The following is a 56048-nucleotide window of genomic DNA, read 5'->3' as shown; positions in this document are numbered from 1 at the left end:
GCCAGGCCGGCGACCTGCTCCGCGACGAGTTCGGCGGCGACGGCACCAGCCCCATCCGCGTGGTGACCACCTCGACCGTCGACGACGAGAGCCTGGCGACGTACGCCGCCGATCTCTCCCGGGTCGATGACGTCGACCGCGTCGACACCCGCGTCGGGACGTACGCCGACGGTGCCCTCGTCTCGGAGACGCCGGCCCTTCCGCCGGGCGACGGCGCGGACGAGCTCGCCGTCGTCAACCAGCTCGACCGCCAGTCCGAGGAGGCGCGCGATCTCGTCCGTGACGTACGCGCTGTCCCGACCCCGGACGGCACCACCGCGCTCGTCGGCGGCGGCGCCGCGGAGCTGCTGGACTCCCTGGACGCGATCGGGGCCAAGCTGCCGTACGCCGTCGGCGGGCTCGCCATCGCGATGGTGGTGATCCTGTTCCTGTTCACCGGCAGCCTCATCCAGCCGCTGCGGGCGCTGGTGCTCAACGTCATCGGCCTGGGAGCGACCGTCGGGACGACCGTGTTGATCTTCCAGGAGGGCCTGGGTGCCGACCTCCTCGGCTTCACCTCTATGCCGCTCAACGTCTCGATGGTCGTGCTGCTGCTGGTCATCGCGTTCGGGCTGTCGATGGACTACGAGGTGTTCGTGCTCGGCCGGATCACCGAGATGCGCCGGCGTGGCCTGGGCAACGTCGACGCCGTCGTGCAGGGCCTGGCCCACACCGGTCGGATCGTCACCACGGCCGCCGCCCTGATCGCGACCAGCTTCTTCGCGTTCATGGTCAGCGAGATCAGCTTCATGAAGTTCTTCGGCCTCGGCGTCGGGCTGGCGATCCTCATCGACGCGGTCCTGATCCGCGGTGTGCTCCTGCCGGCCGCCATGCGGATGCTCGGCGAGGCCGCCTGGTGGGCGCCGCGCCCGCTGCGGCGCCTGCACACGAAGGTCGGGCTGAGCGAGGAGGGGAGCAGGGCGCCCGTATCGGTCCCTGCCTGACCCGAAAAGCAATGCCGAGTCGGCGCGTCAGAACGCGCCGACTCGGCATCGTGGTTGATCCAGGGGATCAGGCGAAGGCGCGCTCGATGAGCTCCTTCTGCTCGACCGTGTGCCGCTTGATCGTGCCGACGGCGGTGGTGGAGGAGGCCGGGCGGGTGACCGGCTCGACCTCGCGACCCAGCTCGGGGACCACGTTGAGGTAGTAGCTCGGCCACGGACCCTGGTTGAAGGGCTCGTCCTGGACCCACTTGACCTTCGCATTGGGGTACTTCGCGAGCTCGGTGGCGAGCTGCTCGGTCGGCCACGGGTAGAGCTGCTCGACGCGGACGATCGCGACGTCCTCGCGGCCCCGCTTCTTGCGCTCGACGGCGAGGTCCCAGGTCAGACGGCCGGAGACCAGCAGAACGCTGGTGACCTTCGAGGCGTCCGCCTCGGAGTCGCCGATGACCGGCTGGAACGAGCCCGAGGTGAAGTCGGCCGGCTGCGAGGCGGCCTCCTTGCGGCGCAGCATCGACTTCGGGGTGAAGACGATCAGCGGACGGTGCTCGGCACCGAGCGTGTGCGTACGCAGCAGGTGGAAGTAGGACGCCGGGGTCGAGGGCTGAGCCACGACCATGGCCTCGTCGGCGCACAGGGTGAGGAACCGCTCGATGCGCGCCGAGGAGTGGTCGGCACCCTGACCCTCGTAGCCGTGCGGCAGCAGCAGCACGACGCCGGAGTCCTGGCCCCACTTGGTCTTGCCGGCCGAGATGTACTCGTCGATCACCGACTGGGCGCCGTTGACGAAGTCACCGAACTGCGCCTCCCACATGACCAGCGCGTCGGGACGCGCGACCGAGTAGCCGTACTCGAAGCCGAGGGCGGCGTACTCGGAGAGGAGCGAGTCGTAGACGTAGAACTTCGCCTGCTCCTCGGTGAGGTTGTTCAGCGGGGTCCACTCGTCGGCGTTCTTGCGGTCGATGATGGTCGCGAAGCGCGAGGCGAAGGTGCCGCGACGCGAGTCCTGACCGGCCAGACGCACCGGGCGGCCGTCGAGCAGGAGCGAGCCGAACGCGAGGATCTCGCCGGTGCCCCAGTCGATGTTGCCCTCGGTGATCGCGGTCGCGCGACGCTGCAGCTGCGGCATCACCTTCGGGTGGACCGTGAAGCCCTCCGGCGGGGTGACGTACGCATCGGCGATCCGCTTCAGCACGTCGGTGGTGATCGCGGTGACGGTCTCGCCGGCAGGCTTCTCCGGGTAGTCCGGGACGGTCTCCCAGGCCTGCGGCATCTTGTCGGCCTCGCGGACCTCGGTGAAGACCTGCTCCAGGCGCGCCTGGTAGGCGGCCAGCACCTGCTCGGCCTCCTCGATCGTGATGTCACCACGACCGATCAGCGACTCGGTGTAGAGCTTGCGGACCGAGCGCTTCTGCTCGATCAGGTCGTACATCATCGGCTGGGTGAACGACGGGTCGTCGCCCTCGTTGTGACCGCGGCGGCGGTAGCAGATGAGGTCGATGACGACGTCCTTGTTGAACGCCTGGCGGTATTCGAAGGCGAGCCGCGCGACGCGTACGCAGGCCTCCGGGTCGTCGCCGTTCACGTGGAAGATCGGCGCCTGGACCATCCGCGCGACGTCGGTCGCGTAGAGCGAGGAGCGCGAGGAGCCCGGCGAGGTGGTGAACCCGACCTGGTTGTTGATGACCAGGTGGACGGTGCCACCGGTGCGGTAGCCACGCAGCTGGGACAGGTTGAGCGTCTCCGCGACCACACCCTGGCCGGCGAAGGCGGCGTCACCGTGGACCAGCAGCGGCAGGACCGGGAAGACGGCGCCCTGGTCGAGCACGTCCTGCTTGGCGCGGGCGATGCCCTCCAGGACCGGGTCGACGGTCTCGAGGTGGGACGGGTTCGCGGCCACGGAGACCTTGATCGTGTCGCCCAGGTCGGAGAGGAACTCGCCCTCGGCACCGAGGTGGTACTTCACGTCGCCGGAGCCCTGGACCGTGCGCGGGTCGATGTTGCCCTCGAACTCGCGGAAGATCTGGTTGTAGGACTTGCCGACGATGTTGGCGAGCACGTTGAGGCGGCCGCGGTGGGCCATACCGATCGTGACCTCGTCCAGACCGGCCTCGGCAGCGGCCTCGCAGACCTCGTCGATGACCGGGATCGCGGTCTCGCCACCCTCGAGGGAGAAGCGCTTCTGACCGACGAACTTCGTCTGCAGGAAGGTCTCGAAGGCCTCGGCCTCGTTGAGCTTCGACAAGATCCGGAGCTGCTCCTGGCGCGGGGTCTTGTCGTAGGGCCGCTCGACGCGGTCCTGGATCCACCGGCGCTGCTCGGGGTCCTGGATGTGCATGTACTCGATGCCGGTCGTGCGGACGTAGGAGTCACGCAGGACACCGAGGATCTCGCGCAGCTTCATGAACGGCTTGCGGCCGCCGGCGAAGGAGCCGACGGGGAACTCGCGGTCGAGGTCCCACAGGGTCAGCCCGTGCGACTCGATCTGCAGGTCGGGGTGCGAACGCTGCTTGTACTCCAGCGGGTCGGTGTCGGCCATCATGTGACCACGCACGCGGTGGGCGTGGATGATCTCGCCGACCTTGACCTGCTTGGAGATCTGGTCGTCGTGGGTGGTGTCGATGTCCTGGTTCCAGCGGATCGGCTCGTAGGGGATCCGCAGGGAGGCGAAGATCTCGTCGTAGAAGTCGTTCTCGCCGAGCAGGAGCTTGTGCACGGTGGCCAGGAACTCACCCGACTGCGCGCCCTGGATGACCCGGTGGTCGTACGTCGAGGTCATCGTCATGATCCGCGAGACCGCGTTCTGGGCGAGCTTCGAGGGGGAGGCGCCCTGGAACTCGGGCGGGTAGTCCATCGAGCCGACGCCGATGATCGCGGCCTGGCCCTGCATCAGCCGCGGCACCGAGTTGTTGGTGCCGATGCCGCCGACGTTGGTCAGGCTGACCGTGGTGCCGGAGTAGTCGGCCATGGACAGCTTGTTGTCCTTGGCCTTGCGGACGATGTCCTCGTAGGCCGTCCAGAAGCCGGCGAAGTCCATCAGCTCGCAGCCCTTGATGGAGGGCGCGACGAGCTGGCGGGTGCCGTCCTTCTTCTGCTGGTCGATGGCCAGGCCGAGGTTGATGTGCGGCGGGGTCACCATGGTCGGCTTGCCGTCGATCTCGGCGTAGGTGTTGTTCATCGCCGGCATCGCCTTGATCGCCTTGATGATGGCGTAGCCGATGAGGTGGGTGAAGGAGACCTTGCCGCCGCGGGCGCGCTTGAGGTGGTTGTTGATGACGGTGCGGTTGTCCCACAGCAGCTTGACCGGCATGTTGCGCACGGAGGTTGCGGTCGGCACCGAGAGCGACACGTCCATGTTCTTGGCGGTGGCCGCGGGGATGCCGCGCAGCGTGGTGTAGGTCGGCTCGTCGGTGACGGCGACGGCGGTCGGCTTCGGGGCGTCCTTGGGGGTGGGCGTCGCGGTGCCCTTGGCCGGCTCGGCGGCCTGGGCGTCGGGGCGCGGCTTGGCCTTCGGGGCCGGGGCCGCCTTGGCGGCCGGAGCCTCGGCCGATGCGGGGGTGGTCGGCGCGGGCGCGTTGGCCGGCGCGGGGGAGACCGGAGCCTTGGCTGCCGGAGCGGCGGGCGTGGCCGGGGCCGCGGCGCCGTTCGGCGACGCGCCAGGCTGTCCGTTGGTCTCGAAGAACTTCACCCACACGGGGTCAACACTGCTGGGGTCCTTCGTGTACTGGTCGTACATCTCCTCGACCAGCCACTCGTTGGCGCCGAATTCCGCGGGGATGTCGGCAGTGTTGGGGGACGGGGTGCCTGAGGACACGGCTTGATTCGCCTCTTCCGAATTTTCGCACTGTAAGAAATGGGTTGCCCACGGGCAAGGCTATCCCCACGAACACGCAAATGCCCGACGCAGGCCCTACCTGTGGACAGGATGTAATCCGTGCCACATCTTGCGTTATCAGCCGGGGGAAGTTGCAACCCGGGTCGTTGTGCGTATGGTGGCCCGGTCCCGGAGCAGGTCGACGAGGTGGATTCCCCACATGACGAGCAGCAGTACGAAGCGCTTTCCGCGCGTCGCAGCGGCCCTCACGGCTGCGGTCCTGAGCGGCACCCTGGCGCTCGCCGGATGCGGTGGTGAGCCCGACAAGCAGGCCGCCTCGCCGTCCCCGTCGCCGGTGCCCGCGCCGAGCGTGAAGTCGGCCGCGAAGCTCGTCCACGTGCAGGGCAAGTTCCCCAGGAGCCGGCACCAGGCGGTCGCCACCAACGTGGCCAAGGTCGTCGACCGCTGGCTGCAGGCTGCGTACGTCGGGGGTGACTATCCGCGGGCGACCTCGACCTTCACCGCGAAGTCCTTCCCTGGCTTCTCCAAAGGCACGATCGCCCAGGCGGGCAAGCAGATGAGCCTGATGAGCAACGCCACGATCGCCCCTGACATCGACGGGGTCGAGGTGGTCTCCAGCGACGTCCACGTCGACCTGCTGGCCAGCAACAACTACCCGGTCGGCGCGGTCGCGCGGGTCCGGCTGGTCTACGACACCACCGGCGACCTGGAGTCGCGCCAGACCGTCCGCGGCAGCCTCGACATGGTGCCGACCGAGACCTCCTGGGCCGTCTTCGGCTTCAACATCACCCGCGAGGAGAAGCCCGCCATGGCGCCCTCCGCCTCGCCGAGCCCGTCGGGAGACAAGTCGTGAGCCACCTGAGGAAGTTCGTACGCCGCCGCCTCCTGACCACGCTCGCGCTCGGTGTGGTGCTCGCGCTGACCGCCGTCCTGGTGCCTGACGCCGAGGTCGCCGAGCCGCGCGCCGAGCTGATCGCGACCAAGTGGGCCAAGGGCCTCGACGTCGCCAAGTTCACCCGCAAGGGCGGCACGATCTGGGTCCTGGCCGTCGGCTCGGACGCGCGCCCCGGCCAGAAGGTCACCCGCACCCGCGGCGACGCGCTGCACCTGATCGGCTTCAACCCGTCCTCGGGCTACGCGACCGACATCAGCATCCCGCGCGACTCCTACGTCAACATCCCCGGCCACGGCCGCGACAAGATCAACTCGGCGCTGCTCTACGGCGGCCCGAAGCTGATGGGCCGTGCGGTCGGCGACCTGGTCGGCGTGCAGCCGCAGTACGTCTTCGTCACCTCCTTCTCTGGCATGAGCGACATGGTGATCGGGATCGGCGGTGTCGACGTCGACAACCCACGTGCCTTCAGCGACCCGTACGTCGCCCCCTACGGCTTCAAGAAGGGCCGGATCCACATCAACGGCCCGCACTCGGTCGACTTCGCCCGGGCCCGCAAGACGCTGCCCGGCGGTGACTTCGACCGCTCGGCCAACCAGTCCCGGGTCATCCGCGGCATTCACCGCAAGATCGTCGCCCGCCAGCACGACGTCGGCTTCATGGCCAAGGGCGTCTCGCTGGTGATGCGGAAGATGCACACGACCGGCCTCTCCGGCCGCGACCTCTACCAGCTCGGCCACGCGGTCGCCGCCGTCAACCCCGGCAAGATCCGCACCTGCGTCGTCCCCGGCGGGATCGGCTACGCCGGTGCCGCGAGCGTCGTCTTCCCCAACGTCGGGGCGGCCCGGGCGATGGGCGACGACGCGCGCCACGACGGCCGGCTCAACCGCGGTTGCCGCGGCTGATCACCCGTGCGCGGCGACGAAGTCGCGCACCAGTGGCGCGACCCGCTCGGGGTGGTCGGCGACCACCCAGTGCGAGCCCTCGACCTCGTGGACCGTCAGGTCCGCGACGTACGGCTCCGGGGCCTCGGCGGCGAGCGCACGGCTGACGTAGGCGTCGCCGATCGGGGCGATGACCTGGACCGGGACGTTGACCGGGCGCGGCTGCGGTCGGCCCATCCGGGCGATCGCGTTGGCGCGGTAGAGCTCGAGGCCGTTGATCCGGTCGGCCCGGGTGCGGTCGACGGCCGAGCCGCCGACGATCCGGTCGAGGACTCCCGAGCGCCAGGCGAGCTCGGGGAGCAGCGGCGCCTGGAAGAAGCCGATGTAGGTCGACTCGACACCTTGCTTGAGGCGCTCGAGGACACCGCGGGCGGTCCTCCCGGGCGTACGCAGCCAGGCTCCCGCCTGGTCCAGGCTCGGCCCCGAGATCGAGGTGAACGACGCGATCCGCTCGGACGGTACGTTGCCGGCGACCGCCTCCCAGGTCTGCGTCGAGCCCCAGTCGTGGGCGAGCAGGTGCACCGGCGCCGACGGGCTGACCGCGTCGATGACGGACTCCAGGTCCGCGTTGAGCTGCTCGATCAGGTAGCCCTCGCGTGTGGCCGGTGCCTGTGAGCTGCCGTGGCCGCGTACGTCGTAGGTCACGATCCGCAGATCGCCGCCCAGGATCCTGACCAGTGGCAGCCACACGCTGGAGTTGTCGGGGTAGCCGTGGACGCAGACGAGCGTCGGGCGGGTGTCACCAGAAGACCCGAAGTCGGTGACGGCCAGCCGGAGCCCGTCGGTGGTCGTCACGTAAAGGCTGCTCATACCGGCGAGGCTAGTCGGGCGGCGTTGACGCCGACGTGACACGATTCGCCCCATGGACATCAGCTATCCGGTCACGATCGCCGCGGCTCGCACCTGGTTCAAGCTCGGCGACATCAAGATCAACATGACCGGCGCGGAGCACATCCCCGAGAAGGGTGGCGCCCTGCTGGCGATCAACCACCTCTCGTTCGTCGACTACATCATGGCCGGTTTCCCCGGAGCCGAGCGCGGTCGGCTGACCCGGTTCATCGCCAAGAAGGAGGTCTTCGACCACCCCGTCGGCGGCCCGGTGATGCGCTCGTTCCACCACATCCCGATCGACCGCAGCTACGGCGCGGCCGGGATGAAGAAGGCCGTCGAATACCTCCAGAACGGTGAGGTCGTCGGGATCTTCCCCGAGGCCACGATCTCGCGCTCGTTCCTGATCAAGGACCTCAAGACCGGCACCGTACGCATCGCCGCCGACGCCGGGGTCCCGCTGATCCCCGTCGTGCTGTGGGGCACCCAGCGGATCATGACCAAGGGTCAGAAGGTCGACCTGTCGCGTCACAAGACGATCGGCATCGAGATCGGCCCGCCGCTGCCGGTGACCGGGGAGGACCCGGCCGCCGAGACCGCTGCGCTCAAGGCGCAGATGGAGGCCATGCTCGACCGGCTGATCAAGGCGCACCCCGCCGAGGAGCAGCCGCCGGGCTCGTGGTGGCTGCCGAAGGCGTACGGCGGCTCGGCCCCCACGCTCGAGGAGGCCGAGGCGATGTACGCCGAGGAGCGCAGGCTCCGCGCCCAGCGGAAGGCCGCGAAGCGGAAGGGCTAGGCGCTAGGTGGTGACGCCGGCGCGCTCGGCGACGGCGCCGACCTTCTCGTGGAAGAGGCCGAGCCTCGCGTCGTTGCCGGTCATGTGCTCGATCGCGGTGATCGCCACATCGAGGAGCTCTTCGACGACGTCGTCGTAGCTGTGGGTGTCGCCCCAGAGAGGGCGCAATCGGGGATTCTGGCCGGTGGCTCCGACGAGTGCGGCGATGGCTTCGCCTGCCTCTTCGCTCACCTTCGCGACTCTCCCCCAGAGAACGGCTTCCGCCTCACGATCGCCCTGGGACTCATCGAGCCACCGGGACAGATACGCGAGCAGAGCCGGCGTAGCGTCGGTCATGCGGTGGGAGTCTAGGGCGGTCCCCGTAATTCGGTCGAGCCTTAGGTTTAGCGGCTACTCCGCGGGTTGGTACACGCCGAGCCGGTTTCCGGACGGATCGGTGAAGATGAACCGGCGTCCGCCGGGGTAGTCGTAGGGCGGCTCCGCGATCGTCCCGCCGGCCTTCTCGACCGCCGCCACCGCGGCCTCCAGATCGGTCGTGCGGATCAGCGGGAGCGGCGCGACCGGGGTCTCGGACGCGTACATCCCGCCGTTCTCGTCCTTGCCGTCGGGGCCGACGATCCCGGCGTACATGCCGCCGTAGTCGTTGAAGGTCCAGCCGAAGGCGGACTCGTAGAAGGTGCGCGAGCCCGGGAGGTCGGTGACCGCGAGCTCGAGGTAGTCGATGTGGAGTGCGTTCATGCCCCTCGACGCTACGTGCAGCCACCGACACTTTGCTCAGCCGAAGTCGACCTCGAAGCCCTTGCCGCGGAAGGAACCGAGCTTGGTGGCGTCGCGGAGGTAGGCGAGGGGGCCGTCGGGGTCGAAGGTCCAGGTGCCCCGGGCGGGCAGGAGCTTGGCGCCGCCCTTCATGGTCAGCCAGGCGGTGTCCGGGTGCTCCTCGATGCCGGGCTGCTCGACGTTGCCCTGCATCGGGATGCGCGGGGCGAGCTGGGTGACGTCGTTGAACCTGGCCGTCGCGATCGGGCCGTCGTCGTTGCTCGCCTCCCAGGTGTGGGACGCCAGCGGCCCCTTCTCGGACGACCCTCCGCTGAACTTGGCCAGGCCCTTCGGGATCGCCCACAACGTACGGCCGCCGGCCACGGAGTCGGGGGAGTCCACCCAGATGTCGACCACGCTCACCGCCTTCTTCCCGTTGGAGGCGGTGATCACCCGGGCGGAGAGGAGTTCGTGGTAGGTCAGCGGGCTCGGCTCGGTGTAGTCGACCAGCGCGACGGCGTAGATGCCCTTCGGGTGCCGCTCGTCGACGTCGTGAGCGAGCCGGTAGACCGAGAGCCACATCGATCCGTGCATGTGCCAAGGGGCTGGGGGATAGCTGGTCACGAGGTCTCCCGAATTTTTTGGTTGGTCCGTGTCGAAGCGGTCGTGCTGGGTTCGACGCGTAGGCGTGTGGCGATCGTCGCCACGGTTTACCAAGGAGACCAGAGATGACCGACCAGGTGAAGGGCCCCGCCTCCTACTTCCCGTCCATCGAGAAGAAGTACGGCCGCCCGATCGCGGAGTGGCAGCAGATCGTCCGCACTTGCGGGATCACCAAGCACATGCAGATCGTGGCCCACCTGAAGACCGAGTACGGCCTCGGGCACGGACACGCCAACGCCCTCGTCGCCCACACCCTTGCCGAGGGTCTCTGAGTCGCAGATGCGTCAGAGGTCCAGTGCGAGATAGCCCGCGGGCACCGCGTCCGTCAGCCAGACGTCGTTGTCGGTGCGCCAGAAGATGAGCCCGTCGGCGCGCATCCTGGCCGCGTCGACCCGGAAGACGACGAAGTCGCCACGTCGGGCGCCGACGCGCTCCGCGGTCTCGCGGTCGGGGGAGAGGTGGACGTGGTGCCGCTGGCGTCGGTCGAGGCCGGAGGCGAGGATCGACTCGACGTTGGTGCGTGGTGTGCCGTGGAAGAGCACTGCCGGCGGTTCGGCAGGGGCGAGACCCAGGTCCACCTCGACGGTGTGGCCCTGTCGTGCCCGGATCCGGTCGAGCACTGCGTCGATCTCGAAGCGTTGCTTGTCGTTGCCGCGTACGACTCGGTCGACGTCATCGCGAGTCATCGGGGAGCCGTGGGCGGCGAGGGCATCGAGAAGGGTGGGCAGATCGACCCAGCCGTGCGGGTCCAGCTCGATGCCCACGGAACCGGGTTGGTGCCTCAGCACCTGTGAGAGCCGCTTGGAGCGGCGTACGTCTGTCTTGTCCATGCTGGCCACAGACTGGCATGCCGACGGCCTCGGTCGCTTCCGGTTATCGGCTGAAATGAAAGAAACCGCTGGTCACCCAGCGGTTCCAACTGTGCCCCCGGCAGGAATCGAACCTGCGGCCTACGGTACCGGAAACCGGCGCTCTATCCCCTGAGCTACGGAGGCAGTGCACCACCTGAGCGGTGCAGATGGAACCCTACAGGCTGGGACGGATAACGGTGAAACCGACTGGCGCTTATACGCTGGACCCCGTGACTCCTGAGCAGCTTTCCACCGCGGTCGTCGATGTCCTCACCGCGCTCGTCGATGAGGGTGCGATCACCCTTCCCGACGGCGTTCCGAGCACTGTCACGGTGGAGCGACCCAGGCAGAAGGGCCACGGCGACTACGCCACCAACGTGGCGCTGCAGCTGGCCAAGAAGGCGGGCACCAACCCCCGCCAGCTCGGCGAGCAGATCGCCGCGAAGCTCAAGGAGAGCGACGGCGTCGCCGACGTCGAGATCGCCGGTCCGGGCTTCCTCAACATCTCCGTCGAGGCCGGTGCCCAGGGCAAGCTGGCGGGCGAGATCGTCGCGGCCGGCAAGGCCTACGGCAACAACGACTCCTTCAAGGGTCACAACATCAACCTGGAGTTCGTCTCCGCCAACCCGACCGGCCCGCTGCACCTCGGTGGCGTCCGCTGGGCCGCGGTCGGCGACGCGCTGGGTCGTGTGCTGGAGGCGTCCGGCGCCGAGGTGACCCGGGAGTACTACTTCAACGACCACGGCGGCCAGATCGACAGGTTCGCCCGGAGCCTCCTGGCCTGGGCGCAGGGCAAGCCGGTCCCCGAGGACGGCTACGGCGGGGCCTACATCGAGGAGATCGCCAAGCAGGTCCTGGCCAAGGAGCCGAACGCGCTCGAGGCCGACGACCCGCAGGAGGTCTTCCGTGCGATCGGCGTGGAGCTGATGTTCGCCGAGATCAAGAAGAGCCTGCACGACTTCAACGTCGACTTCGACGTCTACTTCCACGAGGACAACCTCCACAAGTCCGGTGCCGTCGAGCGCGCCATCGAGAAGCTCCGCGAGCTCGGCAACGTCTACGAGAAGGACGGCGCGATCTGGCTCGCGACCGAGAAGTTCGGTGACGACAAGGACCGCGTCGTCATCAAGGCCGACGGCAACGGGGCCTACTTCTCCGGCGACCTCGCCTACTACCTCGACAAGCGCGAGCGTGGCTTCGACCGCTGCTTCATCATGCTGGGCGCCGACCACCACGGCTACGTCGGCCGGATGATGGCGATGTGCGCCGCCTTCGGCGACACGCCCCACGAGAACCTCGAGATCCTGATCGGCCAGATGGTCAACCTCCTCAAGGACGGCCAGCCGATGCGGATGTCGAAGCGTGCCGGCACCGTGGTCACCATCGACGACATCGTCGAGGCGATCGGGGTGGACGCCGCCCGTTACGCGCTGGCCCGCTACTCCAGCGACTCCAACATCGACATCGACCTGGACCTGTGGGCCAAGGCCGACAGCGCCAACCCGGTCTACTACGTGCAGTACGTCCACGCGCGCACCTGCCGGATGATGGCCAACGCCGCCGACCTCGGCATGGCGATCGACCTCGACACGTTCGACCCGTCGCTGCTCACCCACGCGCGCGAGGGCGAGCTGCTGCGCGCGCTGGCCGAGCTGCCCCGCGTGGTCGCGACCGCCGCCGAGCTGCGCGAGCCGCACCGGGTCGCCCGCTACCTGGAGGACACCGCCGGGATCTTCCACCGCTGGTACGACGATGACGACTGCCGGATGCTGCCCAAGGGCGACGAGCCGGTGGCTCCCGTCAACCTGGCCCGGCTGGCGCTCGTCTCGGCTGCCCGCACCGTCTTCGCCAACGGCCTCGGCCTGCTCGGCGTCTCCGCCCCGGAGCGGATGTGATGACGGCGCACGCATCGCCGGGCTCGTTCACCGGCACCTCCCCGGTCTGGCTGAAGACGCCGGACGACGTCAACGCCCTCGTGCCCGCGCTGTGGTCGGCGACGGCCGAGAAGACCGACGGTGTCCTCGCCGTCGGGGGTGTCGCGGTGCCCGACCTGGTCGCCAACATCAACACACCTGCGTACGTCCTGGACGAGGTCGACTTCCGCGAGCGCGCCCGCGCGTTCCGTGACGCCTTCACCGGCTACGACGTCTACTACGCCGGCAAGGCGTTCCTGTGCACCGAGGTCGCGCGCTGGGTGGCGCAGGAGGGGCTCTGCCTCGACGTCTGCTCCGACGGCGAGCTCTCGGTGGCGCTGCGGGCCGAGGTCGACCCGGCGAAGATCGGCTACCACGGCAACAACAAGACCCCGATGGAGCTGCGCCGGGCGATCGTCGCCGGTGTCGGGCGGATCATCGTCGACTCCTTCGTCGAGGTCGAGCGGGTCTCCGCGATCGCGGCCGAGACCGGCATCACCGCCCGCGTGATGGTGCGGGTGACCGCCGGGGTCGAGGCCCACACCCACGAGTACATCGCCACCGCCCACGAGGACCAGAAGTTCGGTTTCTCGATCTCGTCGGGCGACGCCTTCGAGGCCGTACGCCGCCTGCTGGCCGCCCCCAACGTCGAGCTGCGCGGGCTCCACTCCCACATCGGCTCCCAGATCTTCGACTCCTCGGGGTTCGAGGTGGCCGCGCGGCGCGTGCTGGCGCTGCAGGCGCGGATCCGCGACGAGCTCGGCACCGAGCTGCCCGAGATGGACCTCGGTGGTGGCTTCGGCATCGCCTACACCACCCAGGACGACCCCTCGACGCCCAAGGCCCTGGCCGAGGAGCTCACCGCGATCGTCGAGCACGAGTGCCGCGGCTTCGGTCTCGCGGTGCCGCACCTCTCGATCGAGCCCGGTCGGGCGATCGTCGGGCCGTCGATGTGCACCGTCTACACGGTCGGCACGGTCAAGGAGGTCGCCCTCGACGGCGGCGTCACCCGCACCTACGTGAGCGTCGACGGCGGGATGAGCGACAACATCCGCACCGCTCTCTACGACGCCGACTACTCCGCCACCCTGGCCGGGCGGGCCTCGTCCGCCGGACCCGTGCTCGGGCGCGTGGTCGGCAAGCACTGCGAGGCCGGCGACATCGTGGTCAAGCACGAGTTCCTGCCCGCCGACATCGCTCCCGGTGATCTGATCGCGGTCCCGGGCACCGGTGCGTACGGACGCTCGATGGCCTCCAACTACAACCACGCGCTGCGGCCCCCGGTCGTCGCGGTCCGCGACGGGGAGTCCCGGGTCATCGTCCGGCGCGAGACCGAGGCCGACCTGTTCGCCACCGACATGGGCTGAGCGGGCGCGAACCCCTCACCTCCGCAGCGCCCGAAGCACCGCCCGCCCACGCGGCGAGAGCCGGTAGCCGACAGGGAGGGACTCGGTGAGACCGAGCTCCTTGAGCCGCCGGATGTCGGCCTTGAACGGCTTCTTCTCGCGGCCGATCGAGGCAGCGATGGTCTCGGCCAGCTCGCCGGGCCGGGCCTCGATGAGCTCGAGGTGCTCCCTGGTCCACGGGCCGCGGCGGCTGCGGCGGTCCATGTCGGCCAGCCTCGCGACGAGCGCGTCGGTCTCCTTCTTGCCCGGGCGCCTCGCACGGAGAGCGACCCGCTCGTCCTCGCCGGCGAAGCGCATCTCGATCCGGTAGACCTCGCCGTCCTTGCGGGACAGGAACGCCAGCAGGTCCGAGAGCGTCGTGCCCGCCCGGCGGGCGTCGTCCTCGGTCAGCGAATCCGGGGACACCGGTGAGACGGACACGAACTCGACCACGCCCATCCGGGTGCGCTGGCGGCCGCCGGCGACGTGCATGGGCCGTTTCCAGCGGCGGAAGGCGAGGTCGACGTCGCCGGTGCGGATGCGTTCGAGGTCGGCGTTGGGGAACAGCACCCACCCATCAAACCGCGCAGAGCAGGAAATTCGGTTTCGCCTTCCCGAAATCCGGGGGTTCGTGAGCCTACGATGGTCCGCATGCCGAGGGGGGTCTACTCAGAAGGACCGCTCGCGGCGCCCTCCCAGGCGCCGCGAGCGTCCTTCGCCCGGCTCACCAAGGAACGGCGCGAGAGCGTGACCCGTGCGGCGCAGACGTTCGGCTGGCCGGTGGTGACCGGCAAGGCCGCTGCGCAGCGGCCGGTGCGGTGGGAGGTGCTGGGCCCGGACGTACGTGCCGAGCGCTGCGACCTCGTCGTCGACGGCACCTGCGACGGCATCCTGGTCGAGTACTGGCACGGCAAGGCGTCCCCCGGGAAGGGGCCGTGGCGCCCGGCCCGCTGGGTGGTGGTGCGGGTTCCCGCCCATCTGCCCAAGACGGCCGCGATGATCGGACTCTCGCCGGGCTCCGGCAACACCGGCACCGGCCGGGTGCCCACGCCGGTCTTCTTCCCGCCCGAGTTCCGTGCCAAGACCAACGTGACCACTCCCGACGGCGCAGTCATCGCGGCCGACGAGGAGCACGCCAGGTCGCTGTCCCGGTTCGCGAGCCACGTCGTCGACGAGCGCCTGTGGGTGGTGGCGCGCGAGGACGCGATCACCGTCACCACCGATGTCGAGCCCGACGTGGAGGAGCTGCTCCGGCGCGTACGCCTGGCGCGTGACGTCGCCGCCGTGCTCCGGCCGATCCCGGAGCTCTCCTGAGGTTCTCGGAAATCGCTTGACCTCAAGTCAACTTGAGCAGGTTGACTCGAGGCATGCGAGCGATCAGACAGCACGAGTTCGGTGGTCCGGAGGTCCTGCGCCTCGAGGAGGTGCCCGACCCGACCCCAGGTCCGGGACAGGTACGCATCAGGGTGGAGGCCGCCGGCGTCCACCGCCTCGACACCTCGATCAGAGCGGCCGACCTTCCGCCGACGATGCCGCGACCGGAGCTCCCGATGACGCCCGGCCGCGAGGTCGCCGGGGTGGTCGACGAGATCGGTGAGGGCGTCGACGAGGCCTGGCGGGGTGCGAAGGTCGTCGCCCACCTCGGCCCGGGAAGCAGCGGCGGCTACGCCGAGCTCGCCGTCGCCGACGAGAAGCAGCTCTACCGTCGTCCCGACGGCCTCGACTCGGCCACGGCGGTCGCCGCGATCGGCACCGGGCGCACCTCGGCCGCCGTGCTCGAGGCCGCCCAGATCACTCCCGACGACATTGTCGTGGTCACCTCGGCGGCGGGCGGCATGGGCGCGATCCTGCTCCAGGGCGTCCGCAACGCGGGCGCACGCGCGGTCGGGCTCGCGGGGTCGGAGGCCAAGCTCGAGATCGCCCGCGGCTTCGGCGCGCAGACGGCGATCGACTATCGCGCGGACGGCTGGCTCGAGCGCCTTCGAGCACAGGAGCCGCGCATCACGGTTCTTCTCGACGGGGTCGGAGGTGACGTACCCAGGCAGGTCTACGCCCACCTCGAGGACGACGGCCGGATGGTCCGGTTCTCCGGCGACCAGGACGGCTACGAGGGCGGCGCGAAGATCATCGACATCCTCGGTCCCTGGGTCCAGGGCCGGATCAAGGAGTTCGAGCAGGCCGCGCTCGAGGCCGCCGCGGACGGCACCCGCAGGCCCTACGTCGGCTCCGCCTTCCCGCTCGCCGAGGCCGCCGAGGCCCATCGTGCGCTCGAGGCCCGCGAGACCAGCGGCAAGGTCGTGCTCCTGACCTGACCCGGATCAGCGTGCGAGTGTCCGCACCTAGAGCGGAAGTCGGACCCTGGAGCCTGTCCCGGATACCCTTGGGCGCGTGAGCAGCAACAAGACGACCGCGCACGCCGTCGAACCCCTGGGCGTCGCCGTCCTCGGCTGCGGTGTGGTGGGGTCCCAGGTGGTCCGGCTCCTGCTCGAGGGCGATGCGGATCTCGCCGCCAGAGTGGGTGCGCCGCTGGAGCTCAGAGGCGTGGCCGTACGCCGCCTCGACGCTCCGCGCGACGTCGAGGTCCCCGCCGAGCTGCTGACGACGGACGCCCACGGCCTGGTCGCCCGCGACGACGTCGACCTCGTGGTCGAGGTGATCGGCGGCATCGAGCCGGCCCGCGGCCTCATCCTCAAGGCGCTGGAGAGCGGCGCGAGCGTCGTGACCGCCAACAAGGCGCTCCTCGCCGAGGACGGTCCGACGCTCTACGAGGCCGCCGAGAAGGCCGGCACCGACCTCTACTACGAGGCCGCCGTCGCCGGCGCCATCCCGATCCTCCGCCCGCTGCGCGACTCGCTCGTCGGCGACCACGTCACCAAGGTGATGGGCATCGTCAACGGCACCACCAACTACATCCTCGACAAGATGGACACCTACGGTGCCGGCTTCGAGGAGGCGCTCGCCGAGGCCCAGGACCTGGGCTACGCCGAGGCCGACCCGACCGCCGACGTCGAGGGTTTCGACGCCGCCGCCAAGGCCGCCATCCTGGCGAGCCTCGCCTTCCACACCCGGGTCACCGCCAGCGACGTCTACCGCGAGGGCATCACCGAGGTGACCGCCGGCGACGTCGCCTCCGCCAAGGCCATGGGCAGCGTCGTCAAGCTGCTCGCGATCGCCGAGCTCGACGACGACGACGTCTCGGTCCGGGTCCACCCGGTGATGATCCCGCGCAGCCACGCGCTGGCGACCGTACGCGGCGCCTACAACGCCGTCTTCGTCGAGTCCGCCTCCGCGGGTGACCTGATGTTCTACGGCCAGGGCGCGGGCGGCGAGCCGACCGCGAGCGCGGTCCTGGGCGACCTGGTCACGATCGCCCGCAACAAGGCCCTCGGCGCCCGTGGCTTCGGTGAGTCCGCCTACGCCGCCCGAGCGGTGCGCCCGATGGGCGAGACCGTCACCCGCTACCACGTCAGCCTCGACGTGGCCGACAAGGCCGGCGTGCTCGCCGCCGTCGCGACCGCCTTCTCCGAGCACGGCGTCTCGATCAAGGCCGTCCGCCAGGAAGGCAGGGGAGAGGACGCCCAGCTCGTCGTCGTCTCCCACGAGGCCCCCGATGCCGCGCTCGCGGCGACCGTGCAGCACCTGCGCGAGATGGAGTACGTCCGCGACGTCGCCTCGGTGATGCGCGTAGAAGGAGCAGTCTGATGACCACAAGCCAATGGCGTGGCGTGATCGAGGAGTATCGCACCCTCCTCGACATCCCCCAGGACACCCCGGCGGTGACGCTCGGCGAGGGCGGCACCCCGCTGGTCCACTCCGAGTGGCTCTCCGGCGCCACCAAGGGTGAGGTGTGGCTGAAGGTCGAGGGCCAGAACCCGACCGGCTCGTTCAAGGACCGCGGCATGACCGCGGCCATCTCCGTCGCCGTCCACGAGGGCGCCAAGGCCGTGGTCTGCGCCTCGACCGGCAACACCTCCGCATCGATGGCCGCCTACGCCGCCAAGGCCGGGATCACCCCGGTCGTGCTCGTCCCCAACGGCAAGATCAGCGCGGCCAAGATGGCCCAGGCGCTGGTCCACGGCGCCGAGGTGGTCAAGGTGCGCGGCAACTTCGACGACTGCCTCAAGCTCTCCCGTGCGCTCGCCGACAGCTACCCGGTCGCGCTGGTCAACTCCGTCAACCCGGTCCGCCTCGAGGGCCAGAAGACGGCGGCCTTCGAGGTCGTCGACCGTCTCGGCGACGCCCCCGACTACCACCTCATGCCGATCGGCAACGCCGGCAACCTCTCCGCCTACTGGCTCGGCTACGAGCAGTACGCAGCGGCCGGCCACGCCACCAGGACCCCGGTCATGCGCGCCTTCCAGGCCGAGGGTGCGGCGCCGCTCGTGCTCGGGCACCCGGTCGAGCACCCGGAGACCAAGGCGACCGCGATCCGCATCGGCAACCCGGCCTCGTGGCAGCTCGCCGAGGCCGCCGCCGCCAAGTCCGGTGGCCGCTTCCGGGCGCTCTCCGACGAGCAGATCCTCTCCGCCCAGGCCCAGCTGGCCCGCAACGACGGCGTCTTCGTCGAGCCCGCCTCGGCGGCCGGTGTCGCCGGGCTGCTCGCCGACCTCGAGCTGGGGGAGACGTACGCCGGGGCCACCACGGTCATCACCGTCACCGGTCACGGGCTCAAGGACACCGCCACCGCCCTGGAGTTCTTCGGCGAGATCCCCGAGATCGTCATCGACGCCGACCTCGAGGCCGCCGCGGCCGCAGCAGGGCTCGCGTAGCACCGATGACGTTCGTAGAAGGCCCGGTGACCGTCACCGTCCCGGCCACCTCCGCCAACCTCGGCCCCGGCTACGACTCCCTCGGCCTCGCGCTCGACCTGCGTGACGAGCTCACCGCCGAGGTCGTGCCGGGCGGAGCGCTGGAGGTCACCGTCGAGGGTGCCGGCGAGGGCACGGTCCCGCTCGACGAGTCCCACCTGGTCGTACGCTCCATGCGGGCCGCCTTCGACATCATCGGCAAGCAGCCGGCGGGTCTCCGGCTCCACTGTCACAACCGGATCCCGCACGCGCGCGGGCTGGGCTCGTCCTCGGCCGCGATCATCGGCGGTCTCGTGCTCGCTCGAGCCCTCGTCGCCGGTGGGGAGCTCATCCTCGACGACGAGACGCTCTTCCAGAAGGCCGCCGAGATCGAGGGGCACCCCGACAACGTCGCGCCCGCCTTCCACGGTGGCTTCACCATCGCCGGTGAGGACGACGGGTTCTTCGCGGTCCGCACCGCCGTCGACCCCCGGGTCAGCGTCGTGGTCTTCGTCCCGGCGACCGGGGTCGAGACCAAGGCCGCCCGCGGCCTGCTGCCCGAGACGGTCCCGCACTCCGACGCGGCGGCCGACGCCGGGCGTACGGCGCTCCTGGTCGCGGCGCTCAGCGACGCACCCGAGCACCTGCATCGCGCCACCCGCGACTTCCTCCACCAGGAGTACCGCCGCCCCGCCATGCCGGAGTCGCTCGCCCTGGTCGACGAGCTGCGCGCCGACGGCGTCGCGGCCATCGTCTCGGGCGCCGGGCCGACGGTCCTGGCGTTCAGCAGCGGGGTGGAGTCGGCCGAGACGACCAAGCTCGCCGCCCGCTGTCCGGCGGGCTGGGCCTGTCATGCGCTGAGCGTCGACATGGACGGCGTACGCATCCTCTGACCGGGGTTTCGGGCCCCTGCTGTGGGGGCCGCCATGCGTGTTAGCCTGGATCCACATCCGTCGGGCCGTTCAGGTCTACGGGTGTGCTATCCCCCTTTCGTGCCGTGCCACTTCGGTTGGCACGCATCGGCGCGTCAGGGGTTCTGACAAGACGAGCCGTCGGCGTCGTACGCCGATCGGCGATACGTGGGAAAGGACTCACGTGACTGAGACCATGGAATCCACCGCGCCGGAGCCGAACGCCGCCCCGAAGAAGCGCGGTGGCCTTGGCGGAATGCTCCTCGCCGACCTCAAGGCGATGGCGAACGGCATGGGCATCAGCGGGGCCAACTCGATGAAGAAGGCCCAGCTGATCGACGCGATCAAGGCTGCTCAGAGCAGCCGCGCCCAGTCGGCGCCCGCCCCGGCGGAGAAGGCCGAGAAGCCGGCCGCCGAGAAGCCCGCGGACAAGCCCGCGGAGAAGCCGGCCGACACGGCCGAGAAGCCCGCGGAGAAGTCCGCCGAGGCTGCCGACGCCGGCAACGAGGGTGCCCAGCGCCCGCGCCGCCAGCGCAACCAGAACAAGAGTGCCGGCCAGGCCCAGGGCGGCCAGTCCGGCCAGGGCGGTCAGTCCGGCCAGGGTGGTCAGTCCGGTCAGGGCGGCCAGGGCGCTCAGCCCGCCGCCGGTGGCCAGAACAAGGGCCCGGCCAAGGCCGGCCAGCCCGCCGCCGAGAAGAAGAACGAGGACGCCCCGAAGGACAGGCCGTCCGAGTCGGCCGACGACGCGGACGACGACCAGGGTGAGGGCGGCAGCCGCCGCAACCGTCGCCGCCGTGGTCGCGACCGCGACCGCAACCGCCCGGGACGCGGCGAGCCGGACACGACCATCCTCGAGGACGACGTGCTCGTGCCTGCGGCGGGCATCCTGGACGTACTCGACAACTACGCCTTCGTCCGCACCTCCGGCTACCTGCCCGGACCCGACGACGTCTACCTCTCCCTGTCGCTGGTCAAGCGCCTCGGCCTGCGCCGTGGTGACGCGATCGTCGGCCAGGTGCGCCAGCCCCGCGAGGGCGAGCGCAAGGAGAAGTACAACCCGATGGTGCGCATCGACTCCGTCAACGGTGCCGACCCCGAGGTCGCCAAGCACCGCGTGGAGTTCGACAAGCTCGCCCCGGTCCACCCCGACCAGCGGCTGCGCCTCGAGGGTGGCGCCGACCCGGTCACCGGCCGGGTCATCGACCTGGTCGCGCCGATCGGCAAGGGCCAGCGTGGCCTGATCGCCTCCCCGTCGAAGGCCGGCAAGACCACCGTCCTGCACGCCATCGCCGGCGCGGTCACCGCCAACAACCCCGAGTGCCACCTGATGGTGGTGCTCGTCGACGAGCGCCCCGAGGAGGTCACCGACTTCGAGCGCAGCGTCAAGGGTGAGGTCATCGCCTCCACCTTCGACCGGCAGCCCGCCGACCACACCGTGGTCGCCGAGCTGGCCATCGAGCGGGCCAAGCGTCTGGTCGAGCTCGGCCACGACGTGGTCGTGCTGCTCGACGGGCTGACCCGTCTGGGCAAGGCCTACAACCTCTCCGTCCCCGCCTCGGGCCGGATCCTCGGTGGCGGCGTGGACTCCGCGGCGCTCTACCCGACCAAGCGGTTCTTCGGCGCGGCCCGCAACGTCGAGGACGGCGGCTCGCTGACCATCCTCGCCACGGCCGCGGTCGACACCGGTTCGAAGACCGACGAGATCATCTTCGAGGCGTTCAAGGACACCGCCAACTCCGAGCTGCGGCTGAGCGAGGACTACGCCGAGGCCGGGATCTTCCCCGCCGTCGACGTCAACGCCTCGGGCACCCGCCGCGACGACCTGCTCTTCGCCGGTGGCGAGGGCGACGCGGTGCGCAAGCTGCGTGCCTCGCTGGCCACGCTCGACGGAGCCAAGGCGGCGTCGGTCCTGGCCGAGAAGGTCGCCGGGTCGGCCACCAACATGGTGCTGCTCAACGAGGTCGTCAAGAACTGAGACGACGGGAGCGTTCTGGGGCCGCCGGGAATTATTGGCGGCCCCAGGCGTTCACATACACTGAATCCTCGGTGCCGGTTCACGTCCCGCAACCTGCGGCGGCGACCCGGAACCCCATGTCTTGAGAGGAACCTCATGAAGTCCGACATCCACCCGACGTACGTCGAGACCCAGGTCACCTGCACCTGCGGCAACTCGTTCACCACCCGCAGCACCGTGGCCGAGGGCGCCATCCGCGCCGACGTCTGCTCCAACTGCCACCCGTTCTACACGGGCAAGCAGAAGATCCTCGACACCGGCGGTCGCGTGGCTCGCTTCGAGGCTCGCTTCGGCAAGCGCAACAAGTAGCTGCTTCCCAGCGCCGGCCCCTGCATTCGCAGGTGGCCGGCGCTGGCGTGTTTGGAGGGTTTCACAGGCGTACGAAGCGAGGCGGAGATGTCACAGTTTGAAGCAGTCGAAGGGCTGATCGAGGAGCACGAGGGGCTGGAGAAGCGGCTCGCCGAGCCCGAGACCCATGCCGACGCGCGCCTGGCCAAGAAGCTCAACCAGCGGTACGCCGAGCTCAGCTCGATCATCGACGCCTACCGCTCCTGGCAGCAGCTGGGGGACGACATCGAGGCCGCCCGCGAGCTGGCGGGTGAGGACCCGGCGTTCGCCGAGGAGGCCGAGGCGCTGGTGCCGCAGCGTGAGGCGGCCGAGGAGCGGCTGCGTCGCCTGCTCGTGCCTCGCGACCCGACCGACGACAAGGACGCCATCCTCGAGGTGAAGTCCGGGGAGGGCGGCGAGGAGTCGGCGCTCTTCGCCGGCGACCTGCTGCGGATGTACACCCGCTACGCCGAGCGTCAGGGCTGGAAGCTCGAGTTCCTCGACGCCACCGAGTCCGACCTCGGCGGCTACAAGTCGGTCACCGTCGCGGTGAAGGCGAAGGGCAACCCCGAGCCCGGCCGCGCCCCCTACGCGCTGCTCAAGTTCGAGGGCGGCGTGCACCGGGTCCAGCGGGTTCCGGTCACCGAGTCGCAGGGACGGGTGCACACCTCGGCCGCCGGCGTGCTGGTGGTCCCCGAGGCCGAGCCCGTCGACGTCGAGATCAACGACAACGACCTCCGCATCGACGTCTACCGCTCCTCGGGCCCCGGCGGCCAGTCGGTCAACACCACCGACTCGGCGGTCCGGATCACCCACATCCCCACCGGCATCGTCGTCTCGATGCAGAACGAGAAGTCGCAGCTGCAGAACAAGGAGCAGGCGATGCGCGTGCTGCGCTCGCGCCTGCTCCAGGCCGCGCAGGACGCCGCCGACGCGGAAGCCTCCGACGCACGTCGCTCCCAGGTGCGCACCGTCGACCGTTCCGAGCGCATCCGGACGTACAACTTCCCGGAGAACCGCATCTCCGACCACCGCACCGGCTACAAGTCCTACAACCTCGACCAGGTCCTCGACGGTGACCTGGAGCCGGTCATCGGCAGCGCGGTCGACGCCGACCTCGCCGCCCGCCTGGCCTCGCTCGACTCCTGAGACCGAAACGCCGAAGGTCGCAGTCACCAGGCGGTGACTGCGACCTTCGTGCGCGTGGTGCGGGCCGTGCTCAGGCGTTGGCCTTCTTCTTGAAGCCGATCACGAAGCCGGCCGCCTCGGCCGAGGCCTCGCTGTCGAACCAGACCTCGGCCTGGGTCCGCTTGAAGGCGGTGCTGGCGGAGGTGTGGTAGCGCTTCGCGCCGTCCTTGCGGATGTTGCCCTTCACGACGTACGCCGGGTGCGGGCTGGAGCCGTCCTCGAGCGGGTCGGCGCTACCGGTGCCGTAGCTGCTCGCCGGCGGCAGCGGCTGCTCGGTCTCGGCGGCCGCGGCCTTCTTCCCGCGGTCGTAGAAGTCGCTGCTCGCCCCGACGAACCCGGCCGCCTCGGCCGACTCCACGGTGTCGAAGTAGACAGCCGCCTTCGTACGTCCGTAGTAGGGACTCGCCGTCGTGTGGTACTTCTTCCCGCTGCTGCCCTTGATCGTGTACGCAGCATCCGAGCTGCTTCCGTCGGCAGCAGGCAGCACGGCGCCGGCGTAGGGAGCGCCCTTGGTCGCGGCGGGCGCCTCGGCGGCGGGAGCGGTCTCGGTGACCTCGGCGGTGGGAGCCGGGGTCTCGGCGTCGTCGACCGTCGGCTCGGCGGGCGCGTCAGCGGCAGCGGCGGCGGTGACGCTCTCGGCCTCGGCGACCACGGCAGCGGTGTCGGCCTCGGTGACCTCGGCCACCGGGGTCTCCGATGCCTCGGCGGCAGGAGCCTCGACCGGCTCCTCAGCGGCGGGCGTCTCGTCAGCCGTGGCCTCGGCCGCGGGAGCCTCGTCGGCGACCGTCTCGGTCACGGACGCCTCGGCGGGGACCGCGGCCGCGGCGACGGGAGCGCTGGTGGTCTCGGTCGCCGGGTTGTCCTTGTCTGCGCGGTGCGCGGCCTTGGCGTCCTTGCGGACCGGCCGTCCGAAGAAGAACCAGATCAGGAGGGCGAGGACGAGAATGAGTGCAAGCAGCAAGGGCCACTTCATGGGGTGATGTTTCCTTCCGGGGGAGAACTCGGGTGTGTTGGTGGGGCACCACAGCGCCCGACGAGGGTGGCGGCCATTCCCCGCGTCCCCCCATATGACCGGAAGAACCCTTGAGGCGCCCGAACGTTACCCTCAGCCGGGTAAAGCATGACTAACACATTCAGGAGCAGTTGCCCATGACCGCCCCGCGCACACTTCTGGCAAGTGCCCGAAAGCAGCTCGCAGAGGCCGGAGTCGACAGTCCCGACGCCGACGCGGCCATCCTGCTGGCCCATGTCCTCGACACCGACCGCAACCGTCTCTTCCTCGTCGACGACGTGGCGGAGCACCAGGAGAAGGCCTACGCCGACCTGCTCGCCCGCCGCGCGCACCGTGAGCCGCTGCAGCACCTGACCGGGGTGGCGTACTTCCGGCACGTCGAGCTCGCCGTCGGCCCCGGTGTGTTCGTTCCCCGGCCTGAGACCGAGCTGCTCGCCGGCTGGGCGATCGACCGGGCCACCGCGATCGACGCACCTGTCGTCGTCGACCTCTGCACCGGCTCGGGTGCGATCGCCAAGAGCATCGCCGACGAGGTCCCGGGCGCCGAGGTGCACGCGGTCGAGCTCTCCGAGGACGCCTATCCCTGGGCCGTACGCAACCTGACCGGCACCGGCGTGGACCTGCGCCAGGGCGACATGGCCGACGCGTTCGCCGACCTGGACGGCGGCGTCGACGTCCTCGTCTGCAACCCGCCCTACATCCCGCTCGAGGCCTGGGAGTCGGTCGCGCGCGAGGCGCGGGACCACGACCCCGACCTCGCCCTCTTCTCCGGACAGGACGGCCTGGACGCGATCCGGGTGCTGGAACGGCGGGCGGCCGAGCTGCTCAGGCCCGGGGGAGTGGTCGGCTTCGAGCACGCCGACGAGCAGGGCCCGGACGGCGCCGGCGGGGGTGCGCCGGCGGTGTTCAGCAGCACGGGGAGATGGAGCGACGTACGCGATCATCTCGATCTGGCAGGCCGTCCGCGCTTCACGACCGCGCAACTGGCAACATGAGCACTGTGACTGAGCGCTACCCGATCGCGACCGAGGACGAGCAGACCAAGGCGATAGATGCGGCTGCGGCCGCTCTTCAGGCCGGCGAGCTCGTGATCGTGCCGACCGACACGGTCTACGGCGTCGCCGCCGACGCGTTCGACAAGGGAGCGGTGGCCGGTCTGCTGGCCGCCAAGGGCCGGGGCCGTGCGATGCCGCCGCCGGTGCTGATCTCCAACGTCGCCACCCTCGACGCCCTCGCCACCCGGATCCCCGACTGGGCCCGCACCCTCGTCGAGGAGTTCTGGCCCGGGGCGCTGACGGTCGTCTTCCACCAGCAGCCGTCGCTGCAGTGGGATCTGGGCGAGGCCCGCCAGACGGTGGCCGTGCGCATCCCCGACTCCGACATCCTGCGCCGGATCATCGACCGGGTCGGCCCGCTGGCCACCAGCTCGGCCAACCGCACCACGATGCCGGCCGCCACCAACGCCGACCAGGCCGACGAGATGCTCGGCAAGATGGTCAGGGCGATCATCGACGGGGGCGAGTCGCCCGTCGGCGAGGCGTCCACGATCGTCTCCGCCACCGGTGACGAGCCGAAGGTCCTGCGAGAGGGTGCGATCAGCATCGACCGGATCAACGAGCTGCTGGCGAAGCACGACGTCGCCATCCGGCGTCCGGGCGACCCGGACCCGGCCGTGACCGACACCGACATGCCCGACACGCTCGACACGGACGCCGACGCAGAAGCCTGATGCGCGCCTACGTCCTCCTCTTCCTGGTCGCCGCCGTGGTGACCTACCTGCTCACCGTCGTCGCCCGCGAGTTCGCGATGCGCACGGGGGCCGTCGCGAAGGTCCGCGACCGTGACGTACATGCCGTGCCGATCCCCTACATGGGCGGCGTGGCGATGCTGGGTGGTCTGGTCGCGGCCTATCTGGTCGCCCGCGAGCTGCCGTTCCTGGCCGACGCGCCCGACTTCGTGCTGCAGGACACCGGCGTGGTGATCCTCGCCGGTGCGCTGATCTGCATCGTCGGTGTCGTCGACGACATCTTCGAGCTCGACGCCCTCACCAAGCTGGGCGGTCAGGTGCTGGCCACCGCGATCCTGGTGGGCTTCAACCTGCAATACACCTTCATCACCTTCCCCGACGGCACCCAGTTCGCCGTCGACCCGGCCCAGGGCGCGCTGCTCACCGGGCTGGTGGTGATCACCGTGGTCAACGCGGTCAACTTCATCGACGGCCTGGACGGCCTGGCGGCGGGCGTCGTCGGCATCGGCGCGCTCGCCTTCTTCCTGTTCTGCTACCAGTTCACCCGCATCAACGACATCGGCCGCGCGTCCACCGCCGCGCTGCTGAGCGTCGCGCTCGCCGGAGCGTGCGTCGGCTTCCTGATCCACAACTGGCACCCCGCGAGGCTCTTCATGGGCGACAGCGGCTCGATGCTGATCGGCCTCATCCTCGCCGCCAGCGCCGTCACGCTCTCCGGCTCCTACAGCGCCGGCGGCCTGAACGTGAACGCCTTCGACGCCTCCACCGCGCTCCTGGTGACCTTCCTGCCGCTGCTGCTACCCCTGACCATCCTGGTCGTCCCACTCGTCGACCTGGTCCTTGCCGTCGTACGCCGCACCCGCGCCGGGCGCTCCCCGTTCGCCGCCGACAAGAAGCACCTCCACCACCGCCTCCTGGAGATCGGCCACTCCCAGCGCCGTGCCGTGCTGATCATGTGGCTCTGGGCCGGCCTGATGTCCTTCGGATCGGTCTTCGTGACCCTCTACCGCGGCCCCGTCGTCATCACCGGCCTCGCCGTCGCCACCGCCCTCATCGTGCTGCTCACCTTCGTCCTCCCCAAGATTCGCGGCGAGCGCACCGACAAGCTCCTCGAGGTCCCCGAGGAGCTCACGCCGCTGGAGGAACAGCCCCACTAGCGGAGCCTTGATCGATCAATTAGGGAGCCCAAAGACGCTTGTGATAGTTTTCACGAGCGTTCGGGATACGCTCCTGAACACGTGAAATGCCCCCAGAGAGAACGGCCGCCGACGATGACGACCGCAACCAGCAAGTCCAAGGTGCTGCGAGGTTCTGCCGCAGTGTCCGCAGTTGCTGTGCTCGCGGCCCTCGCGGTGGCCTTTGTTCTTGCCGGGACCAATGGTCTGACCGGTGCTGCGATCGGTTCGATCGCCACCGTTGTCGTGCTGGCGATCGGCTCTTGGGCGATGTTCTGGATCGCGGCGAAGTCGCCCGCCCTGTCGCTGCCCGCCGCCGTCGGTGTCTTCACCCTGTCAGGCATGGTTCTCTTCGTCGTCCTGCTGGTTGTTTCGCAGACCGGGGGAGACGCTGTCGTACGTCCGGCAGCCTTCTCGGTCATGGCGCTCACGGTCGCATGGACAACCACGTTTGCGTTCCTGGTGCGACGCGAGCGGATCCCGCTCTTCGACCTGCCCGGGGCAGACTCGTGACCCGCCAGTAGTGCCTGATATCGTCCGGGCCGTCGGGGGCGGCCGCCGGGATGATGCCCGAGCCTTTGAAGCTCGCCACCCAGAATCGTAAGTTCGAACAAACAGGAGACAGCGTGAAGTCGCTTGCCGCCACCGTTATGGCGTCGGAGTCGGGGCCTCATATCCCGGGGCCCGCGGACTTCTTCCTTCCGCCGATCGTCGGGTCCGGCGACTGGGCCCTGACCAAGGTGAGTCTCCTGGTCCTGCTGTCCGTCGTGATCGTTCTCGGCTTCTTCTACGCGGCCTCTCGCAAGGCCGCGGTGGTTCCGAGCCGGCTGCAGTTCGCCGGTGAGTACGTCTACGGGATGGTCCGCAACTCCATCGCGCGCGACATCATCGGCTCCCACGACTACATGAGGTTCGTGCCGTACCTGTTCACGGTCTTCACCTTCATCCTGGTCAACAACTTCTACGGGATCATCCCGTTGATCCAGTTCCCGACGATGTCGCACATCGGCTTCACGGCGGCGCTGGCGGCCATCACCTGGCTGATCTACAACATCGTCGGCATCGCGAAGCACGGTTTCGTCGGCTACCTCAAGCTCCAGACCGTGCCTGGCGGCGTGAGCGGCCCGATCCTGCTCATGATGGTGCCGCTGGAGTTCCTCTCCAACATCATCGTGCGCCCGTTCACGCTGGCGATCCGTCTCTTCGCCACCATGTTCGCCGGTCACCTGTTGGTGGCGCTCTTCTCCATCGGCGGCGCCTGGCTGATCCTGCACTACGCTCCGGCATGGCAGGGTGTCGCGGCCGGCGTCTTCGCCTTCCTGCTCGGCATCTTCGTGTCCTTCCTGGACATGCTGATCATGTTCCTGCAGGCCTATGTCTTCACGCTGCTCTCGGCCATGTACATCGCCGGGGCGGTCGCTGACGAGCACTGAGTCTCGTCTGAATAGCCAACCCAAGTCGACGCACAACAACTGACGCAGATCGCGTCACAACCGGAAGGAAATCCCATGGAACTGTCGGGACAGCTCGGAATCATCGGCCTCGGCCTCTCCGCCATCGGCCCGGGTGTCGGTGTCGGTCTGATCTTCGCCGCGTACGTCGCCGGTGTTGCCCGTCAGCCGGAGGCCCAGAGCCGCCTGCAGGCGATCGCGATCCTCGGCTTCGCTCTGTGTGAGCAGTTCTTCATCATCTCCCTGGCTCTCGCCTTCGTCCTTCGCTGACGTAGGGAACTACTGAAGGTTCCGACATGATCCTTACCCAGGTAACCGCTGCGGAGACCGAGATCAACCCGTTGGTCCCGCACGTCCCGGAGATCATCCTCGGTGTCATCGTCATCGCCATCCTCTTCGTGGGAGTAGCGAAGTTCATCGTTCCGAACTTCGAGAAGGCGTACGCCGATCGAACCGCGGCGATCGAAGGTGGCATCGAGAACGCCAACGCCAAGCAGGCCGAGGCCGATGCCAAGCTCGCCCAGCTGGAGGCTCAGCTGGCCGATGCCCGTCACGAGGCTGCCCGCATCCGCGAGCAGGCCCGCGAGGAGGGCGCCGCGATCAAGGCCGAGCTCCGCGCTGAGGCGCAGGCCGAGGCCGAGCGCATCATCACCGCAGGCAAGGCGCAGATCGAGGCCGAGCGCCAGGCGGCTGCTGCATCGCTGAAGACCGAGGTCGGCTCGCTGGCCACCGGTCTCGCCGGTCGCATCGTCGGGGAGTCCCTCGACGACGACGAGCGTTCCAGCCGTGTGGTCGAGCGGTTCCTCGCCGACCTCGAGGCAGGGGTTCACTGATGGACTTCCGTGGAGCGTCGGCCGACGCAGTTGCCGCCCTGACCGAGGAGCTGAAGACCGCTGTCTCCGCCTCTCCCGAGGCGGCGGCGAAGGCGGCCGACTCCCTCTTCGAGGTCTCCCAGACCTTCCGCGCCGAAGCAGCTCTGCGCCGCTTCGTCACCGACGCATCGGTGCCGTCGGAGGCCAAGACCGGCCTCGTCGGTGAGCTCTTCGGCGGGAAGGTCGACGCGACGGCCCTCAGCGTGGTCCAGTCGGCGGTCAAGCACCGCTGGACGCACGCCGGTGACCTGAGCGACGCGGTCGAGCGACTGAGCGAGATCGCCGCGGTCCGCAGCGCCGGTGGTGAGGCCAAGCGCCTCGCCGACGAGCTGTTCGCGGTCCAGCAGGCCGTGCAGGAGACGCCGGAGCTGCGCGACGCGCTCTCCGACCCGGCTCGCACGACCGAGGACAAGGTCACGCTGGTCGACGATCTTCTCGGCGGCAAGGCGCTGGCAGCGACCGTCGCCCTGACCAAGCAGGCCCTGGCGGGCACCTACCGCACCGCCACGGTCGCGCTGGGTGAATACCAGAAGGTCGCCGCTGCGGTCGCGGGCGAAGGCACCGCGGTCGTCCGCGTGGCCGCTCCGCTCTCGGAGGCGGACACCACCCGCCTGGCTGCGGCCCTCGCGAAGAAGTACGGCCGCGAGGTCCACCTGAACATCGTGGTCGACCCGGCCATCGTCGGCGGCATCAAGGTCTCGATCGGTGACGACGTCATCGACGGCACCATCTCCAGCCGCCTCGACGGGGCGCAGCGAGCACTCGCCGGCTGATCCGGCATCACGGCCCAACTGGCCGTATGACCCCTGTGTGACACAGACTTCGACGTAAGAACGAGAGAGAAGGCAGAGATGACGGAGCTCACCATCCGTCCCGACGAGATCAGGGACGCGCTGGCAAAGTACGTCGCGGACTACAAGCCCGAGGCGGCGAAGACCGAGGAGGTCGGCACTGTCGCGCGGACCGCTGACGGCATCGCCCAGGTCTCGGGCCTGCCCTCGGCCATGGCGAACGAGCTCCTCGAGTTCGAGGACGGGACCCTCGGTCTCGCCCTGAACCTCGAGACCCGCGAGATCGGTGTCGTCATCCTGGGCGACTTCGACAAGATCGAGGAGGGCCAGTCGGTCCGACGTACGGGCGAGGTTCTCTCGGTCCCCGTCGGTGACGGCTACCTCGGCCGCGTCGTGGACCCGCTCGGCAACGCGATCGACGGCCTCGGCGACATCGAGACGGTCGGCCGCCGCGCCCTGGAGCTCCAGGCTCCGGGCGTGATGCAGCGCAAGTCGGTTCACGAGCCGCTCGCCACCGGCATCAAGGCGATCGACGCGATGACCCCGATCGGCCGTGGCCAGCGTCAGCTGATCATCGGTGACCGCGCGACCGGTAAGACCACGGTCGCCATCGACACGATCATCAACCAGAAGCAGAACTGGGACTCGGGCGACCCCGACAAGCAGGTTCGCTGCATCTACGTCGCGATCGGCCAGAAGGGCTCGACCATCGCCTCCGTGCGTGGCGCCCTCGAGGAGGCCGGCGCGCTGGAGTACACGACCATCGTGGCCGCTCCCGCGTCCGACTCCGCCGGCTTCAAGTACCTCGCCCCCTACACCGGCTCGGCCATCGGCCAGCACTGGATGTACGAGGGCAAGCACGTCCTGATCGTCTTCGACGACCTGACCAAGCAGGCCGAGGCCTACCGCGCCGTGTCGCTGCTGCTGCGCCGCCCGCCGGGCCGTGAGGCCTACCCGGGTGACGTCTTCTACCTGCACTCCCGTCTGCTGGAGCGCTGCGCGAAGCTCTCCGACGAGATGGGTGCCGGCTCGATGACCGGTCTGCCGATCATCGAGACGAAGGCCAACGACGTCTCGGCGTTCATCCCGACCAACGTCATCTCCATCACCGACGGTCAGATCTTCCTGCAGTCCGACCTGTTCGCGGCCAACCAGCGTCCGGCGATCGACGTCGGTGTCTCGGTCTCCCGCGTCGGTGGCGCGGCGATGACCAAGGCGCTCAAGGCCGTCACCGGCTCGCTCAAGGTCGACCTCGCGCAGTACCGCGCGATGGAGGCCTTCGCGATGTTCGCCTCCGACCTGGACGCGGCCTCGAAGCAGCAGCTGGCCCGTGGTCAGCGGCTGATGGCGCTGCTCAAGCAGCCGGCCTACTCGCCGTACCCGATCGACGAGATGACCGTCTCGCTGTGGCTCGGCACCACCGGTCGCCTGGACATCGTCCCGACCGAGGACGTGCTCAAGTTCGAGCAGGAGTTCCTCGACTACCTGCGTCGCTCCCACGAGGGCGTCCTGGCCGCGATCCGCGAGTCGCTGAAGTTCGACGACTCCACCGAGTCCGCGCTGAACGGTGCCTACGACAGCTTCCTCGACCAGTTCGAGACCTCGGAGGGCGCCTCGGTCAAGCCGGGTTCCGCCAAGGAAGAGGCCCTGGCTGACGAGGACGTCGAGCAGGAGCAGATCGTCAAGCAGAAGCGGGGCTGACCATGGCCGTGTCAGTGCGTGAACTCCGCGCGCGGATCAAGTCGACGGAGTCGATGAAGAAGATCACGCGCGCCATGGAGCTCATCGCTGCGTCCCGGATCATCAAGGCGCAGCAGCGGGCCAATGCGGCCGCGCCGTACGCCCGTGAGCTCACCCGCGCCGTCTCGGCGGTGGCGACCTACTCCAACGTGGACCACCCGCTGACCACCGAGCCGGAGGCGCCGACGCGCGCCGCCGTGCTGGTGGTCACCAGCGACCGTGGTCTGGCCGGCTCCTACTCCTCGAGCGTGCTCAAGGAGGCCGAGGGCCTGGTCGAGAAGCTCAAGGCCGAGGGCAAGGAGGTCGACCTCTACGTCACCGGACGTAAGGCCGAGGCCTTCTACAAGTTCCGCGGCCGTTCCGTGGCGCAGGCCTGGACCGGCTTCTCCGACCGTCCCGACTACGACGCTGCCAAGGAGATCGGCGAGAAGCTGATCGAGGTCTTCGTCGAGGGCACCGAGGCCGAGAAGGCCGCCGCTCCCGGCGTCGACGAGGTCCACGTGGTCTACACGCGGTTCATCACCATGATGACGCAGAAGCCCACCGCCGTACGTCTCCTGCCTCTGGAGGTCGTGGAGGGCACCGAGGCTCCGGCCGAGGGCGACGTCCTGCCGCTCTACGAGTTCGAGCCGTCGGCCGAGGCCGTGCTCGACTCGCTGCTCCCGCAGTACGTCGTGAGCCGGATCTGGTTCGCGCTGCTGCAGGCGGCCGCCTCCGAGCTGGCCCAGCGTCAGAAGGCGATGAAGTCGGCTACCGACAACGCCGACGAGCTCATCAAGAAGTTCACCCGGGTTGCCAACCAGGCTCGCCAGGCCGGCATCACCCAGGAGATCAGCGAGATCGTCGGTGGCGTGAACGCGCTGGCCGACGCCCAGGCTGCGAACGACTGAGAACCCACAGAAAGACTGACTAGAAAATGACCGCACAGGTTGACGAGAAGACCACGACGGGCCGCATCGCCCGCGTGATCGGCCCGGTCGTCGACGTGGAGTTCCCCGTCGACGCCATGCCGGAAATCTACAACAAGCTCGAGGTCGAGGTCACCGTCAACGGTGAGACCTCCGTCCTGCCGCTCGAGGTTGCCCAGCACATCGGTGACGGCATGGTCCGCGCGATCTCGCTGAAGCCGACCGACGGCGTCGTCCGCGGTGCCACCGTGTCCGACACCGGCGCTCCGATCACCGTGCCCGTGGGTGACGTCACCCTCGGCCACGTGTTCAACGCGACCGGTGACATCCTCGACGTCGACCCGTCCACGGTCGAGGTCAAGGAGCGCTGGGGCATCCACCGCAAGGCTCCGGCCTTCGACCAGCTCGAGTCCAAGACCCAGATGTTCGAGACGGGCATCAAGGTCATCGACCTCCTCACCCCCTACGTGACCGGTGGAAAGATCGGCCTCTTCGGTGGTGCGGGCGTCGGCAAGACCGTCCTCATCCAGGAGATGATCGCCCGAGTCGCCAAGAACCACGGTGGTGTCTCCGTGTTCGCCGGTGTCGGCGAGCGCACCCGTGAGGGCAACGACCTCATCCACGAGATGCAGGAGGCCGGCGTCTACGACAAGGTCGCCCTGACCTTCGGCCAGATGGACGAGCCGCCGGGCACGCGTCTGCGCGTGGCCCTCTCGGCGCTGACGATGGCGGAGTACTTCCGCGACGTCCAGGGCCAGGACGTGCTGCTGTTCATCGACAACATCTTCCGCTTCACCCAGGCGGGCTCCGAGGTCTCCACCCTGCTGGGCCGGATGCCGTCCGCGGTGGGCTACCAGCCCAACCTCGCCGACGAGATGGGTCTGCTCCAGGAGCGGATCACCTCGACGCGTGGTCACTCGATCACCTCGATGCAGGCGATCTACGTGCCGGCCGACGACTACACCGACCCGGCCCCGGCGACCACCTTCGCCCACCTCGACGCGACCACCGAGCTCTCCCGTGAGATCGCCTCGCTGGGTATCTACCCGGCGGTGGACCCGCTGACGTCGACGTCGCGAATCCTGGACCCGCAGTACATCGGCCAGGACCACTACGACTGCGCCGTCCGCGTCAAGCAGATCCTCCAGCGCAACAAGGAGCTGCAGGACATCATCGCGATCCTGGGTGTCGACGAGCTCTCCGAGGAAGACAAGATCATCGTCTCCCGCGCTCGCCGGATCCAGCGGTTCCTCTCGCAGAACACCTACGTTGCCAAGCAGTTCACCGGCATCGAGGGCTCGACGGTTCCGGTCAAGGACACCATCGAGGCGTTCAACAAGATCGCCGACGGTGAGTACGACCACGTCGCCGAGCAGGCGTTCTTCATGTGCGGTGGCCTCGACGACGTCGAGGCGAAGTGGGCCGAGATCCAGAAGAGCCTCTGATGACGGACGCACTTCAGGTGGAGCTCGTCGCTGCAGACCGCGTGGTCTGGAGCGGCGGGGCCACCATGGTCATCGCCCGAACGGTCGACGGTGACGTCGGCATCCTGCGCGGTCACGCGCCGGTGCTGTCGGCGCTCACCGAGGCGGTCGTGGAGATCACGCCGGAGGAGGGCACCGAGGTCATCGCGACCGTCGACGGTGGCTTCCTCTCGGTGGCCAACGACCGCGTCTCGATCCTGTCCGAGCACGTGCTGCTGGCCCACGAGATCGACCTCAACAAAGCGCAGGTCGAGCTCGAGGAGGCCCGTCGCCTGCTCGGCACCAACAACGACGCCGAGAAGCGCATCCGTCACGCCGAGGCGCGCATCCGCGCTGTCGAGAAGGCCTCCTAGGGAAGAGGGGCGATACCCGGATGGCATGGTGGGAGCTGCTCTTGGCCGTTGTGGCCGCATTGCTTCTGCTTGTCCTCGCCTATGGCATCGGGATCGCCGCTCGTCGCCGTCTGCTCGCTCGCAACGGCGGCGTCTTCGAGCTGAGCCACCGCGTCCGGGACACCAGTCCCGGGCGCGGTTGGGTCATCGGCATCGGCCGCTACTCCGGTGACGCACAGCTGGAGTGGTTCCGGATCTTCTCGCTCTCGCCCAAACCCAAACGGGTCTGGCGCCGCACCGAGATGGCCTACATCTCCAGCCGCTCTCCCGAAGGGCTCGAGGAGCTGGTCCTCTACCCCGAGAGCCTGATCGTGACCTGCGAGGTCAACGGCGAGCACATCGACCTGGCCATGGACCCGCAGACGCTGATCGGCTTCCAGGCGTGGCTCGAGTCGCGCCCGATGCGGTCCACCTGGACCGTCTTCTAGTCTTCTTCCTCCGGCCGTCCCTGGCCTGACACCGGGGTCGGCCCGTTTGCTTTCGGGGGCTTCCCTGATTGTCCGGAGGGCGTCTGCGGCGGATCGTTGAGGTATGTCCTCAACCGCTCCCATTCCGACCCCGCCCACCGCGCCCGCTTCGCCTGCTGGCGACGAGCTCCGCTGCACCGACGCCGATCGCGACCGCGTGATCGACCTGCTCAAGGCGTCCTACGCCGACGGCCGGCTCGACCAGTCCGAGTTCGACGTCCGGTTCGACCTGACCATGAAGGCGAAGACGTACGCCGCGCTGGAGCCGATCACCCGCGACCTGGTCGCGCAGCCCGCCCCGGTCCCCGCGCCGGCCAAGCCCGCCCGCGACCTGCTGCCCCCGCCGACCACCGAGGAGCGGCTGCTGGCCGCGCTCGCCCAGGCCACGACCTGGGTGCCGATCGTCGTCGGCCCGGCGATCCTCTACTACACCGTCGGCAAGCGCTCCGAGTTCGTGAAGCACCACGCCGCCGGTGCGCTGAACCTGCAGCTCACCCTGCTCGCCGTCACGATCGTGACGTTCGGGCTCGGTGGTGCGCTCTACGGGATCGCCTGGGTCCTGGCGACCGCCTTCGCCGTCGTCGCGCTCGCCGGCGCCCCGCTGCGCCAGCCGTGGGTGCTGCCGATCTTCGGTCGCGGCGGTCCCTACGAGAAGAAGCGCGACTGAGACCCGCACCTGGGCGCGGCCCGAGGGTCACTAGCCTTTACTCGTGACGCCTCTTCGCCGTGCCCAAGCCGGATCGGTGGTGGCGTTCGCCACCAACGGCCTGCTGTCCGCGACCTTCATCTCCCGCATCCCCGCACTGCGCGAGAGCCTCGGCCTGAACAACTCGGCCGTCGGCCTGATGCTGCTGGCGATGGGGATCGGGTCGGTCGCCGCGCTGCCGCTCGCCGGGGGCCTGGTGATGCGCTGGGGCGCCGCCCGGGTCGTGCGCCGCTGCGCAGCGCTCTGCGCCGCCGCCCTGTGCCTGGTGGCGGTCTCCGGCAGCTGGCTGGGGCAGGCGTGGCTGGTGGCACTGTTCCTGGTGGCGTACGGCGTCGGCTACGGCATCTGGGACGTCGCCATGAACGTCGAGGGGGCCGCGGTCGAGCGGTTCGGCGGCAAGACGCTGATGCCCCAGCTGCACGCGATGTGGAGCGTGGGCACCGTGCTCGGCGGGCTGCTGGGCATCGCTCTGGTCGGCACGCTGCCGACGGTGTGGCACGTCGCTGGGGTCGCTGCCGTCGCGCTGGCGGTCTGCTGGTGGGGGACCGCAGGGTTTCTCCCGGCCGAGCCGCCACCCGAGGGGCACTCGCCGCGGCGTGAGCTGCTGGCCGCCTGGCGCTCGCCCCACACGCTGCTGCTGGGCCTGATGGTGCTCGCCTTCGCCGCGGCCGAGGGAAGCGCCAACGACTGGGTCTCGCTGGCGATGATCGACGGCTACGACGTCAGTCACCGGGTCGGGGTGGCGTGCTACGCGGCGTTCGTCTTCTGCATGAGCCTGGCCCGGTTCGCCGGCGCGAAGGTGATCGACCGGGTCGGCCGACAGCCGGTCCTGATCACCTCGGCCGCGCTGGCCGGCGCCGGGATCGTGCTGACCGTCCTCGCCGGCTCGTTCGGGCTCGCGCTGGTCGGGATCGTCCTGTGGGGCTTCGGTGCGGCCCTGGGCTTCCCTCTGGGGATCAGCATCGCCGCCGACGACGAGACCCGCGCCGCTGCTCGCGTCTCGGTCGTCTCCACGCTGGCCTACGGCGCCTTCCTCGGCTTCCCGCCCATCCTGGGCGCCGTGGGGGACCAGATCGGCACCCTGAGGGCGCTCCTGGTCGTCGCCGTCCTGATGGTTCCCGCGGCGGCGTTGGCGGCGACGGTGGCGCGGCGGCGAGCGGTGTAACACGCTGTTCGTAGCACTATCCGGTCGTTCAGATAGGGCGAGTAGTGCTACGAACGACGTGTTACACCGGAGCGACACCCGCACGAGCGCCGACTCGGCTACTCGAAGAGGGCGCGGATGTCGTCGGCGCCGATGGTGGAGCCCATGGCACCCTCGCCGTCCACGACCTTCGCGAAGAGCTCGGCCTTGCGCTCCTTGAGCTCCATGACCTTCTCCTCGATCGTGTCGGTCGAGACCAGCCGGTAGACCATGACGTGCTGGGTCTGGCCGATGCGGTGGGCGCGGTCGACGGCCTGGGCCTCGGCGGCGGGGTTCCACCACGGGTCGAGCACGAAGACGTAGTCGGCCTCGGTGAGGGTGAGGCCGACGCCGCCGGCCTTCAACGAGATCAGGAAGACCGGGGCATCGCCGTCGCGGAAGCTCTCGATCACCGCACCGCGGTCGCGGGTGGCGCCGTCGAGGTAGGCGGCGTCGATCCCCGCCTCCGCGAGCCGGGTGCGCGCCCGGCCGAGGAACGAGGTGAACTGGCTGAAGACCAGCGCCTTGTGGCCCTCGGCGGCGAGCTCCTCGATGTGGTCGACGAGGGTGTCGAGCTTGGCCGAGCCGACGTGGTCGTCGTCGGGGTCGACCAGGCCGGGGTCGAGGGAGAGCTGCCGCAGCCTGGTCAGCGCGCTGAGGATCGCGACCCGGTTGTCGTTGAAGTCGTCGAGCAGGTGCAGGATCCGCTGCCGCTCCTTGGCCAGGTGGGCGTCGTAGATCTTGCGGTGGGCCGGGTTGAGGTCCACGCCGAGCACCTGCTCCTGCTTGGGCGGCAGGTCGTCGGCGACGAGCTCCTTCGTACGCCGCAGCAGGAACGGGCGCAGCCGGGTCCGGAACCGGCGCAGCGCGCCGTCGTCACCGGACTTCTCCACGGGGGAGACCACCGTGTCGCGGAACATCCGCGGGCTGGGGTAGAGGCCGGGCGCGGTGATCGAGAGCAGCGCCCACAGCTCCATCAGCCGGTTCTCGAACGGTGTGCCCGTCACCGCGAGACGCCAGCGGGCGTCGATGCGGCGGGCTGCTGCGTACGTCTTGGACTGGTGGTTCTTGACCTGCTGGGCCTCGTCGAGGACGAGACCGGCCCAGGGACGCCCGGCGAAGGCGTCCTGCTCGAGCCGGAGGATGGCGTAGGTGGTGACCACGACGTCGGCGCCCTCACGGGCCTCGGCCACGGAGTCGACGCGCTTGCTCACCGTGCTCACCCGGAGGCCGGGGGTGTGGCGGCGGGCCTCCTGGACCCAGGCCGGTACGACGCTGGTGGGCGCCACCACGAGATACGGCGCGCGCGGGCCCGGCTGGGAGTGCACGGCATGGGAGATGGTGGCCAGCACCTGGAGCGTCTTGCCCAGACCCATGTCGTCGGCGAGGATCCCGCCGAGGCCTTGGTCGTGCAGGAACGCCAGCCAGTGGAAGCCGTCGAGCTGGTACGTCCGTAGCCCCGTGGTGACTCCCTCCAACGAAGGGCGGGGGATCTCGCGCAGGTCACGCAGCGCCTGGGCACGCTGGACCCATTCGGCGGCCTGCTGGTCGACCACGCCCAGCTCGGCGAGCTCGGCCCAGACACCGAGGTCGTGCTTGCCGACCGCGATCCCGTCGCCGGTGCGCTCGTGGAGCTGTCCGGCGGCCTCGACGACGTTGCGCAGCCGGTCGAGCTCGGGGCGGTCCGTGGTGATGTAGGTGCCGCTGGGGAGGATCAGGTGGTCGTCACCGCGGGTCAGCGCGGCGAGCACGTCCGGCAGCGGGACGGCCTCGCCGCCGATCCGGATCACGACCTGCAGGTCGAGCCAGTCCTGCCCGATCCCGGCGCCGCCCTCCGGGGAGCTGATCTCGAAGGAGATCTCCGGGTCCTCGTCGGTCTCGCGGAAGTCGGGCCGCTCCACCTCGGTGACCTCGACGCCCTCGATCTCGCGCAGTGCCGGGAGGTCGTGGATGGCGAGCGCGAGCGCGTCGCCGTCGCGTACCTCCCGCTTGCGGAGCAGGTCGGCGGAGACGCGCCCACGGAGAGAGGCCTCCTGCGCCGGGTCCCGGACGAGGCCGAGATCCTCGCGGGAGTCCACCGGGTAGTGACGTACGCCGTAGGCCCACGTCCAGCCGAGCGTGGCGTGCGTCGAGCTTCGCCAGGTGACGGTCAGGCTCAGGCGCGGCGCGGGAGGCGCCGGGATGTCGAGGGAGCCGTCGGAGGAGCGCAGCGGGACCAGGCGGGCCAGCGGGCCCAGCAGGGCGCTCAGCGTGCCGATCTCGGGCTCGGGGACGATCAGCGGCTCCCGGGCGGTCACCAGCCGCTGGGCGTGCGTCGACAGCGGCCCGGACAGATCGCCGAGGTGGAGCACCCCGGCGTCGAGGACGCCCACCGAGCGGGTCGGGCGACCGATCGGAAGCACGGTCGGGCCGGCGTAGACGCGGTCGCCGTGGGCCAGTCCGAAGCGGAGGACGGCCTCGCCGTCCTCGCGGCGCAGCTCGCCGGCGAGCGAGAGCGGCTCGTCGAAGACCACCACGCCGCGTACGTTCTCGCCGGGCAGCACGGTGACGCCGCCACGGATCGCGTCGCGGATCAGGCTGACGGCGTGCTCGCCGAAGTCGGCGAGGCTGAGCGAGGAGCCGCGGGCGTAGAGCAGCCGGTCGGGCCGCAGCTGCCGAGCGAGCTCCTGGAGGGGGAGCAGCTGGCTGCGCGGGAAGTCCTTGCCGGGCAGCGCGCTCGGGATGTTGGACCAGTCGGCGCCCGTCTTCGCCCAGCGCTCGCGGTTGCCCATCCGCATCGGCCGGAGCTCGACCGTGGGGGAGCTCGCAACCGCCGACCGCGGGCTGTGCACGTCGATCTCGAGGGCCAGCGCCGGCAGGTCGTCCTCGGGCTTGTTGTCCTCGGCGAGCTGGCCGAGCAGCGTACGTAGCTCCGTCTCCCACAACGAGCCCTGCGCCGCCGCCGACGTGCTCGAGCCGGTGAGGACCAGGCCCAGGGCGGCACCGTGCTTGCAGTTGTTGCGTACGGGGCAGCTGCACGAGCTGGTCAGCCGGTCGACGCCGTTGCGGGAGTCCAGGCTGAGGGTCACGCGGTAGGGGGCGGGGCCGCTGCCCCGGACCTCGGCCGTGGCACGCAGCGTGCCGCCGACCTCGCTGACCTGGGGCTCGGCGACGCGGCCCTCGGCCGCGTAGGCCTTGCCGCGCTCCATGGTCTGTGGGTCGAAGGTCTCGCGGAGCAGGCCGTTCGTGAGAGCTTCGAGCGAGGACACCCGACCTAGTCTTCCAGCATGAGGGCGGTTCTGCGACTTCGTGGACGCTGGTGGTGAGGAGCGTCTCGTTCGTTGCGGTGGCAGTGGTCTAGACCAGAGGTGCACCTCGACGGGGTTCCGGTGCATTCAGGGGCCTGCATAGGCGCGCGTCCGCCGCTGGTACGCAGGCAACCGAATCCGAACCCATCGCGACAACTTCGTCGCGCAAAAGGAAAGCCACCTCGATCCGAGCGGGGGGATCCGGACCGAGGTGGCGATGAATACTTTCGGCCAAGTTGCCGGTGATTGCAAGTCGAACCGCTATGGCGGGAATGTGACGTGTCGTATATCTGCCATGATGTCCGTCGTTCCTTCCCCGCCACGAAAGGGTTCTCGGATGCTCGATGCGCTCGGTCTCGACAATCTCGAGGAGACGGTCTACCGCCAGCTGGTCGGCGCTCCGTCGGCCAACCTCGACGAGCTGGCCGAGGCGGCCGACCTGGACAGCTACGCGGTCTCCGCGGTGCTGGCCGCGCTCGAGGGGAAGGGCCTGGTCGCCCGGGCCTCGGCGGGCCAGGACCGATACGTCGCCTCGCCGCCGGCGGTGGCCCTGGGGGCGCTGCTGGTCCAGCGGCAGGACGAGCTGCGCCGCGCCCAGGTCGAGATGACCGAGCTGGCCGGCCTCTATCGCGGGTCGGTCGCCCGCCGCGACGTGGCCGACGTCGTCGACGTCGTCCACGGCACCGAGGCGATCGCCCAGCGGTTCGCCCAGCTGCAGTACTCGGCGAAGAAGTGCATCCAGGCGCTGCAGAAGCCTCAGGCCGCGGTCGTCACCCGGGAGGATGCCGACGAGGCCGAGCGGGCCGCGATCGAGCGCGGCGTCAGGCACGACATCGTGCTGGAGCGCTCCGTCTTCGACACCCCCGGCATCTACGAGACCATCGACTCCGGGCTCGAGATCGGGATCGAGCTGCGGGTGGTGCCCACCGTGCCGCTGCGCGCCTTCATCGTCGACCGGGAGATCGCTCTGATCCCGCTCATGCAGGGCTCGACTCCTTCGGGCGAGCACAACACGGTCCAGGACGCGCTCCTGCTGCACCCCAGCGGCCTGCTCGACGCGATCCTCGCCCTCTTCGACCTGATCTGGGCCTCGGCGCCGAAGCTGGTCGCAACCCCCGAGGGCACGGTCGAGACGGCCGCCGACCGGCTCGAGCCGCTGGACACCAAGGTGCTCTCGCTGCTGCTGGCAGGTCTGACCGACGCCTCCATCGGGGCGCAGCTCGGGCTGTCGCTGCGTACGGTCCAGCGGCGGGTGCGCCAGATGATGGATCGCGCGCAGGTCGACACCCGCCTCCAGCTCGGCTACGAGGCAGGGCGTCGCGGCTGGCTGTGACGCCGAGCCCTACCGCTCGCCGCCGGGCACCCACAGGACGTCGCCCTGCTCCCGGTTGGCGTGCCGGGCGAGGATGAAGAGCAGGTCGCTGAGGCGGTTGAGGTAGGTCAGGGCGAGCTTGTTCATGGTCTCGCCGTGCACCTCGTACGCAGCCCAGGCCGCCCGCTCGGCACGACGCACGACGGTGCGGGCCACGTGCAGATGGGCCGCGGCGACGGTGCCGCCGGAGAGGATGAACGAGCGGAGCTTCTCGAGCGGCTCGTTGTAGTCGTCGCACCAGGCCTCGAGCCGGTCGATGTAGGCCTGCTCGACCCGCAGCGGCGGGTACTCGGGGTCGGGGACGACCGGCGTCGAGAGGTCGGCGCCGACGTCGAAGAGGTCGTTCTGGACGGTCGTCAGCACCCTGACGACGTCCTCGTCGATGCCGCCATGGGCCAGCGCGACGCCGATCGCCGCCCCGGCCTCGTCGGTGGTCGCGTACGCCTCCAGCCGCAGGTCGGTCTTCGCGGTCAGGCTCATGTCGCCGAGCCGGGTCTCGCCGGCGTCGCCGGTGCGGGTGTAGATGCGTGTCAGGTTGACCATGCGCTGAGCCTATGCGGACGGCCTGCTTCCGGGCGAGCGTGGTCATTTGACAGAAAATAGTGACGGAAGTGACGAACGAGGCTGGTGAGGTGCAACCAATCGGAGCTGCCGCGCGTCATAGTGGGCGAGAGGGAGCGTCTTGTTCTGTGTGAGGGCAACCCATTTCTGGGGATGGAGGCAGGCATGGAGATCGTGATCGACGGGCCGACGCTGGTGTTGAACGGGGACTTCGACGTACGCAGCACCTGGATGGCACGCAGTGTCATCTACGACCACCTCGAGTCGGTCGAGGGTGATGTCGTGCTCGACGTCTCCGGCGTGTCCAGTGCGGACGTGACGGCGCTGAAGCTGCTCGCCGTCGCGACGCGACAGGCCCACGCCGAGGGTCGCCACCTCACTCTCCACGGCTGCACCCCAGCGGTTCGCCGGATGCTCCACCTCTCGAGGCTCTATCGTGTGCTCGAGGTGGAGAACTCGCCGCTCATCGCGTAGTCATCGCGTAGTCGGTAAAGAGTGCGCCAAGGAGTGACATCTTCCACACCGGAGCCGGTTACTGATCGGTAACCGAGGGGCTAGCATGCCTCTTATGACGGACACCACGCCTTCCGAGCAGAGCCGCCCGGCGAAGGATCGCTCCTGGCTGATGCGCACGTACGCCGGCCACTCGACCGCCGAGGCGTCCAACGAGCTCTATCGCACCAACCTCGCCAAGGGCCAGACCGGTCTCTCGGTCGCCTTCGACCTGCCCACGCAGACCGGCTACGACCCCGACAGCGTCCTCGCCCGCGGCGAGGTCGGCAAGGTGGGCGTGCCGATCATGCACATGGGGGAGATGCGCAAGCTCTTCGACCAGATCCCGCTCACCGAGATGAACACCTCGATGACGATCAACGCGACCGCCATGTGGCTGCTCGCGATGTACCAGGTCGCCGCCGAGGAGCAGAACCCGGACATGGACCCGGCCGAGGTGGCCGCCAAGCTCGCCGGCACCACCCAGAACGACATCATCAAGGAGTATCTCTCCCGGGGGACGTACGTCTTCCCGCCGGAGCACTCCCTGCGCCTGATCAGCGACATGATCGCCTACACGGTCCACCAGATCCCGAAGTGGAACCCGATCAACATCTGCAGCTACCACCTGCAGGAGGCCGGCGCGACGCCGGTGCAGGAGATCGCCTACTCGATGTGCACCGCCATCTCGGTGCTCGACGCGGTCAAGGCCTCCGGCCAGGTCTCGGAGGAGGACTTCGGCAAGGTCGTCGGCCGGATCTCGTTCTTCGTGAACGCGGGCGTGCGGTTCGTCGAGGAGATGTGCAAGATGCGCGCCTTCGTCCAGCTGTGGGACGAGATCACCCGCGAGCGCTACGGCGTCGAGGACCCGAAGATGCGCCGCTTCCGCTACGGCGTGCAGGTCAACTCCCTCGGCCTGACCGAGGCGCAGCCGGAGAACAACGTGCAGCGCATCGTGCTCGAGATGCTCGCCGTGACGCTGTCCAAGAACGCGCGGGCGCGCGCGGTGCAGCTGCCCGCCTGGAACGAGGCCCTCGGCCTGCCGCGTCCGTGGGACCAGCAGTGGTCGCTGCGCCTGCAGCAGGTGCTGGCCTACGAGTCCGACCTGCTGGAGTACGGCGACCTCTTCGACGGCTCGCCGGTCGTCGAGGCCAAGGTGGCCGAGCTCGTCGCCGGCGCCAAGGAGGAGATCGACCGGGTCCAGGCGATGGGTGGTGCGATCGCCGCGGTCGACACCGGCTACATGAAGTCCGAGCTGGTCTCCTCGCACGCGCGCCGTCGCGCCGCGATCGAGGCCGGCGAGGAGATCATCGTGGGCGTCAACAAGTTCACGACGACCGAGCCGAGCCCGCTGACCGCCGACCTGGACGCCGCGATCATGGTCGCCGACCCGCGTGCCGAGGAGGCCGCCAAGGCCTCCCTCGAGGCGTGGAAGGCCGAGCGCGACGAGACGGCCGTCTCCGAGGCGCTGGCCGCGCTGGCCGCCGCCGCGAAGACCGACGCCAACCTGATGGAGGCCACCCTGGCCGCCGCCCGTGCGGGCGCGACCACGGGGGAGTGGGCCGGCACCCTGCGCGAGGTCTTCGGCGAGTTCCGGGCGCCCACCGGTGTCTCCGGCGCCGTCGGTGCCGCGGAGGCCGGCGCCGAGCTGGGGGCCGTACGCGACCGGGTGAAGGCCACCGGCGAGGAGCTCGGCGTCAAGCTGCGCATGCTCGTCGGCAAGCCCGGCCTGGACGGTCACTCCAACGGCGCCGAGCAGGTCGCGGTCCGGGCCCGTGACGCCGGCTTCGAGGTCATCTACCAGGGCATCCGGCTCACCCCGGAGCAGATCGTCGCCGCGGCGGTCGCCGAGGACGTACACGTCGTCGGGCTGTCCATCCTCTCCGGGTCGCACATGTCGCTGGTGCCGTCGGTGGTCGACGGCCTGCGCGAGGCGGGTCTCGGGGACGTACCCGTCATCGTGGGCGGCATCGTGCCGGAGTCCGACGCCAAGGCGCTGCTCGCCTCGGGCGTCGCGGCGGTCTACACGCCCAAGGACTTCAGCCTGACCGAGATCATGGCCGACATCGTCGAGGTCATCCGCAAGGCCAACGACCTCTCCTGAGTCCGCCGTCGACACGTCTCCCGAAAAAACTTCGGGAGACGTGTCGATCCTGCGAGCGGCCGTTCGTGGAAGGGGCAGAGGGAGGCGGACAGTGCCTCCCGCCACCTCACGGGAGAACGAGATGTCCACGATCACCACCGCTCAGCAGACCACCCGCTCCGCCCGCTCGACCCGCGCCGCCGGCCGCCAGCCGGTCTGGCTCCATGGCCTCGGCGCCACGGTTGCCGCGAGCGCGGTCGTCACCGCCTTCGCGGCCGCTGCCTCGGCGGCCGGGGTGAGCTTCGAGACCGCCTCGGGGCCGATCCCGATCCTCGGCTTCGCCCAGCTGACCGCCTTCTTCTCGCTCATCGGCGTCGCGATGGCCGCGGTGATGGCCCGCGTCGCCCGCCGCCCGCGGCGTACGTTCGTGGTCACCACCGTCGTGCTGACCGTCGCCTCGCTCGTCCCCGACGTCACCTTCGGCTTCGACGCCGCCAGTGCGGTCGTCCTGATGCTCCTGCACGTCGTGGCCGCCGTCATCGTCGTCCCGGTGCTGGCTCGTCGCCTGGCCGAGGAGCGCTGAGGTCGGCCCTACGACGCGCCGAACCGATCGTGTAACACGTTGTTCGTAGTACTACTCGCCCTATCAGATAGGGCGAGTAGTACTACGAACAACGTGTTACAGCGGCGCCCGGTAGCCTGCCGCGCATGCGAGTAACGGTTGTCGGAGCCGGAGTCATCGGGCTCTCGTGCGCGGTGCGGTTGCTGGAGGCCGGCCACGAGGTGAGCGTGATCGGCCGGGAGCGGACGAACGGAACGACGTCGGCGGTGGCCGGCGGGTTCTGGTTCCCCTACCTGGCCGAGCCGCGCGAGCGGGTGACGGCCTGGGCGGCCGAGACCTTCCTCGAGCTCGCCCGGCTGGCCCGGGAGGAGCCGGAGGCAGGCGTACGCATGGTGCACGGCACCCAGCACAACCCCGGGACCGACCTGTGGTGGGCCGCGCCGCTCACCGACCTGGCCGTCAGCGAGGACCGCGCCGAGTTCACCGTCCCGATCGCCGAGATGCCGGTCTACCTGCCGTGGCTCGAGCGGCAGGTCACCGAGGCCGGCGGGAGCATCACCACCGGGACGGTCGACGACCTGGAGCGCCTGGACGCCGACGTCGTGGTCAACGCGACCGGCCTCGGCGCGCGCGAGCTGGTCGGCGACACCAGCCTCTACCCGGTCCAAGGCCAGATCGTCATCCTCGAGCCGGGCGCCACCGAGGAGTGGCTGGAGGCCGAGGGCGAGGCTCCCTCCTACGTCTTCCCGCGCGGCGGGGACACCGTGGTCGGAGGTACGTCGGTGCCGCACGCCTGGGACCAGAGCCCCGACCCGCGTACGGCTGAGCGGATCCTCGCCGACGCCACCGCCGCCATGCCGGAGATCGCGAACGTCGAGGTCAGGGGCCACAAGGTCGGCCTCCGGCCGGCCCGCTCCTCGGTCCGGCTGGAGCGCGAGGGGCGGGTCGTGCACTGCTACGGCCACGGCGGCGCCGGGGTGACCCTGAGCTGGGGCTGCGCCACCGAGGTGGCGGCGCTCGTGAAGTAAGGCTCGCCTAACTCTGCTGTTACCCTTCGAGCGTGGGCAAGAAGAGGAAACCTCCCAAGACAGAGTGCTGCGTGTCGAAGTCGCGGTGCAAGCGGTGTCCGATCCGCATGCTCAAGGAGGGCACCCTGCCCGAGGGGATGACGGTCAAGAAGCGCCGTCTGGTGACCCTCGACGGCAAGCCGGTCAAGAAGAAGCACCTCGCCGCCTGAGCCTGCTCAGCCCGCCGTCCGTCGCGGCAGGGTGAGAGTGAGGCCGCCGACCGCCAGCATCGCGACCGCGAGGACGTATCCGGTCCGCGCGAAGTCGCCGTCCCAGCCGAGGTAGAGAGCGCCGACGAGCGCGGATCCGAGCGCGAGGCCCACCTGCATCACGGTGATCAGCAGGCCGCCGCCGAGGCCGGCGAGATGGCTCGGGACCTGGCTCAGCGCGATTCCCATGAGCGGCGACCAGAGCAGGCCGAAGCCGGCGCCGATGACGACCATGCCGACCGCGACCGTGGCCGGGCTGAATCCTGATGCCGGTTCGAGGGCGGCGATCGCACGGCTGACCAGGGCGAACCCCGCCGCGCCGAGGACAGCCCCGGAGGTGAGGACGCCGGTGCCGAAGCGCGGTGTCAACCGTCCCGAGACCACCGAGGTGGCCAGGAATGCCAGTCCGAGGGGAAGCATGCTGGCCCCGATCTGAACCGCCGAGAGCCCTCGGGTCGCCGCGGTGATCGAGAAGATGAACGTGAAGCCGCTGAAGGCGACGTACATCGGCAGTCCGGTGCCCAGGCCGGCCGAGACGCTGCGGAACCTGAAGAGGGAGAGCGGAACCAGCGGGATCGACGCGCGGCGCTCGAGCCTGGCCTGCCACCACACGAACGCCGCTGCCGCCACCGGGGTGCCGGCGAGGCAGATCCAGGTCCAGGCCGGCCAGCCCAGGGCACGCCCCTCGGTGAGAGGCAGGACCAGCAGGGTCATCAGGATGCCCAGCAGCGCGGCACCTCCGATGTCGAGCCGGCTCGGTGCCGGGGCCTTCGACTCCGGCAGGTAGCGCACCACGACGACGATGACGACGGCGACCAGCGCGGACGTCACCCAGAAGAGGGAGCGCCAGCCGAGCGATGAGTCGGTGAGGACGCCGCCGGCGAGGAACGCGACCGAGAAGGCCACCCCCGCGGTCGCCCCGAAGAGCGCCATCGCGCGGACCCGGTGGTGGCCGTCGGTGTTCGCATGGATGCTGGCCAGCACCTGTGGGGCGACGAGGGCGGCGGTCGCGCCTTGCAGCAGCCTGGCCCCGACCAGCACCTCGGAGCTCTGCGCGACGGCGCAGAGCAGCCCGGTGACGGCGAAGAGCACCAGCCCGATCGACAGCATCCGACGGCGGCCGTGCGAGTCCCCGAGCCGTCCGCCGATGACGACGAGAGAGGCGTAGACGACGCCGTACGCCGCCACGACCAGTTGCAGGACACCCGGTGAGGCATGCAGCTCGGCACCGATCTCGCCGAGGGCGACGGTGACCGACACGAAGGAGATGACCGGCACCGCGACCGCGCACAGCGCGGCGGCGAGCGCCAGAGGATGGAGTCGGCGGGGCTCGGTGGCACCATCGACGGCTTCAGGAGATGTCATGGTCATGTTCTCCACCCTGAGGGTGGTGCTATCCCGGTGGTGAGTGCCTGGTTATCCAGGTATCACCGGTGCCTGGCTAACCACTGGCCATCGGCGTACCGCGGGGTGACCATAGGAGCCATGGCCACCAGCACCGCCGGGCGAGCAGAGCTCGCCGCCTTCCTGCGCACGCGCCGTGAACGGATCACCCCGGAGGACGTCGGGCTGCCCGGCGGCGGCCGGCGACGTACGCCTGGTCTGAGGCGGGAGGAGGTCGCGCTGCTCGCCGGGGTCGGTGTCACCTGGTACACCTGGCTCGAGCAGGGCCGCGACATCAATGCGTCGGTCCAGGTGCTGGAGGCGGTCGCGCGTACGCTGCGGATGGACTCCCAGGAGCGTTGGCACCTCTTCCAGCTGGCCGGTGTCACCGTCGTGCCTCCTGCCCAGGAGGGTTCGCTGGTGGACCGCCCGCGGCAGGAGGTCCTGGACCAGCTCGACCCGCTGCCTGCCGTGGTGACGTCGCCCCGCTTCGACATCATGGGATACAACCGGGCGTACAACCGGATGATGGGTGACATCGACCGCGTGGAGCCGGGGGAGCGGAACACCGCGTGGCTGTTCTTCACCGACCCGTACTGCAAGAACATGTGCGTGGGCAACCGGCCGGCGGCGGCCGCGCACCTGGTCGGAACTCTGCGGGCGGCGATGGCCCAGCACCTCGACGACCCGCTGTGGACTGGTCTGGTGCAGCGACTGCGGGAGGCCTCGCCGGAGTTCGACGAGGTGTGGATGCGCCATGACGTGGTCGACGCCCCGGTGCCGGCCAAGGACTTCGTCAGCCCCGTGGGCGACCTTCATCTGACCTCGACGCGCTTCGGCGTCGGCTCCGGCGGCTCCCGGATGATGGTCTACACGCCTCGTGACCAGGCGACCGCGGAGCGCCTGGAGGCCCTGGTGGCCTACGACGAGCGGCACCGGCTGCGTGCGGTCTGAGGGACGTGCTGGTTCCGGTCCTCGAACAAGTGCGGAAATTGGGCGGCTGATCCATTGCCCGGGTGGTAGGAATTGCTTTGCAGTCGACTACCTACTCGTGCAAGGACGTTACCGATGCCTCACGCCACCCGCCGCTCTGTCCTGTCCGGTGCTGCTGTCACGGGCGCCGCGGCGCTGAGCGCTGCCGGCTACACCGCCACGCCGGCGTACGCGGGAAAGCCGGACACCGTCCGGCTGACCGTGCTCGGCACCACCGACCTGCACGGCAACGTCTTCAACTGGGACTACTACAAGAACGCCGAGTTCTCGAACAGCGCCGGCAACGAGATCGGCGTCGCCAAGGTCAAGACGCTGATCGACGCGGTACGCGAGGAGCGACGCGGCGAGCCGATCCTCACGATCGACGCCGGTGACACCATCCAGGGCACCCCGCTGGCCTACTACTACGCCCGGATCGACCCGATCACCGAGGGCGCGATCCACCCCATGGCGCGGGCCATGAACCTGGTCGGCTACGACGCCGCGGCGCTCGGCAACCACGAGTTCAACTACGGCATCGACACCATCCGGAAGTTCGAGGAGCAGGTGAACTTCCCGATGCTCGGCGCCAACGCGGTCGACCCGTCGACCAAGCTGCCGGTCTTCCCGCCCTACATCATCAAGGACTACGACCTCGGCCGCGGCCGCCGCCTCCGGGTGGGTGTGCTCGGTCTGACCAACCCCGGCATCGCGATCTGGGACAAGGCCAACGTCGAGGGGAAGATGGAGTTCCCCGGGCTGGTCGAGCAGGCCAAGATCTTCGTGCCCGAGCTCAAGAAGGCCGGCTGCGACCTGGTCATCATCAGCGCCCACTCCGGGGCCGACACCTCCAGCTCCTACGGCGACGAGCTGCCCCCGGAGAACGCCTCCACCCTGGTCGCCGAGCAGGTGCCGGACGTCGACGCGATCCTCGTCGGCCACGCCCACCGGGAGATCACCCAGCGCTACGTCACCAACACCGAGACCGGCAAGCAGGTGCTGCTGACCGAGCCGCTCTACTGGGGCATGCGCGTCTCCGTGATGGACCTGGTCGTACGCCGCGAGAAGCGTCACGGCCGGCCCCGCTGGGTCCTGCAGTCGGCGACCTCGCAGACGCTCAACTCCAACACCGTCGACGCCGACCCGGAGGTCTCGGCCGCCGTGCAGGAGCAGCACGACGTGGTGATCGACTACGTCAACTCCGTCGTCGGCACCTCGGCCGTGGAGATGCTGGCCGCGCGGGCGGTCGTGGAGGACGTACCGATCATCGACTTCGTCAACTTTGTCCAGGCCGACGCGGTCAAGGCGGCGCTCACCGGTTCCGACGCGGAGCTGCCGGTCATCTCGATCGCGGCCCCGTTCAGCCGCGCCGCGGCCTTCCCCGCGGGGGAGGTGACCGTACGCGACGTCGCCGGTCTCTACATCTACGACAACACCCTGATGGCGGTGCGCATCACCGGCGCCCAGCTCAAGGACTACCTCGAGTTCACCGCGCGCTACTTCAAGCAGGTCAGCGGCACCGGCCCGTTCCCGATCGACCAGGTGACCAACGCCCCGACCAACACCGCGCCCAACGGCACGCCCGACTACAACTTCGACACGATCGCCGGCCTGGACGCGCCGCTGACCTACGACATCGACATCTCCGTCCCGGTGGGCTCGCGGATCACCGGCCTGGCCTACGGCGGCGTCGCGGTCACGGACGAGCAGGAGTTCGTGCTCGCGGTCAACAACTACCGCCAGTCCGGTGGCGGCGGCTTCCCGCACGTCACCGACGCCACCGTGGTCTACAACCAGCAGGTCGAGATCCGGCAGCTGCTCATCGACTGGGTCACCGCCCACCAGGTCATCGACCCGGCCGCCTTCGCCTCGGTCGACTGGCGCCTCGTCTCCGGCGGCGAGCCGATCACCGTCAACTCCTGACCGCCGAGTCGGCGGTCAGCGGGGGTTGATCCAGTTGAGCAGCTGACTCATCGAGATCAGCAGGTCGTCCAGCCGCCGCTCGACGCTGTCCAGGCGCGCGTTGACGCTGTCGATCGCGGCGTCGGTGCGCTCCATCCGCCCCTTGATCGCATGGAACTCTGCCGTGTGCATCTGCTGCATCGTCAGGAGATCGATCATGATCGCCTCGACGTCGCTCACGGACAGGCGGCCCCCAACGCCATGCCCCGAGTAGTTCATGGACATGGCGTGAATCTTGTCACGCAGTTCCATGCGAAACGTATGGAATGGTGTTTCGCCGACGTGAACTTGCCTGACCGTGCACCAACTGTTGGTCAGAAGAGTCTCTCGGTCGGATCGTCGAGGCCGCGCAGCGCGTCGTAGTCGACGATCGCGCAGGTGATGCCGCGGTCCTCGGCGAGCACGCGGGCCTGCGGTTTGATGGCCTGGGCTGCGAAGATGCCGCGCACCGGCGCCAGCAGCGGGTCGCGGTTGAGCAGCTCGAGATAGCGAGTCAGCTGCTCGACACCGTCGATCTCACCGCGTCGCTTGATCTCGACGGCGACCGACCTCCCGTCGGCGTCGCGGCACATCAGGTCGACCGGGCCGATCGCGGTCGGGTACTCGCGGCGTACGAGGGTCAGGCCCTCGCCCAGCGTCGCCGGGTGGTCGGCGAGGAGCTCCTGGAGGTGCTTCTCGACGCCGTCCTTCTGCAGACCGGGGTCGATGCCCAGGTCATGCGACGTCTCGTGGTGGATCTCGTCGATCAGGATCCGCAGGGTGTCATCGGTCTTGGAGGTCACGGTCCACTCGACGCGGCCGTCGTCGGACTTGCCCTCCGAGAGGGTGCAGGGCGGCGACATCCAGTTGAGGGGCTTGTAGGAGCCCCCGTCGGAGTGGACCAGCACCGATCCGTCGGCCTTGAGCATCAACACCCTGGTGGCCATCGGGAGGTGGGCGGTGAGCCGCCCCGCGTAGTCGACCTGGCAGGTGGCAACGACGAGTCTCACCGGGAGAACGTATCGCATGGGCCCATGTGAGCAGCGTCACGCCACCAGGGGTTACTCATGGGTAATAAATTTGGCAGTCTTCCGTCGCATGACGGTTTCGACTCAGGGTTCCATCCACGACGTGCTCGTACTGCCCTACCTCAACCACGCGATTCGCATGCTCGAGTCGGGCTACGCCACCGCCACCGACATCGACAACGCCATGCGCTTCGGCTGCGGCTACCCCCAGGGACCGCTGGCCACGGTCGACGAGATCGGCGCCTCCGTCGTACGCGACGCGCTGCTCGCCCGCTTCGAGGAGACCGGCGACAACCTGCACAAGCCGGCCGACCTGCTCACCCGGGTCGCCGACGAGGCCGGGTCGTTCACCGGCGCGGACCGGGACGACGTACGCGCTCCGGAGCTGCGCCACACGATCGAGAAGATCGGCGTGGTCGGCACCGGCACGATGGCCTCCGGCATCGTCCAGGTCTTCGCCCAGGCGGGCTATGACGTCGTCTTCGTCGGCCGCTCCCAGGAGAAGCTCGACGGCGTCGTCGCCGGGATCACCAAGTCGCTCGACAAGGCTATCGCCAAGGGCCGCTCGGACGAGGCGACCAAGGCGGCCGTGCTCGGCCGGCTCACCGGGAGCACCTCGCGCGAGGACCTCGCCGAGGCCGACCTGATCGTCGAGGGCATCGCCGAGGACCTCGAGATCAAGACCCAGCTCTTCAAGGACCTCGACCGGATCGCCAAGCCGGGCGCCATCCTGGCCACGACCACCAGCTCGATGCCGATCACCGAGCTCGCCAAGGTCACCGAGCGCCCCGGCGACGTCATCGGCATGCACTTCTTCAACCCCGCGCCGGTCATGAAGCTCGTCGAGGTGGTCACCACCGACCTCACCTCGCCCGAGGTGGACGAGACCGTGCTCGCGCTGTCCACCGCGGTCAAGAAGGTCCCGGTCTCCTGCGGCGACCGCTCCGGCTTCATCGTCAACGCGCTGCTGTTCCCCTACCTCAACGACGCCGTCAAGCTGCACGAGTCCGGCGTCGCGATGGAGGAGATCGACACCGCGATCAAGGAGACCGCCGGCTTCCCGATGGGCCCGTTCGAGCTTCTCGACGTCGTCGGCAACGACGTCTCGCTGGCCATCCAGTCCGAGCTCCGCAACGAGTTCGGCGAGCCCGGCTTCGACCCCGCGCCTCTCCTGGTCCAGAAGGTCCAGGAGGGCAAGCTCGGTCGCAAGACCGGCGAGGGCTTTCACACCTACTGATCCAGCCCGGCCGAGGCGTCACGTACGTCGGCCGAGGCGTCACGTACGTCGGCCGAGGCGTCACGTACGTCGGCCGAGGCGTCACCTACGCGAATCGAGCCGTCACCCCGGTGACGGCTCGATTCGCCTGTCTGACGCCTCGGCCTGCGGGGGTGACGCCTCGGTCAGGGGCGGGGGTAGCCGCGGCGTACGGCTCGCTCCAGGATTCCCAGCGTGGCCCGGATCGACTTCTGGTCGATGACAGGGAAGATCGGCTTCCACTCGGGGAGGGCGGTGGACCAGTCGCAGTAGGAGGTGACGCGGGTGTCGCCGGAGTCGAGCTGCTCGAGCTCGTAGCCGAAGCGGTGGCCGATCGGCGGCTTGACGGTGCCTTCGATGGTCCACTCGATCGACCGGTCGGGGTCGAAGCCGGTGATGATCACGGTGACGTCGTACCTGCCCATCGGGTAGTCGCCGAGCGCCTCGCGGTCCATGTGGACGACGAACCGGTCGCCGACCGCGGACACGGCGGACCCGTCCGCCGACTGGAGCATGCCGGAGGCGTCGATGGCGACGTGGCCGTCAGGGTCGACCAGAACGGCGAAGATGTCGGTGGGGGAGGCGGGGATGATCCGCTCGGCGTCGATGCGTTCGGCCTCGACGGGCTCGGCGGCCCGGGTCTGTTCCGTCACGGGGCCTGAATCTAGCGGCGTCCTGGCGTACCCGGCACCACCCCGTGGCAGGATGCTCGACATGAGCGAGCGCACGATCGAGACAGTCGGAGTCGTCGGCCTGGGCACCATGGGCGCGGGGATCGCGGAGGTGTTCGCCCGCAACGGGTTCACCGTCGTCGGGGTGGAGCGGGACGAGGAGGGCCTCGAGCGCGGCAAGGCGCATCTGGCGCACTCGACGGGTCGTGCGGTCAAGCGTGGCAAGCTCAGCGAGGAGGAGCAGGAGGCGCTGCTCGGCCGGATCTCCTTCGCCACCGATGCGACCGCGCTCAAGGACGTCGACATGGTCGTCGAGGCGGTCGTGGAGTCGCTGGAGCTGAAGAAGTCCATCCTCGCCACCCTCGACGAGATCGTGGCTCCCGAGACGATCCTGGCGACCAACACCTCCTCGCTCTCGGTGACCGAGATCTCGACCGCCTCCAAGCACCCGGGGCGGGTCGTCGGCGTGCACTTCTTCAACCCCGCGCCGGTGCAGAAGTTCGTCGAGATCGTACGCACCGTGGTGACCGAGCCCGAGGTGCTCGAGGACGCCCGCGCGGTCGTCGGCAAGCTCGGCAAGTCGCCGGTGGTCTGCGGTGACCGGGCCGGGTTCATCGCCAACGCGCTGCTCTTCGGCTACCTCAACCACGCGGTCTCGATGTTCGAGGGCCACTACGCCACCCGCGAGGACATCGACACCGCGATGCGGCTGGGCTGCGGCTACCCGATGGGGCCGCTGGCGCTGCTGGACCTGATCGGCCTGGACACCTCCTACGAGATCCTCGACACGATGTACCGCCAGGGTCGCGACCGGCTGCACGCCCCCGCGCCGATCCTCAAGCAGATGGTCACCGCCGGGATGCTCGGGCGGAAGTCGGGCCGCGGCTTCTACACCTACGAGGCCGCCGACTCGCCGGTCGTGGTCCCGGACGCGCTCACCCCGAGCGCCGACGCCACCCACGAGCTGCGCCGGTCGATCACGAAGGTGGGCGTCGTCGGCACCGGGACGATGGCCTCCGGGATCGTCGAGGTCTTCGCCAAGGGCGGCTACGACGTGACGTACGTCGGGCGTAGTCAGGACAAGGTCGACGGCGTCGCCGCGCGGATCACCAAGAGCCTCGACAAGGCGATCGGTCGAGGCAAGCTCGAGGAGTCGGCGAAGCCGGAGATCCTCGGCCGCCTGACGGGCACCACGTCGCTGGACGACCTGGCCGACGTCGACATCGTCGTGGAGGCGATCGCCGAGGACCTGGCCATCAAGACCACGCTCTTCGAGAACCTCGACGACATCTGCAAGCCCGGCGCGATCCTGGCGACCACGACCTCGAGCCTGCCGGTCATCGAGCTGGCGAGGGTGACGAAGCGGCCGGCCGACGTCGTCGGGATGCACTTCTTCAACCCGGCACCGGTGATGAAGCTGGTCGAGGTCGTCTCCACCGTCACCACGGCCGAGGAGGTCTCCGAGACCGTCCGCGCGCTGTGCGCGAAGGTCGGCAAGTCGCCGGTCTCGTGCGGCGACCGCGCCGGCTTCATCGTCAACGCGCTGCTCTTCCCCTACCTCAACGACGCGGTCAAGATGCTCGAGGGGCACTACGCCACCGCCGACGACATCGACACCGCGATGAAGCTCGGCTGTGCGCTCCCGATGGGTCCGTTCGAGCTGCTCGACGTGGTCGGCAACGACGTCTCGCTCGCCATCGAGCGTGAGCTCTACCTGGAGTTCCGCGAGCCGGGCTTCGCGCCCGCGCCGCTGCTGGAGCACCTGGTCACCGCCGGCTACCTCGGCCGCAAGACGGGCAAGGGATTCCGCGACTACAGCTGATTCCACAAGGGCGTCGCCGACGGTGCCGCCCCCGACCACCCCGGCAGTACGCTGAATGACGTGGGACTTCTGATCGCACTTCTCATCGTCGTCGCGGTGATCGGGACCGTGGTCGTGACCAGCAGGCGCTCGCAGGCGCGAGCGCTGGAAAAGCAGCGCGCCGAGCTCGAACCGGTCAAGCAGCTCGCCTTCGAGGACGTCACCGCCTTCGGTGAGGAGCTGCAGAAGCTCGACCTCGACATGTCCGGCAAGGAGCTCGACGAGGGCGCCAACGCCGACTACCAGCGAGCCCTGGACGAGTACGAGACGGCCAAGCGCACCGTCGACAGGATGACCTCGCCCGAC

The 56048-nt window shown here is 69.5% G+C and carries 55 protein-coding genes and 1 tRNA gene (2 of these 56 running past the window's edge); 41 read left to right on the top strand and 15 right to left on the bottom strand.

The annotated features are described in order from the left end of the window. Window positions 1-983, top strand: partial view of an MMPL family transporter gene (locus ACWZJV_RS07540; protein ID WP_457180856.1) — the end only. 1201 nt of this gene lie to the left of the window's left edge; only the last 983 of its 2184 coding nucleotides appear in the window; the start codon falls outside the window, past its left edge; the stop codon is at window positions 981-983. Between the two features lie 67 nt (window positions 984-1050). On the opposite strand, the gene ACWZJV_RS07535 is transcribed toward ACWZJV_RS07540, so the two are convergent. Next, window positions 1051-4794 (bottom strand): multifunctional oxoglutarate decarboxylase/oxoglutarate dehydrogenase thiamine pyrophosphate-binding subunit/dihydrolipoyllysine-residue succinyltransferase subunit, encoded by a 3744-nt coding sequence (locus ACWZJV_RS07535; RefSeq protein WP_196873159.1) that lies wholly within the window; start codon window positions 4792-4794, stop codon window positions 1051-1053. Window positions 4795-5014: 220 nt separating this feature from the next. Between ACWZJV_RS07535 and ACWZJV_RS07530 the strand changes: the two genes are divergently transcribed. After that, a complete protein-coding gene (locus ACWZJV_RS07530) occupies window positions 5015-5668 on the top strand; it encodes a hypothetical protein (protein ID WP_457180853.1) in 654 nt (217 codons plus the stop codon). Continuing rightward, the gene (locus tag ACWZJV_RS07525) at window positions 5665-6612 is read left to right on the top strand and encodes an LCP family protein (RefSeq protein ID WP_457180851.1); all 948 of its coding nucleotides are present in this window, start codon (window positions 5665-5667) and stop codon (window positions 6610-6612) included. Before ACWZJV_RS07530 ends, ACWZJV_RS07525 begins: the two co-directional genes overlap by 4 nt. Here the strand turns inward: ACWZJV_RS07525 and ACWZJV_RS07520 are convergent, their stop codons facing one another. Beyond that, window positions 6613-7461: an alpha/beta fold hydrolase gene (locus tag ACWZJV_RS07520; protein ID WP_196873161.1), complete on the bottom strand. Its 849-nt coding sequence runs from the start codon at window positions 7459-7461 to the stop codon at window positions 6613-6615. 52 nt (window positions 7462-7513) lie between these two features. Between ACWZJV_RS07520 and ACWZJV_RS07515 the strand changes: the two genes are divergently transcribed. After that, window positions 7514-8275: a lysophospholipid acyltransferase family protein gene (locus ACWZJV_RS07515; RefSeq protein WP_008362108.1), complete on the top strand. Its 762-nt coding sequence runs from the start codon at window positions 7514-7516 to the stop codon at window positions 8273-8275. 3 nt (window positions 8276-8278) lie between these two features. On the opposite strand, the gene ACWZJV_RS07510 is transcribed toward ACWZJV_RS07515, so the two are convergent. Genes ACWZJV_RS07510 through ACWZJV_RS07500 form a run of 3 tightly spaced genes read right to left on the bottom strand, consistent with a single transcriptional unit; the run spans window position 8279 to window position 9625 of the window. Further along, window positions 8279-8611, bottom strand: coding sequence for a MazG-like family protein (locus ACWZJV_RS07510; protein WP_457180848.1), 333 nt, complete (start codon window positions 8609-8611; stop codon window positions 8279-8281). A gap of 54 nt (window positions 8612-8665) precedes the next feature. Then, entirely contained in the window at window positions 8666-9013 is a 348-nt protein-coding gene (locus ACWZJV_RS07505) for a VOC family protein (RefSeq protein ID WP_457180846.1), read from the bottom strand. 36 nt (window positions 9014-9049) lie between these two features. Further along, entirely contained in the window at window positions 9050-9625 is a 576-nt protein-coding gene (locus ACWZJV_RS07500) for an acetoacetate decarboxylase family protein (RefSeq protein WP_457180844.1), read from the bottom strand. 134 nt (window positions 9626-9759) lie between these two features. On the opposite strand from ACWZJV_RS07500, the gene ACWZJV_RS07495 reads away from it, so the two are divergent. Beyond that, window positions 9760-9966, top strand: a complete 207-nt coding sequence (locus tag ACWZJV_RS07495; RefSeq protein WP_457180842.1) for a DUF4287 domain-containing protein — start codon at window positions 9760-9762, stop codon at window positions 9964-9966. A 12-nt stretch (window positions 9967-9978) separates the two neighbouring features. Here ACWZJV_RS07495 and ACWZJV_RS07490 read toward each other — a convergent pair whose 3' ends face one another. Next, window positions 9979-10524: an RNA 2'-phosphotransferase gene (locus ACWZJV_RS07490; protein WP_457180840.1), complete on the bottom strand. Its 546-nt coding sequence runs from the start codon at window positions 10522-10524 to the stop codon at window positions 9979-9981. Between the two features lie 92 nt (window positions 10525-10616). Further along, window positions 10617-10689: transfer RNA gene (locus ACWZJV_RS07485), tRNA-Arg, on the bottom strand. A gap of 86 nt (window positions 10690-10775) precedes the next feature. Between ACWZJV_RS07485 and argS the strand changes: the two genes are divergently transcribed. Then, entirely contained in the window at window positions 10776-12440 is a 1665-nt protein-coding gene (gene argS / locus ACWZJV_RS07480) for an arginine--tRNA ligase (protein ID WP_008362114.1), read from the top strand. Next, on the top strand, window positions 12440-13825 hold the full coding sequence (lysA, locus tag ACWZJV_RS07475) for a diaminopimelate decarboxylase (RefSeq protein ID WP_457180838.1): 1386 nt from the start codon (window positions 12440-12442) through the stop codon (window positions 13823-13825). Before argS ends, lysA begins: the two co-directional genes overlap by 1 nt. A gap of 15 nt (window positions 13826-13840) precedes the next feature. Here the strand turns inward: lysA and ACWZJV_RS07470 are convergent, their stop codons facing one another. Beyond that, window positions 13841-14413: a hypothetical protein gene (locus ACWZJV_RS07470; protein WP_457180836.1), complete on the bottom strand. Its 573-nt coding sequence runs from the start codon at window positions 14411-14413 to the stop codon at window positions 13841-13843. Window positions 14414-14494: 81 nt separating this feature from the next. Here ACWZJV_RS07470 and ACWZJV_RS07465 point away from each other — a divergent pair, with 81 nt between their 5' ends. The 8 genes from ACWZJV_RS07465 (at window position 14495) to prfA (ending at window position 23031) form a co-directional block, all read left to right on the top strand. Beyond that, window positions 14495-15157, top strand: a complete 663-nt coding sequence (locus ACWZJV_RS07465; protein ID WP_040756517.1) for a hypothetical protein — start codon at window positions 14495-14497, stop codon at window positions 15155-15157. A gap of 53 nt (window positions 15158-15210) precedes the next feature. Then, the gene (locus ACWZJV_RS07460) at window positions 15211-16155 is read left to right on the top strand and encodes an alcohol dehydrogenase catalytic domain-containing protein (protein WP_457180834.1); all 945 of its coding nucleotides are present in this window, start codon (window positions 15211-15213) and stop codon (window positions 16153-16155) included. 76 nt (window positions 16156-16231) lie between these two features. After that, a complete protein-coding gene (locus tag ACWZJV_RS07455; RefSeq protein ID WP_008362122.1) occupies window positions 16232-17545 on the top strand; it encodes a homoserine dehydrogenase in 1314 nt (437 codons plus the stop codon). After that, entirely contained in the window at window positions 17545-18612 is a 1068-nt protein-coding gene (gene thrC, locus ACWZJV_RS07450) for a threonine synthase (protein WP_008362124.1), read from the top strand. Before ACWZJV_RS07455 ends, thrC begins: the two co-directional genes overlap by 1 nt. A gap of 5 nt (window positions 18613-18617) precedes the next feature. Then, the gene (gene thrB, locus ACWZJV_RS07445) at window positions 18618-19523 is read left to right on the top strand and encodes a homoserine kinase (RefSeq protein ID WP_457180831.1); all 906 of its coding nucleotides are present in this window, start codon (window positions 18618-18620) and stop codon (window positions 19521-19523) included. Between the two features lie 202 nt (window positions 19524-19725). Then, on the top strand, window positions 19726-21516 hold the full coding sequence (rho, locus tag ACWZJV_RS07440) for a transcription termination factor Rho (RefSeq protein WP_457180829.1): 1791 nt from the start codon (window positions 19726-19728) through the stop codon (window positions 21514-21516). Window positions 21517-21651: 135 nt separating this feature from the next. Continuing rightward, window positions 21652-21864, top strand: a complete 213-nt coding sequence (gene rpmE / locus ACWZJV_RS07435; RefSeq protein ID WP_008362128.1) for a 50S ribosomal protein L31 — start codon at window positions 21652-21654, stop codon at window positions 21862-21864. A gap of 87 nt (window positions 21865-21951) precedes the next feature. Continuing rightward, window positions 21952-23031: a peptide chain release factor 1 gene (prfA, locus tag ACWZJV_RS07430; RefSeq protein ID WP_008362129.1), complete on the top strand. Its 1080-nt coding sequence runs from the start codon at window positions 21952-21954 to the stop codon at window positions 23029-23031. Between the two features lie 70 nt (window positions 23032-23101). Here the strand turns inward: prfA and ACWZJV_RS07425 are convergent, their stop codons facing one another. Continuing rightward, on the bottom strand, window positions 23102-24031 hold the full coding sequence (locus ACWZJV_RS07425) for a sunset domain-containing protein (protein ID WP_457180826.1): 930 nt from the start codon (window positions 24029-24031) through the stop codon (window positions 23102-23104). A gap of 188 nt (window positions 24032-24219) precedes the next feature. On the opposite strand from ACWZJV_RS07425, the gene prmC reads away from it, so the two are divergent. The 15 genes from prmC to ACWZJV_RS07350 all read left to right on the top strand — a co-directional run bounded on the left by prmC (window position 24220) and on the right by ACWZJV_RS07350 (window position 36980). Next, window positions 24220-25077 carry a peptide chain release factor N(5)-glutamine methyltransferase gene (gene prmC / locus ACWZJV_RS07420; RefSeq protein ID WP_457180824.1) on the top strand — a complete coding sequence of 286 codons (858 nt, stop codon included), beginning with the start codon at window positions 24220-24222 and terminating at the stop codon, window positions 25075-25077. After that, window positions 25074-25811, top strand: coding sequence for an L-threonylcarbamoyladenylate synthase (locus ACWZJV_RS07415; protein WP_457180822.1), 738 nt, complete (start codon window positions 25074-25076; stop codon window positions 25809-25811). Before prmC ends, ACWZJV_RS07415 begins: the two co-directional genes overlap by 4 nt. After that, window positions 25811-26986 carry a glycosyltransferase family 4 protein gene (locus ACWZJV_RS07410; RefSeq protein WP_457180820.1) on the top strand — a complete coding sequence of 392 codons (1176 nt, stop codon included), beginning with the start codon at window positions 25811-25813 and terminating at the stop codon, window positions 26984-26986. Before ACWZJV_RS07415 ends, ACWZJV_RS07410 begins: the two co-directional genes overlap by 1 nt. Before the next feature lie 114 nt (window positions 26987-27100). After that, window positions 27101-27517 carry a hypothetical protein gene (locus ACWZJV_RS07405; protein ID WP_457180818.1) on the top strand — a complete coding sequence of 139 codons (417 nt, stop codon included), beginning with the start codon at window positions 27101-27103 and terminating at the stop codon, window positions 27515-27517. Window positions 27518-27630: 113 nt separating this feature from the next. Beyond that, the gene (gene atpB / locus ACWZJV_RS07400) at window positions 27631-28437 is read left to right on the top strand and encodes a F0F1 ATP synthase subunit A (RefSeq protein ID WP_457180816.1); all 807 of its coding nucleotides are present in this window, start codon (window positions 27631-27633) and stop codon (window positions 28435-28437) included. A 75-nt stretch (window positions 28438-28512) separates the two neighbouring features. Next, window positions 28513-28725 (top strand): ATP synthase F0 subunit C, encoded by a 213-nt coding sequence (locus tag ACWZJV_RS07395; protein ID WP_141795487.1) that lies wholly within the window; start codon window positions 28513-28515, stop codon window positions 28723-28725. A gap of 26 nt (window positions 28726-28751) precedes the next feature. After that, window positions 28752-29288, top strand: a complete 537-nt coding sequence (locus ACWZJV_RS07390) for a F0F1 ATP synthase subunit B (protein WP_008362140.1) — start codon at window positions 28752-28754, stop codon at window positions 29286-29288. Then, window positions 29288-30100 (top strand): F0F1 ATP synthase subunit delta, encoded by an 813-nt coding sequence (locus ACWZJV_RS07385; protein ID WP_008362141.1) that lies wholly within the window; start codon window positions 29288-29290, stop codon window positions 30098-30100. The genes ACWZJV_RS07390 and ACWZJV_RS07385 overlap by 1 nt, the downstream gene beginning before the upstream one ends. Window positions 30101-30178: 78 nt before the next feature. After that, the gene (gene atpA, locus ACWZJV_RS07380) at window positions 30179-31819 is read left to right on the top strand and encodes a F0F1 ATP synthase subunit alpha (RefSeq protein WP_457180813.1); all 1641 of its coding nucleotides are present in this window, start codon (window positions 30179-30181) and stop codon (window positions 31817-31819) included. A gap of 2 nt (window positions 31820-31821) precedes the next feature. Beyond that, complete coding sequence (locus ACWZJV_RS07375; protein WP_040756539.1) at window positions 31822-32748, top strand: F0F1 ATP synthase subunit gamma; 927 nt, start codon at window positions 31822-31824, stop codon at window positions 32746-32748. Window positions 32749-32774: 26 nt separating this feature from the next. Then, window positions 32775-34211 carry a F0F1 ATP synthase subunit beta gene (gene atpD, locus ACWZJV_RS07370; protein ID WP_008362144.1) on the top strand — a complete coding sequence of 479 codons (1437 nt, stop codon included), beginning with the start codon at window positions 32775-32777 and terminating at the stop codon, window positions 34209-34211. Next, entirely contained in the window at window positions 34211-34603 is a 393-nt protein-coding gene (locus ACWZJV_RS07365; protein WP_008362146.1) for a F0F1 ATP synthase subunit epsilon, read from the top strand. Before atpD ends, ACWZJV_RS07365 begins: the two co-directional genes overlap by 1 nt. A 50-nt stretch (window positions 34604-34653) precedes the next feature. Beyond that, window positions 34654-35070: a DUF2550 domain-containing protein gene (locus ACWZJV_RS07360; protein ID WP_307785736.1), complete on the top strand. Its 417-nt coding sequence runs from the start codon at window positions 34654-34656 to the stop codon at window positions 35068-35070. 103 nt (window positions 35071-35173) lie between these two features. After that, window positions 35174-35776: a DUF1707 domain-containing protein gene (locus ACWZJV_RS07355; protein ID WP_457180810.1), complete on the top strand. Its 603-nt coding sequence runs from the start codon at window positions 35174-35176 to the stop codon at window positions 35774-35776. A 43-nt stretch (window positions 35777-35819) separates the two neighbouring features. Next, a complete protein-coding gene (locus tag ACWZJV_RS07350) occupies window positions 35820-36980 on the top strand; it encodes an MFS transporter (RefSeq protein WP_457180808.1) in 1161 nt (386 codons plus the stop codon). Between the two features lie 98 nt (window positions 36981-37078). On the opposite strand, the gene ACWZJV_RS07345 is transcribed toward ACWZJV_RS07350, so the two are convergent. Continuing rightward, the gene (locus tag ACWZJV_RS07345; RefSeq protein ID WP_457180806.1) at window positions 37079-40246 is read right to left on the bottom strand and encodes a DEAD/DEAH box helicase; all 3168 of its coding nucleotides are present in this window, start codon (window positions 40244-40246) and stop codon (window positions 37079-37081) included. Between the two features lie 376 nt (window positions 40247-40622). On the opposite strand from ACWZJV_RS07345, the gene ACWZJV_RS07340 reads away from it, so the two are divergent. Next, complete coding sequence (locus tag ACWZJV_RS07340) at window positions 40623-41618, top strand: helix-turn-helix domain-containing protein (protein WP_008362153.1); 996 nt, start codon at window positions 40623-40625, stop codon at window positions 41616-41618. 9 nt (window positions 41619-41627) lie between these two features. Here the strand turns inward: ACWZJV_RS07340 and ACWZJV_RS07335 are convergent, their stop codons facing one another. Next, entirely contained in the window at window positions 41628-42200 is a 573-nt protein-coding gene (locus tag ACWZJV_RS07335; protein ID WP_457180803.1) for a cob(I)yrinic acid a,c-diamide adenosyltransferase, read from the bottom strand. 183 nt (window positions 42201-42383) lie between these two features. On the opposite strand from ACWZJV_RS07335, the gene ACWZJV_RS07330 reads away from it, so the two are divergent. From ACWZJV_RS07330 to ACWZJV_RS07310, 5 genes are all read left to right on the top strand, one after another. Then, window positions 42384-42692 (top strand): STAS domain-containing protein, encoded by a 309-nt coding sequence (locus ACWZJV_RS07330; RefSeq protein WP_040756541.1) that lies wholly within the window; start codon window positions 42384-42386, stop codon window positions 42690-42692. 94 nt (window positions 42693-42786) lie between these two features. Then, on the top strand, window positions 42787-44814 hold the full coding sequence (locus ACWZJV_RS07325) for a protein meaA (RefSeq protein ID WP_457180800.1): 2028 nt from the start codon (window positions 42787-42789) through the stop codon (window positions 44812-44814). 121 nt (window positions 44815-44935) lie between these two features. After that, window positions 44936-45376, top strand: a complete 441-nt coding sequence (locus ACWZJV_RS07320; RefSeq protein ID WP_457180798.1) for a DUF6069 family protein — start codon at window positions 44936-44938, stop codon at window positions 45374-45376. Between the two features lie 125 nt (window positions 45377-45501). After that, a complete protein-coding gene (locus ACWZJV_RS07315; protein ID WP_457180796.1) occupies window positions 45502-46383 on the top strand; it encodes an FAD-dependent oxidoreductase in 882 nt (293 codons plus the stop codon). Window positions 46384-46454: 71 nt separating this feature from the next. Next, window positions 46455-46592 carry a hypothetical protein gene (locus ACWZJV_RS07310; protein ID WP_196876577.1) on the top strand — a complete coding sequence of 46 codons (138 nt, stop codon included), beginning with the start codon at window positions 46455-46457 and terminating at the stop codon, window positions 46590-46592. Between the two features lie 6 nt (window positions 46593-46598). Here the strand turns inward: ACWZJV_RS07310 and ACWZJV_RS07305 are convergent, their stop codons facing one another. Continuing rightward, complete coding sequence (locus ACWZJV_RS07305; RefSeq protein ID WP_457180794.1) at window positions 46599-47996, bottom strand: MFS transporter; 1398 nt, start codon at window positions 47994-47996, stop codon at window positions 46599-46601. Window positions 47997-48116: 120 nt separating this feature from the next. On the opposite strand from ACWZJV_RS07305, the gene ACWZJV_RS07300 reads away from it, so the two are divergent. Next, window positions 48117-48968: a helix-turn-helix transcriptional regulator gene (locus tag ACWZJV_RS07300; protein ID WP_457180792.1), complete on the top strand. Its 852-nt coding sequence runs from the start codon at window positions 48117-48119 to the stop codon at window positions 48966-48968. A 114-nt stretch (window positions 48969-49082) separates the two neighbouring features. Then, on the top strand, window positions 49083-50909 hold the full coding sequence (locus ACWZJV_RS07295; RefSeq protein WP_457180790.1) for a bifunctional metallophosphatase/5'-nucleotidase: 1827 nt from the start codon (window positions 49083-49085) through the stop codon (window positions 50907-50909). A 15-nt stretch (window positions 50910-50924) separates the two neighbouring features. On the opposite strand, the gene ACWZJV_RS07290 is transcribed toward ACWZJV_RS07295, so the two are convergent. Continuing rightward, the gene (locus ACWZJV_RS07290) at window positions 50925-51200 is read right to left on the bottom strand and encodes a hypothetical protein (protein ID WP_008362168.1); all 276 of its coding nucleotides are present in this window, start codon (window positions 51198-51200) and stop codon (window positions 50925-50927) included. 62 nt (window positions 51201-51262) lie between these two features. Continuing rightward, entirely contained in the window at window positions 51263-51937 is a 675-nt protein-coding gene (gene nucS / locus ACWZJV_RS07285; RefSeq protein ID WP_457180787.1) for an endonuclease NucS, read from the bottom strand. A gap of 88 nt (window positions 51938-52025) precedes the next feature. Between nucS and ACWZJV_RS07280 the strand changes: the two genes are divergently transcribed. Next, window positions 52026-53192, top strand: coding sequence for a 3-hydroxyacyl-CoA dehydrogenase NAD-binding domain-containing protein (locus ACWZJV_RS07280; protein ID WP_457180785.1), 1167 nt, complete (start codon window positions 52026-52028; stop codon window positions 53190-53192). Window positions 53193-53356: 164 nt separating this feature from the next. Here ACWZJV_RS07280 and ACWZJV_RS07275 read toward each other — a convergent pair whose 3' ends face one another. Further along, window positions 53357-53863 (bottom strand): polyketide cyclase, encoded by a 507-nt coding sequence (locus tag ACWZJV_RS07275; protein WP_457180783.1) that lies wholly within the window; start codon window positions 53861-53863, stop codon window positions 53357-53359. 61 nt (window positions 53864-53924) lie between these two features. Here ACWZJV_RS07275 and ACWZJV_RS07270 point away from each other — a divergent pair, with 61 nt between their 5' ends. Next, window positions 53925-55703: a 3-hydroxyacyl-CoA dehydrogenase family protein gene (locus ACWZJV_RS07270; protein ID WP_008362172.1), complete on the top strand. Its 1779-nt coding sequence runs from the start codon at window positions 53925-53927 to the stop codon at window positions 55701-55703. A gap of 60 nt (window positions 55704-55763) precedes the next feature. Then, window positions 55764-56048, top strand: the start of a protein-coding gene (locus ACWZJV_RS07265) for a hypothetical protein (protein ID WP_457180781.1). Its footprint extends 504 nt past the window's final position; 285 of the gene's 789 nt are visible here — the first part of the coding sequence; its start codon is at window positions 55764-55766; its stop codon lies off the right edge, out of view.

The sequence above is a fragment of the Nocardioides sp. WG-D5 genome, assembly GCF_054031175.1.
The sequence above is the reverse complement of the archived record's forward strand: the minus strand, read 5'-3'. Positions and strand labels throughout refer to the sequence as shown.

Excerpts from the sequence above, each read along its gene's own strand:
- ACWZJV_RS07280 (WP_457180785.1), top strand. The coding sequence starts at position 52,026 with ATGACGGTTTCGACTCAGGGTTCCATCCACGACGTGCTCGTACTGCCC.
- ACWZJV_RS07415 (WP_457180822.1), top strand. The coding sequence starts at position 25,074 with ATGAGCACTGTGACTGAGCGCTACCCGATCGCGACCGAGGACGAGCAG.
- ACWZJV_RS07340 (WP_008362153.1), top strand. The coding sequence starts at position 40,623 with ATGCTCGATGCGCTCGGTCTCGACAATCTCGAGGAGACGGTCTACCGC.
- ACWZJV_RS07515 (WP_008362108.1), top strand. The coding sequence starts at position 7,514 with ATGGACATCAGCTATCCGGTCACGATCGCCGCGGCTCGCACCTGGTTC.
- ACWZJV_RS07500 (WP_457180844.1), bottom strand. The coding sequence starts at position 9,625 with ATGCACGGATCGATGTGGCTCTCGGTCTACCGGCTCGCTCACGACGTC.
- ACWZJV_RS07365 (WP_008362146.1), top strand. The coding sequence starts at position 34,211 with ATGACGGACGCACTTCAGGTGGAGCTCGTCGCTGCAGACCGCGTGGTC.
- ACWZJV_RS07335 (WP_457180803.1), bottom strand. The coding sequence starts at position 42,200 with ATGGTCAACCTGACACGCATCTACACCCGCACCGGCGACGCCGGCGAG.
- ACWZJV_RS07395 (WP_141795487.1), top strand. The coding sequence starts at position 28,513 with ATGGAACTGTCGGGACAGCTCGGAATCATCGGCCTCGGCCTCTCCGCC.
- prmC (WP_457180824.1), top strand. The coding sequence starts at position 24,220 with ATGACCGCCCCGCGCACACTTCTGGCAAGTGCCCGAAAGCAGCTCGCA.
- ACWZJV_RS07325 (WP_457180800.1), top strand. The coding sequence starts at position 42,787 with ATGACGGACACCACGCCTTCCGAGCAGAGCCGCCCGGCGAAGGATCGC.
- ACWZJV_RS07295 (WP_457180790.1), top strand. The coding sequence starts at position 49,083 with ATGCCTCACGCCACCCGCCGCTCTGTCCTGTCCGGTGCTGCTGTCACG.
- ACWZJV_RS07315 (WP_457180796.1), top strand. The coding sequence starts at position 45,502 with ATGCGAGTAACGGTTGTCGGAGCCGGAGTCATCGGGCTCTCGTGCGCG.
- atpD (WP_008362144.1), top strand. The coding sequence starts at position 32,775 with ATGACCGCACAGGTTGACGAGAAGACCACGACGGGCCGCATCGCCCGC.
- ACWZJV_RS07390 (WP_008362140.1), top strand. The coding sequence starts at position 28,752 with ATGATCCTTACCCAGGTAACCGCTGCGGAGACCGAGATCAACCCGTTG.
- prfA (WP_008362129.1), top strand. The coding sequence starts at position 21,952 with ATGTCACAGTTTGAAGCAGTCGAAGGGCTGATCGAGGAGCACGAGGGG.
- ACWZJV_RS07410 (WP_457180820.1), top strand. The coding sequence starts at position 25,811 with ATGCGCGCCTACGTCCTCCTCTTCCTGGTCGCCGCCGTGGTGACCTAC.
- ACWZJV_RS07320 (WP_457180798.1), top strand. The coding sequence starts at position 44,936 with ATGTCCACGATCACCACCGCTCAGCAGACCACCCGCTCCGCCCGCTCG.
- ACWZJV_RS07375 (WP_040756539.1), top strand. The coding sequence starts at position 31,822 with ATGGCCGTGTCAGTGCGTGAACTCCGCGCGCGGATCAAGTCGACGGAG.
- ACWZJV_RS07510 (WP_457180848.1), bottom strand. The coding sequence starts at position 8,611 with ATGACCGACGCTACGCCGGCTCTGCTCGCGTATCTGTCCCGGTGGCTC.
- ACWZJV_RS07290 (WP_008362168.1), bottom strand. The coding sequence starts at position 51,200 with ATGGAACTGCGTGACAAGATTCACGCCATGTCCATGAACTACTCGGGG.
- atpA (WP_457180813.1), top strand. The coding sequence starts at position 30,179 with ATGACGGAGCTCACCATCCGTCCCGACGAGATCAGGGACGCGCTGGCA.
- ACWZJV_RS07300 (WP_457180792.1), top strand. The coding sequence starts at position 48,117 with ATGGCCACCAGCACCGCCGGGCGAGCAGAGCTCGCCGCCTTCCTGCGC.
- thrB (WP_457180831.1), top strand. The coding sequence starts at position 18,618 with ATGACGTTCGTAGAAGGCCCGGTGACCGTCACCGTCCCGGCCACCTCC.
- thrC (WP_008362124.1), top strand. The coding sequence starts at position 17,545 with ATGACCACAAGCCAATGGCGTGGCGTGATCGAGGAGTATCGCACCCTC.
- ACWZJV_RS07330 (WP_040756541.1), top strand. The coding sequence starts at position 42,384 with ATGGAGATCGTGATCGACGGGCCGACGCTGGTGTTGAACGGGGACTTC.
- ACWZJV_RS07460 (WP_457180834.1), top strand. The coding sequence starts at position 15,211 with ATGCGAGCGATCAGACAGCACGAGTTCGGTGGTCCGGAGGTCCTGCGC.
- ACWZJV_RS07505 (WP_457180846.1), bottom strand. The coding sequence starts at position 9,013 with ATGAACGCACTCCACATCGACTACCTCGAGCTCGCGGTCACCGACCTC.
- ACWZJV_RS07355 (WP_457180810.1), top strand. The coding sequence starts at position 35,174 with ATGTCCTCAACCGCTCCCATTCCGACCCCGCCCACCGCGCCCGCTTCG.
- rpmE (WP_008362128.1), top strand. The coding sequence starts at position 21,652 with ATGAAGTCCGACATCCACCCGACGTACGTCGAGACCCAGGTCACCTGC.
- ACWZJV_RS07270 (WP_008362172.1), top strand. The coding sequence starts at position 53,925 with ATGAGCGAGCGCACGATCGAGACAGTCGGAGTCGTCGGCCTGGGCACC.
- lysA (WP_457180838.1), top strand. The coding sequence starts at position 12,440 with ATGACGGCGCACGCATCGCCGGGCTCGTTCACCGGCACCTCCCCGGTC.
- ACWZJV_RS07490 (WP_457180840.1), bottom strand. The coding sequence starts at position 10,524 with ATGGACAAGACAGACGTACGCCGCTCCAAGCGGCTCTCACAGGTGCTG.
- ACWZJV_RS07385 (WP_008362141.1), top strand. The coding sequence starts at position 29,288 with ATGGACTTCCGTGGAGCGTCGGCCGACGCAGTTGCCGCCCTGACCGAG.
- ACWZJV_RS07465 (WP_040756517.1), top strand. The coding sequence starts at position 14,495 with ATGCCGAGGGGGGTCTACTCAGAAGGACCGCTCGCGGCGCCCTCCCAG.
- ACWZJV_RS07405 (WP_457180818.1), top strand. The coding sequence starts at position 27,101 with ATGACGACCGCAACCAGCAAGTCCAAGGTGCTGCGAGGTTCTGCCGCA.
- ACWZJV_RS07520 (WP_196873161.1), bottom strand. The coding sequence starts at position 7,461 with ATGAGCAGCCTTTACGTGACGACCACCGACGGGCTCCGGCTGGCCGTC.
- ACWZJV_RS07530 (WP_457180853.1), top strand. The coding sequence starts at position 5,015 with ATGACGAGCAGCAGTACGAAGCGCTTTCCGCGCGTCGCAGCGGCCCTC.
- ACWZJV_RS07305 (WP_457180794.1), bottom strand. The coding sequence starts at position 47,996 with ATGACATCTCCTGAAGCCGTCGATGGTGCCACCGAGCCCCGCCGACTC.
- ACWZJV_RS07495 (WP_457180842.1), top strand. The coding sequence starts at position 9,760 with ATGACCGACCAGGTGAAGGGCCCCGCCTCCTACTTCCCGTCCATCGAG.